At 42.7% G+C, this 57,671-nt stretch carries 55 protein-coding genes (1 of these 55 only partly in view); 47 read left to right on the top strand and 8 right to left on the bottom strand.

The features are described from left to right. Positions 1 to 230: 230 nt before the first annotated feature. Positions 231 to 899: a hypothetical protein gene (locus tag RXV91_RS14770; RefSeq protein ID WP_046947804.1), complete on the bottom strand. Its 669-nt coding sequence runs from the start codon at positions 897 to 899 to the stop codon at positions 231 to 233. A gap of 1,260 nt (positions 900 to 2,159) precedes the next feature. Between RXV91_RS14770 and RXV91_RS14765 the strand changes: the two genes are divergently transcribed. The 4 genes from RXV91_RS14765 (at position 2,160) to RXV91_RS14750 (ending at position 5,431) form a co-directional block, all read left to right on the top strand. Then, positions 2,160 to 2,306, top strand: coding sequence for a bacteriocin (locus tag RXV91_RS14765; protein ID WP_046947768.1), 147 nt, complete (start codon positions 2,160 to 2,162; stop codon positions 2,304 to 2,306). Between the two features lie 346 nt (positions 2,307 to 2,652). Continuing rightward, positions 2,653 to 3,825, top strand: a complete 1,173-nt coding sequence (locus RXV91_RS14760) for a sensor histidine kinase (RefSeq protein ID WP_223843867.1) — start codon at positions 2,653 to 2,655, stop codon at positions 3,823 to 3,825. Continuing rightward, positions 3,826 to 4,569: a LytTR family transcriptional regulator DNA-binding domain-containing protein gene (locus RXV91_RS14755; protein WP_011100999.1), complete on the top strand. Its 744-nt coding sequence runs from the start codon at positions 3,826 to 3,828 to the stop codon at positions 4,567 to 4,569. Positions 4,570 to 4,687: 118 nt separating this feature from the next. Next, entirely contained in the window at positions 4,688 to 5,431 is a 744-nt protein-coding gene (locus RXV91_RS14750; protein ID WP_003641982.1) for a response regulator transcription factor, read from the top strand. A gap of 304 nt (positions 5,432 to 5,735) precedes the next feature. Here the strand turns inward: RXV91_RS14750 and RXV91_RS14745 are convergent, their stop codons facing one another. The 3 genes from RXV91_RS14745 to plnE all read right to left on the bottom strand — a co-directional run bounded on the left by RXV91_RS14745 (position 5,736) and on the right by plnE (position 6,961). After that, positions 5,736 to 6,236, bottom strand: coding sequence for a CPBP family intramembrane glutamic endopeptidase (locus tag RXV91_RS14745; protein ID WP_225443014.1), 501 nt, complete (start codon positions 6,234 to 6,236; stop codon positions 5,736 to 5,738). Positions 6,237 to 6,607: 371 nt separating this feature from the next. Further along, the gene (gene plnF, locus RXV91_RS14740) at positions 6,608 to 6,766 is read right to left on the bottom strand and encodes a two-peptide bacteriocin plantaricin EF subunit PlnF (protein ID WP_003643811.1); all 159 of its coding nucleotides are present in this window, start codon (positions 6,764 to 6,766) and stop codon (positions 6,608 to 6,610) included. Positions 6,767 to 6,790: 24 nt separating this feature from the next. Beyond that, on the bottom strand, positions 6,791 to 6,961 hold the full coding sequence (gene plnE / locus RXV91_RS14735; RefSeq protein ID WP_003641985.1) for a two-peptide bacteriocin plantaricin EF subunit PlnE: 171 nt from the start codon (positions 6,959 to 6,961) through the stop codon (positions 6,791 to 6,793). 266 nt (positions 6,962 to 7,227) lie between these two features. Between plnE and RXV91_RS14730 the strand changes: the two genes are divergently transcribed. From RXV91_RS14730 to RXV91_RS14695, 8 genes are all read left to right on the top strand, one after another. After that, complete coding sequence (locus RXV91_RS14730; protein WP_316440469.1) at positions 7,228 to 9,378, top strand: peptide cleavage/export ABC transporter; 2,151 nt, start codon at positions 7,228 to 7,230, stop codon at positions 9,376 to 9,378. 14 nt (positions 9,379 to 9,392) lie between these two features. Continuing rightward, positions 9,393 to 10,769: an HlyD family secretion protein gene (locus RXV91_RS14725; RefSeq protein WP_316440468.1), complete on the top strand. Its 1,377-nt coding sequence runs from the start codon at positions 9,393 to 9,395 to the stop codon at positions 10,767 to 10,769. A gap of 89 nt (positions 10,770 to 10,858) precedes the next feature. Next, complete coding sequence (locus RXV91_RS14720; protein WP_316440467.1) at positions 10,859 to 11,548, top strand: CPBP family intramembrane glutamic endopeptidase; 690 nt, start codon at positions 10,859 to 10,861, stop codon at positions 11,546 to 11,548. Positions 11,549 to 11,615: 67 nt separating this feature from the next. After that, positions 11,616 to 12,251 (top strand): type II CAAX endopeptidase family protein, encoded by a 636-nt coding sequence (locus tag RXV91_RS14715; protein WP_316440466.1) that lies wholly within the window; start codon positions 11,616 to 11,618, stop codon positions 12,249 to 12,251. 102 nt (positions 12,252 to 12,353) lie between these two features. Continuing rightward, complete coding sequence (locus RXV91_RS14710; protein ID WP_316440464.1) at positions 12,354 to 13,034, top strand: CPBP family intramembrane glutamic endopeptidase; 681 nt, start codon at positions 12,354 to 12,356, stop codon at positions 13,032 to 13,034. Between the two features lie 95 nt (positions 13,035 to 13,129). Next, the gene (locus tag RXV91_RS14705) at positions 13,130 to 13,816 is read left to right on the top strand and encodes a CPBP family intramembrane glutamic endopeptidase (RefSeq protein WP_316440463.1); all 687 of its coding nucleotides are present in this window, start codon (positions 13,130 to 13,132) and stop codon (positions 13,814 to 13,816) included. A 253-nt stretch (positions 13,817 to 14,069) separates the two neighbouring features. Then, positions 14,070 to 14,255 carry a type II toxin-antitoxin system RelE/ParE family toxin gene (locus tag RXV91_RS14700; protein ID WP_316440462.1) on the top strand — a complete coding sequence of 62 codons (186 nt, stop codon included), beginning with the start codon at positions 14,070 to 14,072 and terminating at the stop codon, positions 14,253 to 14,255. An 11-nt stretch (positions 14,256 to 14,266) separates the two neighbouring features. Further along, the gene (locus RXV91_RS14695; protein ID WP_003646479.1) at positions 14,267 to 14,560 is read left to right on the top strand and encodes a HigA family addiction module antitoxin; all 294 of its coding nucleotides are present in this window, start codon (positions 14,267 to 14,269) and stop codon (positions 14,558 to 14,560) included. A gap of 289 nt (positions 14,561 to 14,849) precedes the next feature. On the opposite strand, the gene helD is transcribed toward RXV91_RS14695, so the two are convergent. After that, complete coding sequence (gene helD / locus RXV91_RS14690) at positions 14,850 to 17,159, bottom strand: RNA polymerase recycling motor HelD (RefSeq protein WP_316440461.1); 2,310 nt, start codon at positions 17,157 to 17,159, stop codon at positions 14,850 to 14,852. Between the two features lie 258 nt (positions 17,160 to 17,417). Here helD and RXV91_RS14685 point away from each other — a divergent pair, with 258 nt between their 5' ends. From RXV91_RS14685 to RXV91_RS14540, 30 genes are all read left to right on the top strand, one after another. Further along, entirely contained in the window at positions 17,418 to 18,194 is a 777-nt protein-coding gene (locus RXV91_RS14685) for a carbon-nitrogen family hydrolase (RefSeq protein ID WP_316440460.1), read from the top strand. A 438-nt stretch (positions 18,195 to 18,632) separates the two neighbouring features. Then, positions 18,633 to 19,649, top strand: a complete 1,017-nt coding sequence (gene trpS, locus RXV91_RS14680; protein ID WP_003643815.1) for a tryptophan--tRNA ligase — start codon at positions 18,633 to 18,635, stop codon at positions 19,647 to 19,649. Positions 19,650 to 20,039: 390 nt separating this feature from the next. Continuing rightward, positions 20,040 to 20,750 carry a GntR family transcriptional regulator gene (locus RXV91_RS14675; RefSeq protein ID WP_316440459.1) on the top strand — a complete coding sequence of 237 codons (711 nt, stop codon included), beginning with the start codon at positions 20,040 to 20,042 and terminating at the stop codon, positions 20,748 to 20,750. Between the two features lie 72 nt (positions 20,751 to 20,822). Then, entirely contained in the window at positions 20,823 to 22,184 is a 1,362-nt protein-coding gene (locus RXV91_RS14670; protein ID WP_003641998.1) for a PTS sugar transporter subunit IIC, read from the top strand. Positions 22,185 to 22,190: 6 nt separating this feature from the next. After that, on the top strand, positions 22,191 to 22,379 hold the full coding sequence (locus RXV91_RS14665) for a hypothetical protein (RefSeq protein WP_003641999.1): 189 nt from the start codon (positions 22,191 to 22,193) through the stop codon (positions 22,377 to 22,379). Further along, on the top strand, positions 22,369 to 22,791 hold the full coding sequence (locus RXV91_RS14660) for a DUF3284 domain-containing protein (RefSeq protein WP_316440458.1): 423 nt from the start codon (positions 22,369 to 22,371) through the stop codon (positions 22,789 to 22,791). Before RXV91_RS14665 ends, RXV91_RS14660 begins: the two co-directional genes overlap by 11 nt. 134 nt (positions 22,792 to 22,925) lie before the next feature. Next, positions 22,926 to 23,144: a type II toxin-antitoxin system PemI/MazE family antitoxin gene (mazE, locus tag RXV91_RS14655; protein ID WP_033611254.1), complete on the top strand. Its 219-nt coding sequence runs from the start codon at positions 22,926 to 22,928 to the stop codon at positions 23,142 to 23,144. After that, a complete protein-coding gene (locus tag RXV91_RS14650; protein ID WP_316440457.1) occupies positions 23,131 to 23,496 on the top strand; it encodes a type II toxin-antitoxin system PemK/MazF family toxin in 366 nt (121 codons plus the stop codon). Before mazE ends, RXV91_RS14650 begins: the two co-directional genes overlap by 14 nt. A gap of 230 nt (positions 23,497 to 23,726) precedes the next feature. Beyond that, the gene (locus RXV91_RS14645) at positions 23,727 to 24,740 is read left to right on the top strand and encodes a tRNA-dihydrouridine synthase family protein (RefSeq protein WP_316440456.1); all 1,014 of its coding nucleotides are present in this window, start codon (positions 23,727 to 23,729) and stop codon (positions 24,738 to 24,740) included. A gap of 411 nt (positions 24,741 to 25,151) precedes the next feature. After that, entirely contained in the window at positions 25,152 to 26,069 is a 918-nt protein-coding gene (locus RXV91_RS14640; RefSeq protein ID WP_011101010.1) for a Ppx/GppA family phosphatase, read from the top strand. Positions 26,070 to 26,114: 45 nt separating this feature from the next. Beyond that, complete coding sequence (locus RXV91_RS14635; RefSeq protein ID WP_063845917.1) at positions 26,115 to 27,389, top strand: hydroxymethylglutaryl-CoA reductase, degradative; 1,275 nt, start codon at positions 26,115 to 26,117, stop codon at positions 27,387 to 27,389. Then, positions 27,382 to 28,341: an IpaB/EvcA family protein gene (locus RXV91_RS14630; RefSeq protein WP_316440455.1), complete on the top strand. Its 960-nt coding sequence runs from the start codon at positions 27,382 to 27,384 to the stop codon at positions 28,339 to 28,341. The genes RXV91_RS14635 and RXV91_RS14630 overlap by 8 nt, the downstream gene beginning before the upstream one ends. Positions 28,342 to 28,362: 21 nt before the next feature. Then, positions 28,363 to 29,067: an NAD-dependent protein deacylase gene (locus tag RXV91_RS14625; protein WP_003646490.1), complete on the top strand. Its 705-nt coding sequence runs from the start codon at positions 28,363 to 28,365 to the stop codon at positions 29,065 to 29,067. Then, positions 29,067 to 29,909 (top strand): DUF72 domain-containing protein, encoded by an 843-nt coding sequence (locus RXV91_RS14620; protein WP_316440454.1) that lies wholly within the window; start codon positions 29,067 to 29,069, stop codon positions 29,907 to 29,909. Before RXV91_RS14625 ends, RXV91_RS14620 begins: the two co-directional genes overlap by 1 nt. 342 nt (positions 29,910 to 30,251) lie before the next feature. Beyond that, a complete protein-coding gene (gene metG, locus RXV91_RS14615) occupies positions 30,252 to 32,303 on the top strand; it encodes a methionine--tRNA ligase (RefSeq protein ID WP_316440453.1) in 2,052 nt (683 codons plus the stop codon). Between the two features lie 232 nt (positions 32,304 to 32,535). After that, positions 32,536 to 33,720: a multidrug effflux MFS transporter gene (locus RXV91_RS14610; protein ID WP_316440452.1), complete on the top strand. Its 1,185-nt coding sequence runs from the start codon at positions 32,536 to 32,538 to the stop codon at positions 33,718 to 33,720. Positions 33,721 to 33,843: 123 nt separating this feature from the next. Beyond that, on the top strand, positions 33,844 to 34,620 hold the full coding sequence (locus RXV91_RS14605) for a TatD family hydrolase (protein ID WP_316440451.1): 777 nt from the start codon (positions 33,844 to 33,846) through the stop codon (positions 34,618 to 34,620). Further along, positions 34,607 to 35,170: a ribonuclease M5 gene (rnmV, locus tag RXV91_RS14600; protein WP_316440450.1), complete on the top strand. Its 564-nt coding sequence runs from the start codon at positions 34,607 to 34,609 to the stop codon at positions 35,168 to 35,170. The genes RXV91_RS14605 and rnmV overlap by 14 nt, the downstream gene beginning before the upstream one ends. Then, positions 35,167 to 36,057 carry a 16S rRNA (adenine(1518)-N(6)/adenine(1519)-N(6))-dimethyltransferase RsmA gene (rsmA, locus tag RXV91_RS14595; RefSeq protein ID WP_316440449.1) on the top strand — a complete coding sequence of 297 codons (891 nt, stop codon included), beginning with the start codon at positions 35,167 to 35,169 and terminating at the stop codon, positions 36,055 to 36,057. Before rnmV ends, rsmA begins: the two co-directional genes overlap by 4 nt. A gap of 104 nt (positions 36,058 to 36,161) precedes the next feature. Then, entirely contained in the window at positions 36,162 to 36,413 is a 252-nt protein-coding gene (locus RXV91_RS14590; protein ID WP_003642020.1) for a Veg family protein, read from the top strand. Between the two features lie 132 nt (positions 36,414 to 36,545). Beyond that, positions 36,546 to 37,412 carry a 4-(cytidine 5'-diphospho)-2-C-methyl-D-erythritol kinase gene (gene ispE, locus RXV91_RS14585; RefSeq protein WP_316440448.1) on the top strand — a complete coding sequence of 289 codons (867 nt, stop codon included), beginning with the start codon at positions 36,546 to 36,548 and terminating at the stop codon, positions 37,410 to 37,412. 299 nt (positions 37,413 to 37,711) lie between these two features. Then, positions 37,712 to 38,656, top strand: coding sequence for an alpha/beta hydrolase (locus RXV91_RS14580; RefSeq protein WP_316440447.1), 945 nt, complete (start codon positions 37,712 to 37,714; stop codon positions 38,654 to 38,656). A 292-nt stretch (positions 38,657 to 38,948) separates the two neighbouring features. Then, positions 38,949 to 39,647 carry an ATP-binding cassette domain-containing protein gene (locus RXV91_RS14575; protein ID WP_316440446.1) on the top strand — a complete coding sequence of 233 codons (699 nt, stop codon included), beginning with the start codon at positions 38,949 to 38,951 and terminating at the stop codon, positions 39,645 to 39,647. After that, positions 39,640 to 40,437: a metal ABC transporter permease gene (locus tag RXV91_RS14570; protein WP_033609531.1), complete on the top strand. Its 798-nt coding sequence runs from the start codon at positions 39,640 to 39,642 to the stop codon at positions 40,435 to 40,437. The genes RXV91_RS14575 and RXV91_RS14570 overlap by 8 nt, the downstream gene beginning before the upstream one ends. A 477-nt stretch (positions 40,438 to 40,914) precedes the next feature. After that, entirely contained in the window at positions 40,915 to 41,751 is an 837-nt protein-coding gene (purR, locus tag RXV91_RS14565) for a pur operon repressor (protein ID WP_021731884.1), read from the top strand. Between the two features lie 69 nt (positions 41,752 to 41,820). Next, positions 41,821 to 43,203 (top strand): bifunctional UDP-N-acetylglucosamine diphosphorylase/glucosamine-1-phosphate N-acetyltransferase GlmU, encoded by a 1,383-nt coding sequence (gene glmU / locus RXV91_RS14560; RefSeq protein WP_316440445.1) that lies wholly within the window; start codon positions 41,821 to 41,823, stop codon positions 43,201 to 43,203. 171 nt (positions 43,204 to 43,374) lie between these two features. Beyond that, the gene (locus RXV91_RS14555) at positions 43,375 to 44,199 is read left to right on the top strand and encodes a serine hydrolase (RefSeq protein ID WP_316440444.1); all 825 of its coding nucleotides are present in this window, start codon (positions 43,375 to 43,377) and stop codon (positions 44,197 to 44,199) included. Positions 44,200 to 44,597: 398 nt separating this feature from the next. Continuing rightward, positions 44,598 to 45,578, top strand: a complete 981-nt coding sequence (locus RXV91_RS14550) for a ribose-phosphate diphosphokinase (RefSeq protein ID WP_003643830.1) — start codon at positions 44,598 to 44,600, stop codon at positions 45,576 to 45,578. Between the two features lie 289 nt (positions 45,579 to 45,867). Continuing rightward, positions 45,868 to 46,890 (top strand): YdcF family protein, encoded by a 1,023-nt coding sequence (locus tag RXV91_RS14545; RefSeq protein WP_316440443.1) that lies wholly within the window; start codon positions 45,868 to 45,870, stop codon positions 46,888 to 46,890. 82 nt (positions 46,891 to 46,972) lie between these two features. Further along, positions 46,973 to 47,959, top strand: coding sequence for a hypothetical protein (locus RXV91_RS14540; protein WP_316440442.1), 987 nt, complete (start codon positions 46,973 to 46,975; stop codon positions 47,957 to 47,959). A 196-nt stretch (positions 47,960 to 48,155) separates the two neighbouring features. Here the strand turns inward: RXV91_RS14540 and yidA are convergent, their stop codons facing one another. Genes yidA through RXV91_RS14525 form a run of 3 tightly spaced genes read right to left on the bottom strand, consistent with a single transcriptional unit; the run spans position 48,156 to position 51,161 of the window. Then, positions 48,156 to 48,965 carry a sugar-phosphatase gene (gene yidA, locus RXV91_RS14535; protein WP_316440441.1) on the bottom strand — a complete coding sequence of 270 codons (810 nt, stop codon included), beginning with the start codon at positions 48,963 to 48,965 and terminating at the stop codon, positions 48,156 to 48,158. A 19-nt stretch (positions 48,966 to 48,984) separates the two neighbouring features. Beyond that, positions 48,985 to 50,337 carry an HD domain-containing protein gene (locus RXV91_RS14530; RefSeq protein WP_316440440.1) on the bottom strand — a complete coding sequence of 451 codons (1,353 nt, stop codon included), beginning with the start codon at positions 50,335 to 50,337 and terminating at the stop codon, positions 48,985 to 48,987. Between the two features lie 14 nt (positions 50,338 to 50,351). Then, entirely contained in the window at positions 50,352 to 51,161 is an 810-nt protein-coding gene (locus RXV91_RS14525; protein ID WP_316440439.1) for a lipoate--protein ligase family protein, read from the bottom strand. 476 nt (positions 51,162 to 51,637) lie between these two features. Between RXV91_RS14525 and RXV91_RS14520 the strand changes: the two genes are divergently transcribed. The 5 genes from RXV91_RS14520 to RXV91_RS14500 form a co-directional block, all read left to right on the top strand. Further along, positions 51,638 to 52,078 carry a DUF1934 domain-containing protein gene (locus tag RXV91_RS14520; RefSeq protein WP_316440438.1) on the top strand — a complete coding sequence of 147 codons (441 nt, stop codon included), beginning with the start codon at positions 51,638 to 51,640 and terminating at the stop codon, positions 52,076 to 52,078. Positions 52,079 to 52,122: 44 nt separating this feature from the next. Beyond that, positions 52,123 to 52,731, top strand: a complete 609-nt coding sequence (rpoE, locus tag RXV91_RS14515) for a DNA-directed RNA polymerase subunit delta (protein WP_316440437.1) — start codon at positions 52,123 to 52,125, stop codon at positions 52,729 to 52,731. Between the two features lie 173 nt (positions 52,732 to 52,904). Next, the gene (locus RXV91_RS14510) at positions 52,905 to 54,518 is read left to right on the top strand and encodes a CTP synthase (RefSeq protein ID WP_316440436.1); all 1,614 of its coding nucleotides are present in this window, start codon (positions 52,905 to 52,907) and stop codon (positions 54,516 to 54,518) included. A 463-nt stretch (positions 54,519 to 54,981) separates the two neighbouring features. Continuing rightward, positions 54,982 to 56,253 (top strand): serine--tRNA ligase, encoded by a 1,272-nt coding sequence (gene serS / locus RXV91_RS14505; RefSeq protein ID WP_316440435.1) that lies wholly within the window; start codon positions 54,982 to 54,984, stop codon positions 56,251 to 56,253. Positions 56,254 to 56,609: 356 nt separating this feature from the next. Next, positions 56,610 to 57,671, top strand: the 5' portion of a protein-coding gene (locus RXV91_RS14500) for an aromatic amino acid transport family protein (RefSeq protein WP_316440434.1). Its footprint extends 219 nt past the window's final position; the window shows 1,062 of its 1,281 coding nt (coding positions 1-1,062); it begins with the start codon at positions 56,610 to 56,612; its stop codon lies beyond the right edge, outside the window.

Below are 57,671 nucleotides of genomic sequence, written 5' to 3'. Positions count from 1 at the left end.
GTGGAGCCGTTTAAGCAAAAATTGAAAAATTATATTATCTCATTTGTCATTTTGACAGAAAGGCATACAAATTCACTCGTATTTATAATGTGCTATCGCCCAGCAGCCCCATCACTAATCACATAGATTGCGAAAACTACAATAAGCACTACCAGCAAGCTTCTCACTGGGTATTTCTTAATGATGTTTATTGTTTTATTGAGCATTAACGTGTGCCTTACCTTTTATATTTAAATTAATGTGCCAATAATTAAAACGGCGTCTGAGATCCAATGGACATAGATGCCGCTCCGTAAAGTATTTGCAGATCGCCATGAAGCAGTTATTGGGTAACGCGTAATACCGACGATTAAGGGATAAAGCCAGTTGAAATGATAATGTGGAAGGTGCAAACACGCAAATACGATGCACCCCAATACATTGATAATCGGCCACGCATATTTTTTTAGTTGTGTTTGCGATAATAAGCGAATCAACGGAATTGAAATAGAGGCCATTCCGACTTCCTCACCAACTAGTGATACTAGTAGCGTGAAGGCTATCCATACTCTTTCAATTAAAGGATAATCTCGCCCAGTTGAATTAGTTGTCAATGTTGTATTATGAAATGACAATAAAGCATGCGAATTAATAATAGCTATAACCACAATCGCAGTGACTTCCAGAACAAACAGTAAAAGCACATACTTCATCACTATACGCCACTTTGGTGAGGGCAATGGTTGAAAGAATAGTTTTAAGTTAGAAAAACCATATAGCATTACTAAACTAATTATTCCAGCTGTAAGCATTGCTAACCAATCAAAATAAATATTAAGGAAAATCGCACCCATATAACCAGCCACAAAGAGCACTAATACTAGCGGGTAATATCTTCTTTTAAAATCAATTTCTATCATCTATTATAATCCTCCGAGACATCAGTTATAGTGCGTGTGACCGATTCAAACACGTATTCAACGACATTCTTACGACTCTGCCAGCTTCGCCAGCATAAAATTTGAAACTAGACCAGAAATTTTTCCAAGAGCCTTCCAACAACGCCATTCAATTTATTATTGGAAATAGATGCAAATGCGTCTACTGTATCCAAATTCTTAAGTGTTTTATCCATAGCCATACCGCGCCATTTACTGCGGTAATTAAAATGGTTCTATGAGCTATGTTTTTAGTACATTTATTAAGATACACTACAATTCTAAAAAAATCATTTTTAAATTTATTATCGTACTATTCACTCGACTTAACGTAACTTTTAGATTGAATATCTGGCGATTCCGTTCCAAAGTTTTTCGTGGACGATTATTTAAGGTGAGAAGATGATATGGACTCAGACTGTGGTTCTTCTTATTAATTGTTTGTTGTACTTCAATTGTAAATTTGTCATTTATTACCCCTTTTTTGAAAACCAAAAAATTATAGTAGCGATAATTCCTTTCAGACTAACTGTTCATGTATTCACTAAAAATAACATTGATAAAAACAACATTAATCTAGGTACAGAATTAGTTGGAGTTTGTCTTGAATTTTTTAGTGCTATTTTTGCTTGACAATTCTAGGCCATTATTTTTCGTATAAAACTAAGTTAATGATGAAATTGAGAATTTATGCTGTTAAGAATGGAGTGATCTAAAATGAAATCCAACAATATGAAACTGAACCGCGATTTTTATAAAACATATTCTTTTTGGCTAGGGGTGTTAGCTGTGATTGGTCTTGTAGGAGATGTTTTATTAAAGTACAATACCGCGGTTAGTCCGTGGATAATGATATTAATTGCAATCTATTTATTTTTGAGAGCCTTTACAAGTAAGAGAAAATAAATATTATTAACGGTATTTTTGGCATTATTTAAATTTACTTAGAGGAAATGATTTGAACTTGTTCACGATAAATAACATTAATCTAAGTGCAGTACTAATGGGAGTTTATCTTGAATGCTTTAGCGCTGCGCTTAAGTTAATGTTATTTTACCCTCTAAGTATGTTCAAAGTAATCAAGAGCTATTCAAAATAGTGGCTTTGACATTCATCAAATATTGATTGATATCATAGTGGAAATTTTATGTTGATTCACGTTTAAATTCAAAAAATGTACGTTAATAGAAATAATCCCAGCGTACCTCAAAAACACCTTATCCTAAAAGCGAGGTGATTATTATGAAAATTCAAATTAAAAGTATGAAGCAACTTAGTAATAAGGAAATGCAAAAAATAGTAGGTGGAAAGAGTAGTGCGTATTCTTTGCAGATGGGGGCAACTGCAATTAAACAGGTAAAGAAACTGTTTAAAAAATGGGGATGGTAATTGATTTATTGAATAACTGTTTTTCAAGTTATATTTCGTATAGATGGCGTAAGGTGGGGCATTTTTAAAGAGTCACAACACTTGAAAAGAAGACTATAAAATGATAATTTTGCTGATAAAGTAAACTAATAATCATTATTTTAGAATAGTTAGATAATGATCGAATAAAAAATACTTTAGAGGTAGTAGCTTGGTTGAAATCAGTATCTTCGATAGCGTTATTCAATCGTTTTTCATTTATCTTGGCATTATCTTGGTATATAACTTCATCTTCAGTAATACGAACATTAAAAGAATCATTTATTCGTTGATTTTATTACTAGTGCTGTCCTTAGTAGGAGCTATCTTGGATGACACTACATCGCTAATTTTGGTTTTGGGGGCAATTATTAAGGAAAAGTGCCAACCAAAAATAAATTATTATCATCTAAATGTATTCTTAATGTTGATTTCTAGTCAGATAGTAATTTTAGCTTTGGCTTCTTATTTAAGTAGAGGATTTCTGTATATCTACTTAGATGCCGATAAAATTTCTGGCTTGTCGGAGTATGGTGATTTATTCATTGGTATTGAAATTATTGTGATGTATATTATCGGATTTTTGGTGTTCAATCTTGTGTACAAAATGGTGAGACGATACACAGGCTCGTTTGATATAAGTGATGACGAAAGAATAAATAGGCATCTATTCATTATATTGTTAGCTTTCTTTGGATCAATAGAAATGTTGTTATTTATTAGCAACTTTCAAGGTGTAACAGCTACAATTCAACTAACTTTACTGTTGACATTTGTTTTGATGCTTGGGCTTATTAGTTGGCAAACATTAGAAACGATTAGAGTATATGCTTGGCAAAAAAAGATAGCAGCTGAAAAATTGCAGAATAAGCAATTAAATGATTATCTTAAGAGTGTTGAGCATCAATATCTAGAATTAAGAAAATTTAAACATGATTATAAGAACCTAATTGCTAGTTTAAATACTCAAGATAATATAAGTGAAATTAAGGATTATTTGACCGACTATACCCAGAGCGGAGAATTCAGAGCAAGCCTAAATGACGGTAGCATTGCAAGTGTTCAGCATCTGAAGAATGAGATATTGCGCGGGTTAGTTGTACAGAAGTTTTTTTATGCGAAACAGTGCGGGGTTAAGTTGACGATTGAAATAGCTAACACTGACTTTATTCTCAGTCATGGTGTTACAGTGGCTGTACGTATTATTGGTAATTTATTGGATAATGCCATTGAGCAAGCCCAAAAAATGACTGATAAAATAGTGACAGTAGCTTTTAATGAAATTGATAACACCGCTGAAATTGCCATTAGTAATCCTATCGATTCAGATTTTAATCAGCATCAGATTTTTGAAACTGGTTATTCAACTAAGGGTAGTAATCGTGGCTTAGGTCTGACTAATGTGCGGGATCTTGTTGAACAGCAGAAGGGTTTCTATATGGATATTGAAACCAAGAAAAATTATGTCACAATGACGTTAATTGTTACGGAGGATAAATAAGTGTTTCCAATTTATTTATTAGAAGATAACGAGGCCCAAAGAGTAGAGTATATAAGTATTATAAAGAATATAATCATGATTAAAGAATATGATATGCAGTTGGTGGTGGCGACAGGAGATTTACAAGAGTTAATGAATAATGTTATGAATTCTAAAGAAGGGCTGTTTTTCTTGGATATGGAAATTGGGGAACAAACTCAGGCCGGGTTGAATTTAGCAGATGAAATTCGGCAGCAGTTACCTTGTGCACAAATTGTATTTATTACAACTCATGAAGAGTTATCTTTTTTGACACTGGAGCGGCGGATTGCACCGTTGGATTATATTTTGAAAGAACAAGGCCTTGATGATATTAAGCAAAAAATAGTTAAGGATATTGATGCAACTCAAACTATTCTCAAGACAGAAACTGTGCAGCATAAGGATATTTTAGGTTATAAAATCGGAACGCGTTTCTTTTCAGTTCCTATTAATGATGTTATTATGCTGAGCACTAATAAAGAACGACCGGGTAGTATTAGGCTGACTGCCAAAAATAAAGTGGCAGATTTTCCAGGTAATTTAAATAGTTTTGAAAATAAATACTCACAATTTTTTAGGTGTGATAAAAGTTCATTGGTAAATATAGATTATGTTGATAGTTATGATTATCAAAAAAAAGAGCTTACCATGATAGATAACATTAAGTGCAGTGTTTCGTATAGAAAGTCTCGGGAGCTTAACAAAATATTGAAAAAGAAATAGGAAACTTATCTTTTATAGCCAGGGCAATGAATCGTAGTATCTTGTTTTGAGATAGACTGCTTTTCATGGTAAGAGCAAGCAAACAATTATATTTTTGACAATTTTGGAGGAAGAATGATTGTTTCCAATTTATTTATACGAGGATAATGCTGAGCAAAGAGATAATTATTGTAAGACCGTCAATAATACAATTATGATTAATGAGTTTGCAATGGAGCTTAGGGTTGCAACGGATGATCAAAAAATAATTCTAGCAGATTTGAATCAACAACAAGATGGCCTTTTCTTTTTGGATATGGAAATTGGTGAGGACAAACAGACTGGACTTGAATTAGCCAGTCGAATTCGGGCAACGATACCATTGGCTAAAATAGTTTTCATTACAACACACGATGAGCTATCGTTTGTAACTCTGGAACGGCGGATTGCACCGTTGGATTATATTTTGAAAGACCAGTCTGCTGACCTAATTACGCAAAGGATTATTAAGGACATCAATGTAGTACAGAACGAATTAAAAAAGACTAATAGTCAGCGCAAAGATGTTTTTAACTATAAGTTAGGAACGCGATACTTTTCACTCGCATTAGATGATGTGATTTTGTTGAGTACATCTAAACTGCGTCCGGGCAGCGTACAACTCCATGCTATTAATAAGGTTGCTGAGTTCCCAGGAAATTTAAATGCGCTCGAAGAAAAGTATCCGCAATTTTTCCGATGCGATAAGAGCTCGCTGGTAAATTTAAATCATTTGCGAAGTTTTGACTATAAAGAAAAAGAGTTGTTGCTCGACGGTGAAATTAGGTGTAAGGCTTCGTTTAGAAAGTCGCGGGAATTGAATAAGTTGTTGAGAGACAACTAGTTTTTTAATATTATTTAGAGCTTCTGTCAGTGTTATTTGACAGGGCTCTTTTGTTATGAATATGAAATCTGATTATATAATATAGGCGCTGAAGATAGTTGGAGTAGGGCTCTAATTGTGATCTTATGAGTATTAAAATGACTAAAAAGTAAGCACAGTACTCGATCGTAAAGTATATTAGCATAGCGTTAAGACGTGAAATTTAGTTAGCGATATGACTAGCTCTTAGCGTAACCCAAAACTTCAGAGATAATTGAAATTGTAGTGCTGCAAACAATAATTTATAGGAATTCAGAATGGATGATTACTCGTCTATTTTATCTTCAATATTTAGGATACTCAATAACTTCCAATGCTTAGAGGATAGGATAAACGTAGCAATGCCAATGAATAAAATATTTAGAAAGAGCCCCTTTAGAAGAGCTTCCATTGGCCCGTTAATGGGTGATTGAGTTGGGGCAATACCTTGAGAATAGAAACTAGAAAAATCTATCAACCAATGGACACTAATGGCAGCCAGTAAGCTTCCGGTTTTTAAATAGATTGCTGCAAGTAAAATACCTAACCCAATAACATAGAGAACCTGACACAATACTGACCATACGGGCTGTGATAAAAGGTTGACCAAATGCATAGCCGCAAAAATAAGCGAAGCAGTCATCATCGAAGCGATGGTGGCCTGCAATGTGGCAAATTTTTTAAGGTTTAGTGCTAAAAGCGTTCTGAATATCATGCCACGAAAAGCGTATTCTTCAGTTATCGCTACAATCAACGAAAGTAATAATGAGATTAAAAATTGATACATGTGGTTTCGAAAGAAAATAAGTAGAAATATTATTGCTAGGCTCAAAGGCAGACTATTCTTCTTTAATATTGACATGATATTAACGGGTAGCCAGTGGATAGGTTGCTTAACATATCGCCTATTCAGAATGATTATCGCGATTAATATAATAGATTCAGTTAATATGAATTGAAAGGGTCCGTCTTTTATTCCCATAATATCAGTCAAAGGATTCATTAAAAAGAGCACTATTAGGTAGTAAATAGCTGTGATTATTACTTTTATTAATGGCATAGTTAAAATTCCCCCCATATAAACTAAAAAGGCTGAGCACTGCAGGCCCAGTCATAAATCGAGTGCTTTCTTATAGTGCTTAAACTTGATGGCTTGAACTATCCGTGGATGAATCCTCGGACAGCGCTAATGACCCAATCGGCAGGCCCAACAGCACTTTTATAATTATTCCGAACGCCACGCGCGCTATAGGCATGGAAAACGCCACCTGAAATAGCATTTAATTCACGGTCACGCAAAACTAGAAATTTTTTCATAATTGTTGATCTCCCCCAAGAAAATTAACGAATACTTTTCAAAATACCACGAATGCCTGCAACTGAACCAATTGCATCAACAACATGTCGAACACTTTTACCAAAGTTATAACCGCCCCGATTAAAACCACCAGATATTTTGGCAAGCTTTTTTTGCGGCAACCTGGAATATTGTAACTTCTCAAACTGTAGCATAAATAATCCCCCTTGTATGATGTTATTTGAAACAAATTTAGTTTAATTTATTTTTTTACCAGATTGTTGAAAAAATTATAAAAGTAAAAAAACGTTCTCTTAACGTCAAATACCAATGTTAGCTAGTTGATGTTTAACCGTTAAGCCTGATGAGGACATTTATCATAAAATTATGTACGTTAATAGATAGTTGGCATACGATAACATTTGTTAGCCCATAATTAGATAGATACCGATACTTAATAATTGGTGAGGGGAGTACAAGTATGCATTGGAGAAACTATGTTGCGCAAGTTGACGAGATGGACTGTGGGGTCGCAGCTTTAGCAATGATTTTGAAAAATTATGGTTCGACAACATCATTGGCCTATCTAAGAAATATTGCTAAAACGAGTTTAGAAGGGACTACGGCATTAGGATTAGTAAAAACGGCCGAAAAGTTAGGTTTTGAAACCAAAGCAATTCAAGCAGATATGAGTCTTTTCGATGTACAAGATTTACCATTGCCATTCATTGTGCATGTTACCAAAAATGGGGATCTACAGCATTTTTATGTTGTTGTAAAGACCTCGAAAACACATGTCGTGATTGCTGATCCGGACCCAACAGTTGCGGTTATCAGTATGTCAAAGGAACGGTTTGAAAGCGAATGGTCCGGAGTTGCCCTTTTCTTTGCGCCGAAGTCGGAATACAAGCCAGTTAAGCAAGATAAGGGCTCACTATGGGGATTTATTCCAAGCTTATTAAAGCAACGCCGACTGGTTATTAATATTGTGCTTGCTGCAGTTTTAATCACGATTATTAGTATCTGTGGGTCTTATTTCTTACAAGCGGTGATTGATACTTATATTCCCAATAATATGCACAGTACATTGGCAGTGGTGGCAATTGGTCTAATCGTTTTTTATACCTTTCAGGCTATCTTTACTTATGCCCAGAATTTTTTATTGGCGGTTTTAGGTCAACGACTTTCGATTGAAATTATTTTAGGCTATATTCGGCACGTCTTTGAATTGCCAATGAGTTTTTTTGCCACTCGGCGGACGGGGGAAATTGTTTCAAGGTTTACGGATGCCAGTAAGATTATTGATGCGTTAGCTAGCACAATTGTTTCGCTGTTTTTAGATGTCAGCATCGTTATTATTATGGGGGCAATCTTGGTAATCCAAAATATGACACTTTTTTGGATTACGTTACTCTCGTTGCCAATCTACGCGGTTGTCATCTTAGCCTTTAATAAATCCTTTGAACGATTGAATCAAAAGGAAATGGAGAGCAATGCTATTTTGAGTTCAGCCATTATTGAGGATCTTCATGGGATTGAAACTGTTAAGGCGCTGAATGGTGAGACGGAACGTTATCAGAAAATTGATTCAGAATTTGTTGATTATCTACGTAAGAGTTTAGCCTATCTTAAAGCGGATACTTTGCAACAGGCATTAAAACTGTTTATACAGTTAGTCTTAGAAGTTGTTGTTCTATGGGTGGGCGCCAATCTCGTCATTCATAATCAGTTATCAGTTGGGGAGCTCATGACATATAATGCTTTATTAGCCTATTTTGTTAATCCACTACAGAATATTATTAATTTGCAGACTAAGCTTCAAAGCGCTAAGGTCGCTAACAACCGGCTAAATGAAGTGTATTTGGTCGCTAGTGAATTTGAGGTGTCACGGCCAATTCATAATGAAAGTCAATTAAATGGTGATATTAAGTTACAAGGGGTCAGCTATCGTTATGGTTACGGTGAAAATGTCTTAGATGATGTTAATTTGACGATTCGACAACATGATAAGGTTGCAATTGTGGGGATGAGTGGCTCTGGCAAGTCCACGTTAGTTAAATTGCTTATTGATTTTTATCAACCAAATAGTGGTGATGTCATATTGAACGGCTTCAACGTTAAGAACATCGATAAGCATACATTGCGGACCCATATTAACTACATCCCGCAGGAACCATACATCTTTTCAGCGACCATTGAAGAAAATTTAAGATTAGGTAATCGCAGCGGTATTACTGAGAAAGATATTGCGAAGGCTTGCCAATTGGCGTTAATTGATACGGATATTAATAAAATGGCCATGCAATACCAAACTAAGCTAGATGAGAATGGTAATACACTATCAGGTGGTCAGCGACAACGATTAACGATTGCGAGAGCGTTATTATCACCCGCTCAAGTCTTGATATTTGATGAGTCGACGAGTGGACTGGATGCAATTACTGAGAAACAATTAATCGATAATTTAGTGGCAATGACTGACAAGACGATTATTTTTATTGCCCACCGGTTGTCGATTGCAAAGCGGACGAATCATATCATCGTTCTGCATGATGGTCGGGTCGCTGAAGAGGGGACCCATGCGTCATTGTTGAATGAACATGGTTACTATTACGACTTGATCAATAGCTGAGGGGGAACTGAATAATGAGAAAAGACCTGCTCGAAAGTGGCGAGTTTTACGGGATTCGGTTTCAAAATTTTTCAACATTACTAATTATTCCAGTGACGCTATTGTTAATTGGTACGATTCTATTTTCACTCGTAGCTAAGCGCGAGATTGTTATTAATGGTACCGGAACTGTTCAACCGACCGGAACGGTTCCGGTGATTCAAGCGACTGTCAATAGTGCCATCAAAAAGAATTATTTAGTTGAAGGTGCGCGAGTGAAGAAGGGCCAAAATCTATTAGTTTATACTAACGTTTTTAATCGCAATAAATTACGCGAAGATAATGTCAGCAAACGGCAATTGCAACGCCAAGTAACAGCCTTGGATCATTTTAAAGATGGCATCAATACTGACAGTGATGTTTTTCCAACGACCGATGAATTTGGGTACCGAGAACTATTGCAAAGTTATTTAAAACAGCGTCAAATCTATTTAACAGAGAATCAAATGTTGGCAGCAAAATCGAGCGCCGCTAGTACTAAGAAAGCCACGCTAACGAAGACCGCGCAACAAGTGGTATCAAATACTAAGACCAATCTGGATGCTTATCAAGCCTTATACAATGCGGTGGCTAATGGGGGCAAGTATGCCAATAGTGCCAAGTATGGGTCTGTTTTTAATGAGTATGTCGCTAAGTCAAAGGATGCCAACAACGCAAACGATAAAAAAGAAGTTAAATCTGCAACGTTAGCAGACATTCAACAGCAGATTGATACGCTTCAGGATTCGTTGTCCTCAGCTAAAGTGCAGTTAGAAGAATTACAAGACTTTGATGATACGAAGTACAGTGTTGAGACTAACGATACCAAGTTAGCCATGTTAAAGAATGATCAGTTAAGCGAAGTCGCTGAGAAACGAATGAAAGCCGAGCAAGAGTTACGGACCGTGAAAGCAGATATTGATAGCTTAACGACACAATCAAAATCTTACACGATCAAGGCGACCAAAGCCGGCGTCCTACATGTTGCAGACAATTACCGTGGTGCAAAGTACGTTAGTTCAGGAGCTGAAATCGCTAAAATTCTACCGATAATCAAGCAACAACGGCGAGTGAACGTTAAGCTATATATTTCGACGGCGGATATTTCTTCCGTTAAAGTCAAGCAAGCCATTAGATTCAAAGTCACGCGGAACGTACCGAAGCCAATTATTTTGGACGGTGTGGTCACAAAGATTGGGGTCTCACCAGTCGAGGAGAGTAAAGCGACTTTTTATGAAGTGACAGCGGCCGTTCCGATTACAGCCGATCAGGCACAGTTACTACGCTACGGGATGATTGGGCAAACGGCGATTATTACGGGCAAGGTGACTTGGTTTGATTATTATAAAGATAAGGTGCTGGATAATAATTGATGGTTGACCATCGGTACTAACTGACTAAATATCACTGTGGTAAAGTAAAGTTATCTAGAAGCACATATATCATACGGAAGAGGTAAGCAATGGCACACTCAAATAGACAATTCATCATTAACCTAGTCATTGCCAGTCTAATCAGCTTAGCATTGGGGAGCTTTAGTATGGCACCGGCGTATCTTTCCCTAATTAAGAATAATTGGCTCATGATTACGATTGGTTTTGTAATCTATGCCTTGGAAGCTTGGGGGCTATATTGGCTTTATCGGCATACAGCACGAGTTAGGCATTACCAAGTCGCGACGGTGAAGTCCCGGGTGAACATTGCACAATTAGGAACTGTGATTATTGCGATGCTAACAATGGTCGTGCTCATTATTGTTGATCTTAAATTGAGCGCGATGCTAAATATTCCCGAGACCAGCAATTCCAGGTCGTTGGCATGGATGCTCGGTGAAGCACCGCTTCCCATGATTGTTTCGGTCGTGATATTTTCCCCCATCTGTGAGGAATTGATTTTTCGCGGTATCTTTTTCAGCTACGCGTTAACGAATCAGTATAATCACCGTAATTATCAGATGATCGCGGTTGTTATTAATAGCTTAATATTTGCAAGTGTCCATGTTGATGCAAATTGGGAGCCGTGGATTTATTATACGTTGATGGGGAGCATCTTGGGGACAACTTATTTGTTGGCTAAGCGCGATATTGGAATGAATATTCTGGTGCACATGGAGACTAATTTGGCAGTTTTCGCGTTGGCGGCTATGAGTTAATGCTGTGGATAAAAAATTAAAACATAAGAATTAGTTTATCCACAGGGGATAACTTAGGAGGCGGGATATGGCGACTCGTTTGGTCAGGGTATTTAGTTATATGTTAGCGGGTTTAGGGCTATTTATATTCATTCAATTACCGGTGTTAGCGGATGGCTATTGGAATTGGTGGGGTGAACGCCCGCAACAAATCAACGTCGGTTATCATTGGGTAGCATTAGTCGTTTTAACCGTTGGTGTTGCGGTCGTACTAGTACGTTGCTATCACCATTATTTTGAGATGCCAGTCCTGTTAGGGCATTTTTCTTGGCAAGTGACGGGGCTGACTGCTTTAGTGGCAGTGGTGGTTCAAATGGGGATAAGTGGTCTGCTAGTCAGTCCAACTGAAACACAAAATGATGAAATCATGGCACTGATCCACAGTCCATTGGGGTTATTAACATTAGTGTGCACAAACATCGTTAGCCCCGTACTCGAAGAATTACTTTTCCGTGGAATTGTTCAAAATACGCTGCGACGATACTTGCCAATATTGGGCGCGATTATGCTGACAAACGCAGTATTCGCACTCGGCCATGGTTATCAGTTAGCCAGTACGGTGGGCATCTTCATTATAGGGTTTATGATTACTACTCAAAACAAAACAACTGAGTACCGCAATGGGATGTCATATACTGGTGAACTGGCTGGTCACAATTATTAACATGATGTGGGGATAAGTTTCAGTTAGTGATATCCGGTCAAACCGCAAGTTGTGGATTAGGTACCATTGGGGATAATTATCAAGAAATGGATGTGAAGGAGCATGGTACATCAAAACGTCAAATTTATTGGTAGATTACTACTTGCCAGTTTATTGGCAGCAATCGTGATGGGGCTTAGTACGGCGCCCATCGATATTTTAACACTCAAGTATAACTGGATAACGGTGGCGATCTTCTTGGTCGTCTACCTGTTTGCAATTTATTTATTCTATCGAATTTATCTGGAATCAGTTACTAATAATCATTTTAAGATTACGAAAATAACTGCTAAGCCGAGCGCGCGTCAATTAGTGATTACGGTACTGGCAATGGTGGTCATGCTGATCTTGGCAGCGGTGCAAGTTAAATTTGTTAGTGACGCTGTCTATCCAGTCGCAGATAATGTTGCTGACTTGCAAGCATTGTCTCAACGCTCACCGATATTGATGGCGTTGGCCCTGGGCATTTTTGCACCGATTTGCGAGGAATTAATTATTCGCGGCAATTTCTTCAGTTATGCGCTGGCGGAACGTTTTGATCAGCCACGATACCAACTAGTTACCGTTATTGTTAACGGCGTGTTGTTTGGTCTACTGCGTGGCGGTTTTAGTTGGGTGCAGTTGTCATACTATACGGTTATGGGTCTCGTACTCGCGGCAACCTACATATTATCTGGCCGGGATATTCGAGTCAACAGTGTCGTGCATGTCACCGCTAATCTGGGAATCATTTTAATGGGGTAAGGTTGAATGCATTGTGAAAATGTAATCTGAGCGGGTTGATTCAAAAGCCCGTTAGTGAATGTTCTAGTTACGGTTGTTTGGATGGAGTGAGTGAAATGCTACAGAAGAATTTACGTTTTGTTGGTAATTTACTAATTGTGAGTGTGCTGAGTGCCATTATTGTCAATATCAGTTCCTTACCCGTGTATATTTACTTGATTACGGCCAATTGGTTTACGCTGTTAGTTAGCTTCAGTTTATATGCCGTGATTATCATTTTCTTGTACAATATCTACAAGTCGACTGCGGAATTACGGCAATTTGATTTTCGACCGTGGCGAACGCGGCTAAATAAACGGGCCTTGCTACTCATGGTGATCGGCGCAGTCATTATCGTGGCGCTTGCTTTTGGCTATGATAAGCTGACGGCGGTATGGCACATCACTGAATCGGGTAATGAACGTGCATTAGATTTACTGTTGCGGAAAAATCCGGTAGCGATGACACTCGATGCCGTCATTTTTGGACCAATCGCTGAGGAGCTGAGTTTCAGGGGCTTTTTCTTTAGTTACGTCTTGTCAGACCAATATCTTGGCCGGGAGTACCAAGCGGCTACCGTTGTGATCAATGGGCTTCTTTTTGGTTATCTGCATAGCGGGAATAGCTTGGTGCCATTAGCATATTACACGCTATTCGGCATGGTGCTGGGGACCACCTACCTATTATCTAAGCGTGATATTCGTGTGAATAGCGTGGCACATATGTTGGCAAATCTAGGGATACTCTGGTTGTTTCCTAGCTAAAATAGGGGTCGTACTAGTCGGGTACTCAGATGAATTGGATATTTGGGTGTGGTCAGCTAATAATAGAAGCAAGAGTCGGATGGATTGAGATATACACGCGATGCGGGTATATCTCAATTGTAAAATAATATAAGTGAGAAAACGATAATTGATTAAGAATTTTGCGGATAAGGAAACTCACAAGATTTATCAGCAAAAATTCTCTAAACAATTGCCACCAACCATTCAGCGATTAGCATTGTGAAAATTACTAATGATTGATCATGCGGAAACAATTAATGATTTGAGCCTACCGCCTGCCAATCACTTGGAAAAATTAAGTCATGATCGCCAAGGGCAATATAGCATCAGGATTAATAATCAGTATCGGATATGTTTTGCAATTCGAAATGGTAATGAGTTTTATGATGTTGAAATAGTCGATTATCATCATGGTTAGGAGACCAAAAAATGAATGAAATCCCAACACCTAAAATTAGTGAAATTCTTGAAGAAGAGTTTATGGCTCCCTTGCATATCTCTGCATATTTTTTGGCTCAACAGATTGGGGTACCCACGTCACGGATTCAAGACTTACTACATGATCGTCGACAGGTGACGGTTGATACATCGTTGCGGTTAGGACGATTCTTTGGAGTGTCGGATCGTTATTTCTTGGAACTTCAAAATGATATTGAAATTCGTAATTTGAAACAGATACATGGTGCTGAATATGCACAGATAAAAAAGTATCAAGTCAGTTAAATAAGGACGTAGACCGTAGTTGCTTGGTAGCGTACTACGGTTTTTGCAAATATAACCTAAACTGATAGGCAGTAGATCTTAAATTTTAAGGTTATCAACAGGTGGATAAAGCAGTGGCGTTTGTATTATCCACCTGTTGATAACCATTGAGTTGGTTAATTGCACTTTCACTACCGGGTTAACTGGTCGTGAGAAAAATGGCCCAGCATTAGTTTCATGATAACGAAAAACGACTGGAAGTAGCTAGCGTAATACCGCTGGGCTACTTCCAGTCGTTTTTAAATTCCAGTTATACTCGTACCTGATGTTCAATCGTAAATAATGTCGGGTCCAACTTGGCAATTAGTGGGGAGACATCTCCGATACTGAGCAACGTCAAGTGGTGCATCGCTCGTGACGCAATCGTATATAAGATGCCAACTGAATCCGCATCGGGATAATTGGTAGCGGAGACATCGTATGCGACTACCGCGTCAAATTCTAGCCCCTTTGCAAGGTAGATTGGCATGACAATCACGCCTTGTGGCATGGTACGATCGCTATCGGCCATCAACGTTGTTACTGTATAGCGTTTCAGGTATTGGTAGACCTGCTTGCTTTCTGCTAAATTTTTAGTTAGTACGGCAACGGTGTTAGTTGTCTTAAGCTGATGTTCAACTTCGCTACGCAGGCTGCTGAGAGCAGCGTCTTCGCCATAGCGAATCATGACCTTAGGTAAATCGCCTTTACGTGTGAACGCTTGAATCTGGTCGCCGTCGGGTAATAGCGCTTTAGCAAAATTCGTAATCTGTTCGGTTGAACGGTAGCTCTTATTCAACGTAATCAAGTTCGCCCGTCGGACATTGAAAGCATCCTTGAGGCGTTCCAGTAATTGCTGTGGTAACTCAATACTCTTGAATAATGCCTGTTCACTGTCACCTAACAGTGTGAACTTAGCTAGTGGGAACGCGTGCTTGATATATAACAGTTGTGCCAGCGAATAGTCTTGCATCTCATCGACAAAGATATATTGCATCCGCCGATTCTGACCACTGCCAGTTAGGACATCGCGTAATAACAATAGTGGTGCGCAGTCAACCAGAGCAATCCGATGGTACTCAACGGCGGCCTGGTAGGCGGCGATTCGTTGTTGCCATTGGTCAGGTGTCACGGTTGTGGGCCGCTCAACTTGCGCTAAGAAATCGTTATATTGTTCATAGGTGTCTAAGAAGTAACCATTATAGATCGCATCGTAGACTTGCCGCAGTCGTTTGGTCACGATTTGCTTACCAATATAGAAGACTTCATCGTCGAGCGATTGGAAATCACCCCGGCGCTTGGAACCTAATAAGTCGTGGTAGGCCTCGTCGCTCAATTGGTCAATGATATCATTGACCCAGTCAGCCTGGGCTTCATCGTCAATACGGTGTTTTAAGCGTTTAATCAAAGTGTTCTTGATTGCTAGGAAACGGTCAGCTGGTTGCATCGCTGCTGGTAAGGCCGCCGCAATCTTTGTAATGACCTCTTTAGCGAAGAAGATTTCGCCATTAAAGACGATGTTGGTGAAGCGTAATTGGTCGGCTGGCAGCTGATGGCAATACTGATCAACTTGGCGCATAAAGTCGGCGCTTTCTTGAAAATCACGAATTGCCGGCGTCAGTTGTTCGTGCTGGCGGTCGCTTTCGTAACGTTCGAAGAGGCTTTCAACGGTTAGGCCTTGAAAACGTGCACTGAGAAATTCGGCAAGCGTGACTTGACGCATATTGCGCTCCCCTAAACTAGGTAAGACTTCGGAGATGTAGTGACTGAATAAGCGGTTGGGTGAGAATAATACCATTTGGTCCGCTTCTAGGGAAGCCCGTGAGTGGTAGAGCAGAAAAGCGATCCGTTGTAAAATGGCGGACGTCTTTCCAGAGCCGGCGACCCCTTGGACAACTAGTAAGTCACTAGTGGTGTCACGAATAATATCGTTCTGTTCTTTTTGAATGGTTGCTACAATATTTTGCATGTAGGCATCATTTTGTTCTCCAAGGACGGCCTGCAAGATTTCGTCACCGACCGTTTCATTCGTGTCGAACATATTCTTGATCTGACCATGATTAATCTGGAATTGGCGTTTCTTGATCAGCTCGGTCGTCTGTTGCCCGGCCGGCGTTTGGTACTGGACCTGACCCAGAGTACCATTGTAGTAGACTGAGGAAATCGGGGCGCGCCAGTCGTACACTAAGAAATTCTGTTCAGCGTCGACAAATGAGGCGGTGCCAATGTATAAACGTTCGGCTTCCTCGTCGGGACTATCTTGAATATCGATGCGCCCAAAATAGGGTGAGTTACTGAGATCTTTCAAGACACCGACTTGCCGTTTCAAGATGGCTTCGGATTCCACGGCGCGTTCAACCATTTGCTTTTGTTGTTGCAGTTCCGCGTTCGTTTCAATCCGGTCATCGACTTCAAACGTGTTGACGGAATTATTATCACCATAGTTTTTCTGAATGACATCGGTTTCGTGATGAGCCTTTGCCAGCAAGTCGTCGGTCTGTTGTGCCCGTTCTTTAACTTGCTCGATGACTCGATCAACCCGTTGTTGTTCGCGTTGTTGCTCTTGATCTGATGTTGCCACGTAGAGGGCCTCCCGTCTGATAATCGTCTAAATCGCTTGAACAATTTTAGGCGGGTTTAGGGATGATGTCAATCAAAGCGCCTGCAAATTCACTGATTTATCAGTAATTGTTGTGAAATGTGATTATGAGTGGCACTAAGGTGTGCTAGCCAACGGTGGGCAAGTTCGGCAGCCTTACGATGGCAAGACTGAAACTTGCAACCTATGACTATTTATTCTAATATGATTTTAATCATTCTAATAAAGTGGGTGGAACGAATGCGTGTCGCATTAGCACAACTTAATATTCAGTTTGGAGACCCGGATGCCAATTACGAGCAGATCGAAGTAGCGATTCAGCGGGCAACTGAGCAAACTGTCGACGTGATCGTCTTACCGGAGATGTGGAATACCGGTTATGCGTTAACTCGCCTGAATGTCTTGGCGGATGATGATGGGCAGCGAACGTTACAATTACTCAGCAAGTTAGCTCGGCAGTTTCGCGTCAACATTGTCGGTGGCTCAGTCGCGGTCGCTCGCGATGGGCATTACTATAATGAGATGTTAGTCGTCGATCGTCAGGGACAGTTACTGAGTCGTTACGATAAAGTTCATCGGTTTGGGTTAATGGCGGAAGACCGTTATATTACCGCTGGTGAGACCGAGAATGTTTTTGAACTCGACGGAACTGTTGCGATGGGGGCGATTTGTTATGACATTCGTTTCCCAGAATGGCTTCGTAAACAAGCAGCCCGTGGCCCCCAAGTGATTTTTGTCAGTGCTGAGTGGCCGACAGTGCGGCAGATGCAATGGCGGCTATTACTGCAAGCACGTGCGATTGAAAATCAAGCATTCGTGGTTGCGGTTAACCGCGTTGGCAGTGATCCTGATAATCAATTTGGTGGTCAGTCACTAGTTATTGACCCGCTCGGCCAAATTGTGGCTATCGGTGGTGCCCATGCCCAGTTGATTACGGCCGAGCTTGATTTAACACAAGTTGACCAGGTTCGTGGTCAGATGCCAGTGTTTGAAGACCGGCGCCCGGAATTATACTGAAGCGTAAATGGAGACTGGGGCTGGGAGCACTTAACTGAATTTTAATGGTGTTGAAGGAACGCCCGCTTGAATTTCGATGGGCTTAAACGTTGAAATGACGGTCGTTATGATGAAATGGTAGCGGCTAGTTAGCGCGAATGATGCCCAGAATTTATTTTGACACAGTCAGGTATAACCAGTACACTAGAACTAATTAATCGTTGAAGAAAAGAACAGTAAGGCGTCCAATAACAGAGACCTAGCACGTGCTGAAAGCTGGGGCGGACTAATGAATTGGCTTTTTGGAGATTCGGTGAACACCGGGGACCCACCCTTATCGGTCAATGAGTGGCAGAGACAAGCTTTCTGCAATTTAGGTGGTACCACGGTGATGCGTCCTAATTAACTAGTATTAGTTGATCAGGCGCTTTTTTAGTGCCAATAGAAAGGATGAATACAATGACAAAAAAAGTGATTTTAACGGGTGATCGTCCCACTGGTAAGCTGCATATCGGGCACTATGTCGGTTCATTACGTAACCGGGTCGCATTACAAGATTCTGGGGACTATGACTCATACATTATGATTGCGGATAACCAGGCGTTGACGGATAATGCGCATGATCCCGAAAAGATTCGTAAAAGTTTATTACAAGTTGCGATGGACTACTTGGCAGTGGGAATTGATCCCCAAAAGTCAACGATTTTAGTCCAGTCTCAAATTCCAGCATTAACTGACATGATGAATCAATACTTGAACTTAGTGACGGTAGCGCGCTTGAATCGTAACCCAACTGTGAAGACGGAAATCAAGCAAAAAGCTTTTGGTGAAAGTGTTCCTGCCGGTTTCTTTGTTTATCCAGTCAGTCAGGCCGCTGATATTACGGCTTTCAAGGCGACGACTGTTCCCGTTGGTGACGATCAAGAACCAATGCTCGAACAGACCCGTGAAATCGTACGGAGCTTCAATAAGACTTACCAAACTGACACGTTGGTTGAACCTGAAGGCTACTTCCCACCAAAGGGCTTGGGCCGAATCCCTGGACTTGACGGCAATGCCAAAATGAGTAAATCACTAGGAAATGCAATTTACCTTTCTGACGATGCTGATACTTTGAAGAAGAAAGTCATGTCCATGTATACCGATCCTGATCATATTCATATTGAAGATCCGGGTAAGGTCGAAGGTAACGTGGTCTTTACGTATCTTGATATTTTCGATGAAGACAAGGCCAAGGTCGCAGACTTGAAGGCCGCCTACCAACATGGTGGCTTGGGTGACGTTAAGATTAAACGCTACTTGATGGACGTGTTAGACGGTGTATTGCGGCCAATCCGTGAGCGGCGTGCAATTTACGAAGCTGATCCAGCTCAAGTCTTACAAATTTTGAAGGATGGTACAGCGAAAGCGAACGTGGTCGCTGACCAAACGTGGCGTGAGATGCAAGACGCCATTGGAATTAATTATTTTAAATAAATAGTGTTGTTAATAGATGGTGTAACTGACGGTCGGTAGACGGTTAGCTACACTTTTTTTGTCGTTAATATCTTTCATCCGACTACGGGAAGACTTAGAGCTGGCACTGACTAAAAGAAAGCAAAAGGCAGACTAAATTGGAAATTAACTTGATTTTGTTTGCTTTCTTACATGAATGATTGTAAAAAAGTGCTTGTTAAAATAAGTTTTTGGCAAGAAAAGGGGTGGTAAGGAATTCGAAAACGCTTGCTATAGCTGGCTTTAGCCATAATATAAATTCATTGGTATAAAATTACGAAAAATAAAGCGTTTTCATATATTCTGTGATAATATAATTTGTGGGCACAAGTTTTACAAGCACCTACTAATTTATCGAAAGGAGGCTTAGTCATGTATCAGGCAATTGCGCAGGCAATCATTAAATCGATAATGGCGGATGAATATCCGACTAAGTTACCAACCGAAAAAGTGTTAATGGCGCAGTACAACGCCAGCCGCAACACGATCCGTAAAGCGATTGATGTGGTCTTCCGGCACGGGTTGTTGCGTCGCGTGCAGGGGAGCGGCAATTTTATTATCAAACAACCGCAGAACACGAAGAAAGTGCTCAACTTATCGATTGGATTTGACCAGTCCGCCATGGTTGAGGGTGGACCATTAGTATCAAAAGTTGTCACGTTTGATAAAGTGACAGCGGATGAAACTTTAGCACAACAGGGTAATATTACGCTTGGTGACGAGGTTTATCGGGTGGTGCGATTACGTTATTTGAATGACGTCTTGTATGACCTAGAAGAATCTTATTTTCCACGAACGGTCGTCCCGTTCTTATCGAGTGAGAGCGTGCAGCATTCAATCTTCGCCTTCTTGCGAGAAGCATATGGTATTACGGGGAGCACCACGGAAAACTACGTCCATCAAGTGCGGGTGGACGCGCAACGGGCGGAGTTGATCAGTTGCCCAGATGGTGACAAAACGTTGTGCTTGGAAGCAATCAACTATTTGGCAAACGGTACGGTGTTCAACTTCTCTAAGACGTTCTTCGTCTATCCAGATTTAGAACTCTATTACCACACGGAAAATATTGATTTGCAGGACTAGTACGGGGGTGACGCAACAGTTGTGTTGGGTCACTAACTAGCGAAAACCTACATTAGGAGTGAGGGGTATATTATGAATTCATTTATCGAATGGCTTAACAAACACTTAGTGCCAGTTGCGGCCAAGATTGGTGCAGTTCGGTGGTTGATCGCATTACGTGACGCGTTTATAGCAATTATGCCGGCAATGATGGCCGGGTCGATCGCCACGGTTCTGAACGCTTTAGTTCGAGATATTCCAACGAAGTTCGGTTGGATGGGCATTGTTAATTCGATGCAGTGGTTGATTGGAATCAACGCGATGGTTTGGACGGGGACGTTAGCCATCTTAGGTCTGATTTTCTCATTTACATTCGGGTATCAATTGGCAATCCAGTACAAAGTTGAACCAGTTACTGGTGGGATCGTGACACTTGGAACTTTCATCATGAGTTTGCCACAAAACTTTACCGGCACGTTGACGAGTACGTTGAGCAAGGGCGCTACTAAGATTTTGACGGACTCTGGCATGGCGGTTGCTGGCAAAAAAGTGACGGCTTGGGGTTACTTCAACTTCAACACGTACTTTGGTTCGTATGGTTTCTTTACGGTCATGATTTTAGGGGCCATTGCGAGTGCCGTTTACATTGCTTTGATGAAGAAACACATTACAATCAAGATGCCAGATTCTGTGCCACCGGCAGTTGCAAACGCCTTCACTGGGGTTATCCCAGCCGCCGCTGCATTTTATGTCGTTGGGATTATTAACTGGATCTTCAGTAAATTCAACACCACGGTGATTGAATGGATCGCGAAGATTATTCAAGAACCACTATTGAATATGAGTCAAGGGTACGGCGCCGTCCTCTTAATGACGCTGTTAGTTCAAGTTTTCTGGTTCTTCGGGATTCATGGTTCCAATGTGCTGGCACCAATCTTGGACGGAATCTGGTTGACGGCTCAGCTTGCTAATGTTAACGCTTACCAAGCTGGCAAAGCCTTGCCATACGTTTGGACGCGGAACTGTTTTGACTTATATGCATGGATTGGTGGGGCCGGCTCGACCTTACTATTATTAGTAGCGATTTTAGTATTTAGTAAACGAGACGACCAACGTTCAGTGGCTAAGTTGGCGATTGGCCCCGGGTTCTTTAATATTAACGAACCCGTGATGTTCGGGATGCCAATTGTGCTTGACCCAATCTACTTTATTCCGTTCGTTTTAGCACCAGTTGTGACTGTTTCGATCGCCTACGCTGCTTTATCAGCTGGGTGGGTTGCACCGATTACGAACAATATCGTTTGGTCAATGCCACCGATTATGAACGCCTTAGTTGCCACAATGGACTGGCGGTCAGTGGTCTTACAATTATTTAATGCCGCCGTTGCCTTTGCGATTTACGTGCCATTCGTTAAGGCTGCTAACAAGATTAAACCAGCAGCGATTGGAGAATAGATTGTCATGAAAAGCTTAAAGCAGTGTTTACTCATCGGGATGAACCTTGGATTATTAGCCGTTATCTTAAGTCCCCTGGCCGGAACGACCGGTCAATGGGTGACGCTCGGATTAGGTTTAGCGGTCAGCGCAGCACTTTTCGTCGTTTATCGGCGAGTGGGTCAGATAGAAAGGAGCCACCAGAATGCAGATTAAATTAACTTTGAATGCCCCTGTGGATTATTTATACCAACAGTTGATCGATTCCGCGCGGGCTGATATTCAGCAGCAAACGGGTCGGCCGGCGCCACGGCAGAGCTTACAAGGTTATGAGTATGCCAAACAGTGGTCCAACGGTCTGACCGGTAATTTGAAGATTACCCACGCGCAACCCGGTGTTCGATATGCGTATGAATTAGAAACGCCCCGCGATCATTACGGCGTCGATTATCAATTCGCACCGGATGCCGATGGTCACCAAACTGTCTTAGAATATGCCGAAACCTTTTTAGGCAAGGATAAGAAGACGAATGCCAATAATAAGCTTGGCGTGCTATTCCTGGGATGGTTCCGTAAACGCCGTTTTAAGAAGATGATGAATCAGATGGTTGCTAGTTATAATCAATAGGTGAGTTACTGAACTTGAAAAAAAGGATTTCGTTAATTCGAAATCCTTTTTGATGTCCGGTCAGGATATGGAAGCTAATCAGTTGCAGCAAACGTCACTTCGTGTATACTTAAGATACACGGGAGGGATGCGTAATGAAAGCACGATTGGTTGGTAATTCCACAACATTGACAATTCCTAAAAAGTTCAATGTCGCGAATGGCACAGAATTTGAAGCAGAGCAACTAGATGATGGTTCGATTTTATTCAAATTGAAACATCGTAATCCGTTCGAGGGTGATTGGTTTAATGACCAACTAGAGCAGTCTGACATAACACTAGACATGGAGGACGTCGATAGTGAATGGGACTAATCAGTATATTCCACGTAAAGGTGACATCGTTTTAATCAATTTTAATCCGAGTGCTGGGCGCGAAATCCAAAAGTATCGCCCAGCATTAGTTGTTAGTAATCAAAAGTATGCGCGATTAACAAAGTTAGCGCTAGTTTGTCCCATTACCCATGCTGTCAATAACCGGATGGCTGCTTTGGGATTGTTGATCAAAATCAAAACACCGAAAGTAGACGGCTATATCAATCCACTCCAATTTCACACGTTTGATTACGTTCGTCGGGATATGCGCCAGGTTGGCTTTGTCGATAAGCAAATATTAGATCAGACACTACAAGCCATTAACGATGTTGTTAATGCTGATGAAGTATAGAATGTTTATTAAAATAGCGCCTGGTCATAGTGTTAACTAATATTGTGACTATGCGCGGTGCTCACTACGCCAACCAATCATGGCAAAGTTCACGTTTATCTGTTGGTTAAGCTCTGCTTGGTAGTGGACGAGCGGCCAGCAAACGTCATTCCTGCAAAGCAGGCATATCAATGCTAAAATTAAAAGCATTCAATTCAAAAGTTAAACTAGTGATAAGGGAGTATGAGAACGTGACAGCAACACCATTCTGGTCGCAAATTGCGGCCCAAGCCAAGGCAGACGGGCGACCATTTTTTACGATGGCCCCGATGGAAGCCGTTAGTAATACTGTTTTTCGGCAAGTCATTAGCCATGCCGCTGCTCCAGATACGTTTTTTAGTGAATTCGTCTATGCTAAGAGTATTACGAACCCGAATACGAAGTTTCCGGTTCATGGCCGGTTGTACGTGGCGGCAGCTGAATCGCAAAAACCGGTCGTTCAACTGTGGGGCAACGAAGCGGCTGACTTTGCTTCGGCTACAGCTGAACTTCGTGATCGGGGCTTTGAAGCAGTTGATATCAATATGGGGTGTCCGGATGGGACGGTCATCAAAAATCATGGTGGCAGCGATTTGATTCGTAATCCGCAGTGGGCTGAAGACGTGATTGCGGCTGCGAAGACGTCGGGACTGGCCGTTAGTGCGAAGACGCGCTTAGGTTACAGTAAAGTTGCTGAATATCATGACTGGATTGCGACATTGTTATCGCAACACGTGGCAGTCTTGACCGTTCACTTGCGGACCAAACAGGAAATGAGTAAGGTGCCCGCCCACTTTGAAGTTATCGATGACTTGATTAAAATGCGTGATGCGATCGCCCCGGAAACGTTACTCCAGATTAATGGTGACGTGGCTGATTATCAGGCCGGGGTGGCGTTAGCCAAAGCACATCCTGGATTAGATGGTATCATGATTGGTCGGGGAGTGTTCGCGAATCCGTTTGCGTTTGAGTCCCAGCCCCAATCGCATGATTTGCATGAACTATTAGGTTTACTGAACATGCAGCTCGACTTGTTCGATGACTTTGCCACCCGTTATGACGTGCCACGTTTTCCGTCCTTAAAACGGTTCTTTAAAATCTATGCGCGCCCAGAACTAGGCGTCACTGACCTGCGTAACACGATGATGGATGCCAAGTCAACGGATGATGTACGCAAAATTTTAGCGGCTTATCAAGCCAAAATGCGGGTGACCAATCACAGCTAGGGCCAGCGGCAGACAAGTTGATAATACGTTAATAAACTTCCATATTATTAGATAGAAACATCCCGACAGCGGTAATGAGCGCTAATATCAGGATGTTTTTGTGTCTAAAGGGTTATGGCAGTTGTATTCAAATCACTGGAGGCCTTGATCTTTCGCCTGTCGCTAAGCCAATTTGGATGATTGTAACATCGTTTACAAGGATTGTAACGTTGTTATGTTACAATCAATCGCTACTACCAACGTCTAATGAATTCAAAAGAAGCGGTCCTAGTCAAAGTGCTAGCGCCGCTCTTTTGTGTGCGCCCTGATATTTTTAGTGGGCAATCTAACCCTAGAAGTCACAGTGTTACACCATAAATGTTAAAATATACCTAACTAAATATTTTAAAAACGAAAAGTGAGCGTGGTGTTATGAGAAACTTAGCGATTGTGGATTTAGGGTCCAATTCGGCGCGGATGGCGGTCAGTCGGTTGCATGCTAACGGCACTGCTCAAGAGATCAAGCGCGTTAAGGAAGATACGCGTTTGTCGGAAGGAATGGGAACGGCACACGTACTCCAGCCAGCCGCAATTGAGCGAACAATCAAGGCGTTACTCAATTTTCGCCGACTTTATGAAAAAATGCCCAATACGGATGTTATTGGCATCACCACAGCCGCAGTTCGGATGGCACAAAATCAGACTGAATTTCTCAATCAAGTCAAGCAAGAAGTGGGGCTCGATTTACGAGTCTTATCTGGTGACGATGAGGCCTATTACGATTATCTTGGGGTTGCCAATTCATTGGTTATCCATGATTGCCTAATCTTAGACACGGGTGGCGCAAGTTGTGAACTGATCTTGGTCAAAAATGGCCGCAAACAGCAATTGATCAGCATTCCATTCGGCGCGGTGACATTATCGGAACAATTCGGTCTCGACGACTTAGTGCCGTCTGCGAGTCTATTTCGGGCGCAGATGTTCCTACGTAACCGACTGGCAGATATCTGGTGGTTATCAGAAGCAGTGCACTTTCCAATCATTCTATTGGGTGGTGCCAACCGAACCTTAGCCCGCATTAATCGGCGCCGGCAACAAAAGTTAAAAGTTGAAGATATTCACGGGTATCGTCTGAAGACAGAGACGGTGTTCCACACGTTTTTGGACTTACTGTCACGGTCGAAAAAAGGTCGCCAGGAAATTTCAGGAATGGAATATGATCGTGCGGACATTATTGTTGGTGGAATGTTACCGCTAGTGACGTTATTACAAATGTTGGATAGTGATCGGGTGATCTTTTCTGAAAGTGGTGTTCGTGAGGGAATTATTTCAGAACACCTCAATCAATAGATCGGTTCGGTAGCTAAGTCGAATGGAGAGAATAGGAATGAGAATATGACAGCTGATTTTCGGCACTTTTATCAAAAAAATTGGGCGGAACGCACTGCCATCGTAGCGCAACAGGCCCATTTAACGCCAGCTGAACAGGCGTTATTTAAACAATATTATTTACCACAACATCATGAAATTATTGAGAATTATTTGACGGATTATCCATTACCGATGGGGCTGGCTGTCAACTTAGTCGTCGATGGCGTGGATCACATTGTTCCAATGGTCACTGAGGAACCTTCTGTCATTGCGGCAGCAAGTAATGGCGCCAAAATCGTCAAGCGCGCAGGGGGCTTCACGACCGTCCTGAATCAACGTGAAATGATTGGTCAAATCGTTTTGGAGCAGTTATCTGATCCGGCTGCAACCGCTGCCGTGATTGAAGCACACGCTGCAGCATTATTAAAAGTAGCTGATGCGGCCCATCCCAGTTTAAAAAAACGAGGTGGTGGCGCTCGGCGCCTACGTACGCGTATTCTCGGACAAGGCTATTTATCAATTGACCTATTCGTTGATGTGCAGGCTGCTATGGGGGCCAATATGCTCAATAGTATGTTGGAAGCCGTGGCAAAGTCCATCGGTGTGATGACGAAGCAGGACGCTTTAATGAGTATTCTGTCGAATTATGCAACGGCGAGCTTAGTCAAGGCCGTTTGTGACATTCCGGTCGGGTTATTACAGGCTGGACGGTATGCCGGCAAACTAGTTGCCCAGAAGATTGCGTCGGCCAGCACGGTCGCTCAGCTTGATCCGTACCGGGCCACGACTCATAATAAAGGTATCATGAACGGTATTGATGCTGTCGCCATTGCGAGTGGCAATGATTGGCGTGCCTTGGAGAGTGGAGCACACGCCTATGCTGTCAAGGACGGTCAATATCGTGGCATGAGTACTTGGACCAGTGATGGTCGGATGCTGCACGGTGAACTGGAATTGCCACTACCGGTTGGCATTGTGGGCGGTTCAATCAAAATTAACGAGTTAGCCCAGTTGAATCAACGAATATTAGGTATTCAAACGGCGGGTGATTTGGAAAGAATTATGGTTGCCATCGGGTTAGCCCAAAATCTAGCCGCTTTACGTGCCTTGGTCACGACTGGTATCCAGCAGGGCCATATGCACCTACAGTTGAAATCGCTCGCGATGGCAGCGGGGGCGACTCCTGAGGAACTCCCTGTTATCTTACAACGACTTGAATTAGCATCTCAACAAGACCTCGCAACCACGCAACAACTCATTGCGGAATTGCGACAAACAAAGGAAGAGACCGATGACTGAAATTAAATTGAACCAAACTGTTACAGATTTATTAAGTACCGCCAATTCGTTATATCCGGGCAATATTAGTGTTCGTTTTGGTGACACAAAAGCGGGTTACGTCCGCCATGATCAAGCACAACAAGTGTTAGATGATGGTGATCTGACCGTTCGGGTTAGCGATATTACGGCTCCTAATTACACAGCGTCACATGAATTATTACATCTATTATTGTTATTACAAGGCTTTCCACAGATTACCTTTAATTTAACCACGCGCGATCAACAACTGGACGAACAATTGATGGCAATCGCTATGGAACTTTATGACATGGTGAGCCACGTCTTGGTCGTACGCAAACAACGGGAACATGACTTAATCGATGAGCAGATTGAAACGCTATACATGCAAGGTGTGGCGGCCACAATCGAACCGGAACCTGCGGGCAAGGCGGATGCGATGATGACGTTACGATTATTAACATTGACTGACTTACTCGTTTTCTTTAATGGTGAATTACCAGCTGATGATTTGCAAAAGGTGACAACGGCCTATCCGCAAGCTTGGCCGGCTGCACAGAAGCTATACGCCGTCATCAGTCAGAAGTCAGTTGACACCCCGTTTGCTATGCGGCGTGCCGTAGTAAAGCTGTTCAAGGCTTTTGATGATCAGATGACGGCTTGGCATTTACCAGTCCTACACGGAACGGAATTTGTGACCGTTCAGAGTGTGCTCAGTGAACGGCAAGAGCGGCTGGAAGTCCGGCAGTTATTTGACGTTTACCATTCAGATCTATTAGATAAAAATAAACATACCCGAGCGTACATTGGGTTATATAAGAGTGACCGTCAGAATGCGTTTGTCTTACCAGCACCGGCGCAAAAGAAGAGCGATGCCTTTTTCAAAGAGGTGTACGATAAGACGGTCAAAGAATTATTCCAAGAAATGAATCTACCCTATACGTTACGGTAAGCTAAGCAGGGAGATGTCAGAATGAGTGACATTACAGCAGCACAAACAACTTTACAACAAGCTCAGCATATCGTTTTTATGACGGGGGCCGGCGTTTCGACGCCCTCGGGAATTCCCGATTACCGGTCTAAAAATGGACTGTATACCGAACACCATAACGCGGAATATTATTTAAGCCACGCGTTTTTGGCGGAGCATCCGCTGGAATTTTATCAATATTTACAATCCAATTTATATTATCCAGACGCCCAACCGAATGTGATTCATCAAAAAATGGCGGCACTGACTCAGCAAGGGCGGGCCAGTGTGATTACACAAAATATTGATAATTTATATGGGGTGGCTAAAACAGCTCAGCTCGTTGAATTTCACGGTAATCTCTATCAGGTCTACTGCACCAAGTGTGGTCAGCATGTCGATTGGCATGAGTATTTGAAGTCCCCTTACCATCAGACAGACCATGGCTACTTACGGCCTAACGTGGTGTTGTATGACGAGGGGATTGCGAGTGCCAATATCGAACGGGCAGTTCAATATTTACAGCAGGCTGACCTAGTCGTTATTTGTGGGACCTCGTTTCGGGTGTATCCGTTCGCCGGCCTAATTGACTATCGTAATCCGAAGGCTCAAGTGCTTGCAATCAATGCGGAACCGCTCCAGTTGCCATTTGCATTTACGATGGTGCAACAAGATGCGGTTGATTTCTTCGAGGGGGTGCAGGTCTGATGATAACAATTGGCTTAACAACTTGGACGGAACACCCTAGTTTACTGGGTGGTACTGAAAAGCTGTCCTTAACTGAATATTCGGGAGTCCTACCAGTCGTTGAAGTGGACACGCCATTCTATGGTATTCCGAAAGTGACGACGGTCGCGAAGTGGCAAAAGGCCGTCCCCGACAAGTTTCAGTTTATTCTGAAAGCAAATCAGGTGATGACGCTACATGATACTTATGACGAAGGGGTCTCGATGGATGCGCTAAAGACAGCTTATCGGGAATATCGTGCGATGCTCAAACCATTAACACAGCACCAGCAATTAAAAGCGGTGCTCTTCCAATTTCCGCCGTTTTTTGAACGGTCGAACCGCAACTTCCATTACCTACAACGGATGGTCGAGTGGTTACCCGGTGTTCCAATCGCAGTCGAATTTCGTAACCAGAGTTGGTACGAGGAGAGTGTCAAAGATGCGGTCTTTAGCTTTCTGAAGGATCTGGGGATTACCCATGTGATTGTCGATGAGCCGCACGCTTTAAATGATGGCGTTAGTTTCGAGCCGGTCGTAACGAATTCGAAATTGGCACTCTTACGCTTACACGGGCGTAACCAACAAGGCTGGTCAGCCAAGGGCGCTAACTGGCGCAGTCAACGAACCTTATATCGGTATAATGACCAAGAGTTGATGACATTCAAGCAGACGGTTGAGCAGTTGCAACAGCAAGCGGACGAGGTCTGCGTCATCTTCAATAACAATTCCGGTGGTGACGCGGCCGATAACGCGATGGCACTCAAAGAGTTGCTAGGCGTTTCGTTTGGTGATTTAGGACCGCATCAACTGGACTTGTTTTAGTGTGTTAGCTAACGTACTTTTGGGAAAGTACCAGCAGAAATATGATAATTGAGAAAATAGCGGTAGCGTGAATGCTATCGCTATTTTGTTGAATGCTGATGGTTGCGTAAAGCTTGAAGCTTTAGTCAATCGAGATTACAGCCATACGTGCAACTCTTTTGTTAGTGTTTCTTAATAAACACAGGAAATATGATACAATATAAGAGATTCTACACATTGGCCCAGCAACATGTTATTTTAGACCAAGACGTGTTGTTTGGACGCGTGTGATTTGTTCATGGATTTTAATCAAAGACATGCTTAACGAGTTAATCATAAACTAGTTTGAAGGGAATTTACGTCATGGCAGAAACAAAACCAACTTATTATATTACGACGCCGATCTACTATCCTTCGGGGAAATTACATATCGGTAATTCATACACGACAATTGCGTGCGATACTTTAGCACGTTACAAGCGTGCCATGGGTTACGATGTTTATTTCTTGACCGGAACGGATGAACACGGCCTCAAAATTGAAGAAAAAGCAGAAAAGTTAAATACAGATCCGAAGTCATACGTTGATGGAATGGCAAAGCAAATCAAGGATTTATGGCAATTGCTAGAAATCTCTAATGACAAGTTTATTCGGACTACTGATGATTATCATGAACGTGCGGTCCAAGAAATTTTTGATCGGTTACTTAAAAATGGTGACATCTACTTAGGTGAGTACGAAGGCTGGTACTCCGTTGATGACGAAGAATACTTCACTGAGACGCAGCTAGCTGAAGTTTTCCGTGATGATAACGGCAAGGTTATTGGTGGTAAGGCGCCTAGTGGTCATGAAGTCGAACTTGTTAAAGAACAGTCCTACTTCTTTAAGATGAGTAAGTACGCGGACTGGTTGTTAGATTATTATCAAAGTCATCCTGACTTTATTGAACCAGCTAACCGGATGACCGAAATGATCAATAACTTCATCAAACCAGGTTTGGAAGACTTGGCTGTTTCACGGACGAGCTTTACTTGGGGCGTCCCCGTCAAGAGTGATCCTAAGCACGTCGTTTACGTGTGGATCGATGCCTTAACGAACTATATTACGGCCTTAGGTTACGCAACTGGCGACTCAGAAGATTTGTTTAACAAGTTCTGGCCTGCCGATGTTCAAATGGTTGGTAAAGAAATCGTGCGCTTCCATACGATTTACTGGCCAATTATTTTGCATGCACTCGGGTTACCATTGCCTAAGAAGGTCTTTGGTCATGGTTGGTTATTGATGAAGGACGGCAAGATGTCCAAGTCTAAGGGTAACGTGATTTATCCTGAAACATTGGTTGAACGTTACGGTTTGGATGCGCTCCGTTATTATTTAGTTAAAGCCATGCCTTATGGTAACGATGGTTTATTCACGCCAGAAGACTTCGTGGCGCGGGTTAACTATGACTTGGCTAATGACTTGGGGAACTTGTTGAACCGGACGATTGCCATGATTAACAAGTATGAAGACGGTAAAGTGCCGGCGTTCAAAGCCGGTGTGACTGAATTTGACGCAGATTTAGAAGCCACGGCTGCCACGACCATTAAGAACTTCAACGCTTGCATGGATAGTCTGCATTTATCAGATGCGCTGGCTGAAGTGTGGAAGTTGGTCAGTCGGACGAACAAGTATATTGATGAAACGGCACCTTGGCAATTAGCTAAGAGTGACGATGCGAATGATGCTGATAAGTTAGCCAGTGTGATGGCCCATTTAGCAGCTAGTTTGCGGGTGATTGCTAGTTTGATCAGTCCAGTCATGACGCATGCGCCTAAGGAAATCTTTACCCAATTAGGGTTGGACCCAGCAACTTTAGCAATTGCCGACTTACAACTGGCTGATTTGCCGGCTGGTGCACAAGTCGTTGCTAAGGGAACCCCAATCTTCCCACGGGTCGATATGGATGCCGAAGTTGAATTCTTGAAGGGTAAGATGACGAAATCCGACAAACAGAAGGGGCGTAAAGCCATGGAAAACGCGAAACATGAAGCTGAAGTCGAACAAGGCTGGAACCCAGCTGAGACTAATTTGAACCTCACTAAACCAGCGATTACCATTGATGATTTTGACAAGGTCGAATTGAAAGTTGCTGAAGTCATTACGGTGCAGAAATTGAAAGGGGCTGACAAGCTCTTACAATTCCGTTTAGATGCAGGTGATGCAGATCATCGCCAAATCCTTTCCGGTATTGCCAAGTGGTATCCAGAACCAGAAGAACTGATTGGCAAGAAAGTTATCATCGTTGGTAACTTAAAGCCACGGAAGCTTCGTGGTGAAATGAGCCAAGGAATGTTACTGTCAGCAGAACACGATGGTCAGGTGCAATTAATTACGGTACCAGATAATATGGTCAACGGATCATTGATTTCGTAAAAACTAAATGTTGAATAAAAAATCGGGCGCACTGACTAGTGAGCTCGATTTTTTATTTGTAATTCAACTGTTATTTTAGTTGTTTTTGACAAATGGGTTAATCTTGCGTACAGTAGTACGAACAAGAAATGAGGTGAGGACATATGAAGTATGAACAAATTCTCGTATGCGTCTCCGTAGATGGAAAAGGACGTTTTTCCGCAAATTAATTAAATTTAGGAGTCTTAATTAAATGAAAAACGTCCAAAAACAAGTGCCATCATTATTACTGTTAATCACATTAGTGGGCTTCCCACAAATCAGTGAGTCAATCTTCACGCCGATCTTGCCAGCACTCAGTCAGGCAATGCACGTTAGCGCCAGCCACAGCCAGCTAACCATGAGCAGTTATTTTGTGGCTTTTGCAGTCGGGGTGCTCTTCTGGGGGCAATATGCTGACTATCGCGGGCGCCGCGGTGCGATGTTAGGTGGATTAATCTTTTATCTACTCGGTAACTTCGGGCTGTATCTGAGTCCAAACTTTACTTGGTTATTGGTTTGCCGCTTGATTCAAGCTTTTGGTGCGAGTGCTGGTTCGGTTGTGACACAGACTATCATGCGTGAGAGTTTTACGGGGGTTACTGGTGCAAAAATCTTTGCTAAGGTGAGTGCAGCCATGGCGTTATCGCCCGCCCTCGGCCCACTCATCGGGGGTAGCGTCCAGACCGTCTTCGGTTATCGACATGTCTTTTCCGTCTTGATTATGATGGCGGTCGCCATTCTGCTGTACGCGGGGTATCGCTTACCAGAGACCCGGCCGGAAACGGTCAAAGTGGCCTCATGGCGGCAACAAAGCGTTGTCGTTTCACGGTTGTTGCACGATCCCGTGGTCTGGTGTTACGGCCTATTGATTAGTGGTATTAATGGTATTTTGTTTAGTTATTACGCTGAAGCGCCGTTTATATTTGAAACGCACTTTGGCTTTATTGCCGTGCAATACGGTAGTCTCGGTTTAGTCTTAGCCGCGGCCAGTCTGCTGGGCGCGTTGTTAGTGAATTGGCTTGTCAACTATTGGTCACCAATGCAGGTCGCTTTAAGTGGATTGGGATTAAGCTTAGTGGCAACGACTGGTTTGGTGATGGCCGCTGTTGGCAATCATGTCATTGGGATGTTGGTTGGAATTTTTCTGGCCTTCTTAGGTCTAAATATCACCTTACCAAACGCGTTGAACCGCGCCTTGATTGGCTATGAAACGGTGATGGGTAGTGCCAGTGGCTGGTTTAGCCTGGGTTATTATCTGCTAGTGAGCGTGCTAACTTACTTAATGAGTTGGCTCCACCACGGTAGTATCGTAACATTGCCCGTATACATGTTAGGCGTGGTCGTCATGATGACGGTGGTGTACGCGGGGCTGTATTGGCGGCGTGTACGTCATTAATTTTGCTTAAAAGCCTGGGAGAACCCGGGCTTTTTTGTTTTATAATTACCGTCTTCTTTTCCGAAAACTTGCGTCACATGGTAAAATCAACTAAGATAACAAAAGTCGAAAAGGGGTTATTACATGCGGATTTTTGATTCTCATACCCATTTAAATAGTGAAGAATTCATCCAGGAAGTGCCACGTTATTTACAACAAGCAGCTGATCTGGATGTTACGCGGATGGCGATTGTCGGTTCGAATACACAACTGAACGCCGATGCGATTAAACTGGCGGAAACGTATTCTCAGTTAGTCGCGATTGTTGGTTGGCACCCGGAAGATGCTAAAAATTACAATCAGGCGGCTGAAAAGTTGTTGATTGAACAACTCCAACATCCGAAGGTCGTGGCGTTAGGTGAGATTGGACTGGACTACCATTGGGATACGTCACCACAAGACGTTCAACGGCGAGTCTTTGCCCGCCAAGTCGCCATTGCTAAGGATATGCAAGTGCCGATTTCCGTGCATAATCGTGATGCTTTCGAAGATACTTATAAGATTTTGAAAGCGGCTGATATTCGTGATACGGGTGGCGTCATGCATAGTTTTAATGGCGACCCTGAGTGGCTCAAACGGTTCTTGGGCTTAGGTATGCATATTTCCTATAGTGGTGTCGCATCATTTAAGAATGCGCGTGAAGTCCATGAATCCGTCAAGCAAACGCCACTAACGCAAATGCTGGTTGAAACTGATGCTCCTTATCTAACGCCGGAACCATACCGTGGCAAGCAGAACGAACCAGGTTACACGCGGTACGTTGTTGAAGCGATTGCCAAGTTACGTGAAACGACGCCAGAAGATATTGCGGCGCAAACTTATCAAAATGCAGAGGAATTTTTTAAGATTGAAAAAGATTAAAGAAGTAATTGTGGTTGAAGGAAAAGATGATACTAAACGGCTCGCCCTAGCTGTTGATGCAGATACACTTGAAACGAATGGCTCGGCGATTTCCAAAGCCACCTTAACCCAGATCAAAACGTTGCAGGCCAGTCGCGGCGTGATCGTGTTCACCGACCCAGACTTTTCCGGTGAACGTATTCGGAAGACGATTTCGGCGGCTGTTCCGGGTGTTAAGCACGCCTTTTTGCCCCGCAAAGCTGGTGTACCAACTAAGGCTGGGGGGAGCCTGGGCGTTGAACACGCGAGCCCAGCGGCGATCCAAGCCGCACTTGCCCATCTATATACGGAGCAAATCGATGAGCCTCAACAGTTGATTAGTCACCATGATTTGATTGCGGCGGGTTTATTAGCTGGTCCCACGGCACGTCAACGACGCGAACAATTGGGTGAACGTTTAGGTATCGGATACGTCAACGGCAAACAGTTACCCAAACGGTTACAACTATTTCAAATTCAGCCAGCTGATTTTTGGGCGGCTGTTGACCAACTAACCACAGAGGAGAAATGATGAGTAGAGATTTAGATATTGCGAATCCCGCCCGCACACGGGCAATTATGCATACGTACGGGTTACAAGTTAAGAAGAGTTTAGGACAGAATTTTTTAACTGATCAGAACGTGTTACACAACATTGTTGCCACTGCTGACATTGGAACCAATGATAACGTGATTGAAATTGGCCCTGGGATCGGGGCACTGACTGAGTATTTGGCACGGGCTGCGCACCACGTCCTGGCTTTTGAAATCGATGATCGGTTACTGCCAATTTTGGATGAGACGCTAGCTGATTATGACAATGTAACGGTCGTTAACCAAGATATTTTGAAGGCCGACTTAGCCGCGATGATCAGTGAACATTTAGATAACGAGCGGCCGTTGAAGCTCGTAGCCAATTTACCGTATTATATTACAACGCCCATTCTGATGAATATCTTGGCGGGGGACGTTGCTTTTGAAAATATTGTTGTGATGATGCAAAAGGAAGTTGCCGACCGTTTAGCAGCTGAACCGGGTACGAAGGCGTACGGTGCGTTAACGATTGCTGTGCAGTACCGGATGGCTGCTGAGATGGCGATGGTCGTTCCCCGGACGGTTTTCGTGCCGGCACCGAATGTCGATTCTGCAATCGTGAAATTGACGGCATTGCCACCGCGGACACACATGCCATTTGACGAAGCAGCTTTTTTCAAGGTCGTTAAAGCGGGCTTTGCGCACCGTCGGAAAAATCTGTGGAATAATTTGCAAAGCCTATTTGGTAAACAACCTGAGACGAAGACGGCCATTCAACAGGCTCTTGATATCGCGATAATTGATCCCAAGATTCGTGCCGAACGGTTGACGGTCGATGAATTTATTACATTGACGGATGCGTTACATCAGGCTGACTTACTTTAAGTTATCTATGCTTATAAAATGGTTGCACATTAGAAAACCTTGTGATATAATATTGACTTTTTTGTGAAAAGCTAGTATAGTGTCTTTCATGAGGAGGATTCTCAATGCCAATTTCACTAGCTGCAATTAAAGATAAACTTGACTCACGGATCGGCCAACGCATGAAGGTCGTTGCCCAGGCTGGCCGTAAGAAAACAACTGAACGCCACGGTATCTTGAAAGAAACTTATCGTTCGGTGTTCGTTGTGGATTTAGATCAACAAGAAAACGCATTTGAACGGGTCTCCTACAGTTATACTGATGTTCTGACAAAGAACGTTCAAATCGCTTTTGATGATGAAACAACTGAAGCTTAATTCGCGTCTCGTGAATTCTCAATATTAAGACCCCTAAGCAAGGTCTTTTTATTTTGCCTTGATATTAGTATAATTGTATCAAAGTAAGTCAGCGACCCCGGGTAATCGCGGTCATGGAAGAGGGTGAGACGCGTGCAGATCGTTGAAAAAGCACCGGCCAAAATCAATTTAGGACTGGATACCTTATTTGAACATCCAAATGGGGATAAAGAGTGGGACATGGTGATGACGTCGGTCGATCTGGCCGACTATGTCATGTTAGAATCATTGCATACGAACCGAATCGAAGTGGTCACCGATAGTGGCTTTTTGCCGAATGATCGCCGTAACTTAGCTTTTCAAGCGGTGAGCGTTTTAAAACGGTATTGTCATGTTGATCGGGGTGTCCGTATCAAAATAAGAAAGGCCATTCCGGTAGCGGCTGGTCTAGGAGGCGGCTCATCTGATGCCGCCGCTGTTTTACGGGGCTTGAACCGGATGTGGAATCTCCACTTGGACTTAGCCACGTTAGCACGTTTGGGATTGCAAGTAGATTCAGATGTGCCATACTGTGTCTACAGTCAGACGGCCCACGTGACGGGAAAAGGCGATGTAGTCACCCCGCTACCTAAGTTGCCGCCGATGTGGATTATTCTAGCGAAACCGAAAGTCAGTGTGTCAACGCCAAATATTTTGCGGCAGGTCAATTACGAGCGTATCGACCAGCATCCCCAGATTGACGCGTTATTGGCGGGCATTCAGCAACAGAATTTTACGGAAATCTTTGCGAATATGGGGAATGTTTTAGAGCCGATTACAGCTAAACGCTATCCCGAAATTCTACAAATCAAGCGACAACTGCTAACGTTTGGGGCGGATGCTGCGCAGATGAGTGGTACTGGTCCGACTGTTTTTGGGGTGTGTCGAAAACAGTCACGGGCGCAGCGGGTATATAATTCTCTGAAGGGGTTTTGTCGGGAAGTGTACCTTGTGCGGCCGGTTAATTTGAATGAGCATTAGACTGTAGTGGTCCGCCGTGGTGGTGGACTTTTTTAATAATCTGAGTGAGTTTGAGTGGATGGGGTTACAGTAATGGCGCTGTTAAACGGGTGGAGTAGTTCAGTTGGTGGTCGACGAGGTCAACATATTTGTTAATGTCGTGTTAACGAGTGGGTTTTCGTTGGTGGAAATCCTGGCAATAAGGGATGCCAACGTAATAGCAGTGCGCGTAAAGTAAGCAAGCGGGACCGCGCCGTTCTCTTTTTATAAGCATTTTGTGCTCGTTTATGCTTAAATAGGGGTAACGGAGGTGTGTTCGGATGAAGCAGTCGACAAAATTGGGATTGAAATTAGCGGGCGTCGTTGGCGCTGCAACCTATGCGGGAACGCTACTTGGCGGATTAGCAGCGTATCAAATTGCCATGCACGTGAGTGATGCACAAAAGCATCGTGGTCAGGAACGTTCGCGAGCAGAAAACACTGAAATTGAAAATTTTTGGTATTTAAAACAGCCTAAGCAACAGTGGATGATTCAGTCCTTTGATGGGCTAAACTTGGTAGCGACATATATTCCTAATCCGAAGACGGTGGGCCGATTAGCGATTTTAGCCCATGGATTGGGGCATTCGCGTGAACAGATGATTCCGTACGCGCGCATCTTCATGAGTTTGGGATATGATGTCTTAATGCCAGATGCCCGGGCATTTGGTGACAGCCAAGGTCATACGATTGGCTATGGTTGGTTAGATCGGTTAGATTATGAGCGTTGGATTACGATGGCACTCGATCAACTCGGGCTAGACATTGATATTGTGTTGATGGGTATCTCGATGGGGGCTGCTACGGTCATGGCGACTAGTGGTGAGCCGTTACCAGATAATGTCAAAGCAATTGTGGAAGACAGTGGTTACGCGGATCTGTATGATGAAGCTAAGTTTCGGCTGACCCATAAATTTCATCTGCCGGCTTATCCAATTATGCCAGTGGCTAACCGGTTAGCACATGTTCGAGCTGGTTATGGCTTTAAGGATGGCCGGATTCTGCAACGGGTGATTGCTGGTGGCTTGCCAATCTTGATGATTCATGGTTCCAAGGATCAGACGGTTCCCGTACGTAACGCCCACACCTTGTATGACCAACTGCCGCAACAAAAGGGCCTGTATATCGATCCTGATGCTCGTCACGTAGAAGCAATTCGGACACATCCAGACCGTTATCAAGAAGTGCTGGACGAATTTTTTCACGAACAGGTTGGTTTGGATTAATGCCTCGGTGAGGCCTATCAAAATTAATGGACTAGATTTTGTCGTCTTGATGGCAAAACTGGTCTTTTTTTCTTGGATATTTAATGTAGTGGTGGGTTGAAACATTGGTGTAATGCGATGACAACCTGATCATCATACAAAGTGGGCAACGGTGAACGAGGCTAATTAACATTGTGCGGACTAATTGGTGGCGTGGGCTTTTTAAAGCGGCTATTGACAAATCAGCGCATTCAGGTAAACTAAAATAGTAATCATTACGATTTACTTTAATTTAGAAAGTTGGGGTAGTGCTATGACGGAACCGTTAATCGCCGTCCAACACCTTGGAATTGGTTTTCCAAACAATCAGGTGTTTAAAGATTTGAATTTTACGATTGAGCAGGGTGACTTTCTGACCGTGATTGGTGAAAATGGGGTGGGGAAAACCACTTTGATTCGAGCTTTGCTTGGGATGCTGAAGCCAACGGCCGGACAAATTAAGTATTATCCAAATAAGAAAGCCATTAAAATTGGCTACGTACCACAATTTCGCAACTTAGACCAGGAGTATCCTTTAACGATTGAAGATTTTGTTGGGCTTAATTTGAAGGGGTGGCAGCCTTGGTTGTCTAAGGCTGAACATCGTCAAGTGGCCACGGCACTAGCCGTAACGAATTTAAAAAAAATACGTCAACGTCCACTCGGTATGGCTTCTGGTGGTGAAAAGCAGCGGGCTTACCTGGCACAAGCCATTGTTCAAGCACCCCAGTTATTGATCCTCGATGAATCGACGGCTAGTCTGGACAATGAGATGAAGTATGAGTTATTGGATCTTGTTCAGAACTTGAACCAAACTAGTAACATTACCGTCTTCTTTGTGACCCACGATTTACCATTAGCTAAGCAATATGCTAAGCATTATCTGGCCTTAAAGCCCGGACAACAACAATTTGGTAATATTGACGAGATGTCGGTCAAGCAGTTAAAGGAGGTCACTAATGTCAATGTTTAGTTTAGTATTTATGCAGAATGCTTACTTGGCGGGAACCTTCATTGCGATTATTTGTGGGACCATTGGTGTCTTTGTCATTGCCCGTAATTTATCATTCTTGACGCATACGTTATCTGAAATCGGCTTTGCCGGTGCAGCTTTTGGGATTTTTATGGGGTGGACGGCATTAAGTGGTATGTTGATCTTTACCGTTATTAGTTCGGTGATTGTTGGACAGATGAGTGTCAAACAATCTCGACGCGAAGCTTCAATCTCAGCGATTTCCGCGTTGTTTATTGGATTAGGGATTTTGTTCCTATCGCTTTCGAATCAGACTTCCAGTTACGCAACGAGTATTCTGTTTGGGAGTGTAATTGGAATTGCTAGTGCGGATGTGATTCGAGTGGCGGTCTTATCAGCAATCGTATTACTAGTGATGCTCATGTTGTATCGACCATTAAAGTTTGATTCGTTTGATGCGATTGGTGCCCGAGTCAGTGGTCTGTGGACGACGGGGATTTCCGTTGTATTCTTAGTGTTAGTTGCGATGAGTGTTAGTGTGGCTGCTCAAATCGTGGGATCGTTATTGATTTTTATTTTACTTACATTACCAGCGGCCGCAGCTCGGTATTTTGTACACACGGTTAGCAAGATGATTTTTCTTGCGATTGGTTTTGCGTTGATTGGCGTTTGGCTGGGGCTGTACTTGAGTTATGTGACTAATCTACCAGTCAGCTTTTTCATCGCGGCAATTGAGTGTATTTTTTATTTTGTAGCTTTAGGTTATCAACGGCTACATGTTGGTAGTTAGACTGATTGCACTAATTTAGTGTGTCATCGGATATTTAGCTCAGTGTTTTTGAAAAGAGAGCGGAACAAGCAACCTTTTGGTGCACGTTTCGACAATATTGACAGAAAAATTGTGTTCGGTTTCTTGAGAAGAAGTTTTTTCCTAAGAGGCTGAACACTTTTAGTTTTGTCTCAATCTTGTGGCATCAATAGCATTGGTGTCAAAAGTGTTGAATCACCGCGTGGTCAATGACTTAGATTTGATAGCAGCCGGATGTTTTCGGCAATTGGAAGTCATGGATACGGTTTGGTTGGTCGTACTAGTTTATTGTTCTTGAATTCCTCATTAATTCTGCAACCTACTCGAAATATTGGCAACTTCATTAAGAAATTCCGATAGTTTCGTAAAAAGATGTGAAAAAGTTGGCTTATTTCCGAACGTTTGTGTTATCATTTTGCATAGACTTTAAAAATGATGATTTAGGTTGAGGTGGAAGTTATGAAAGTACGTAGAAGCGAACGTTTAATAGATATGACGCGCTATTTGTTAGAACGTCCTCATACATTAGTTTCATTGACATACTTTGCGGAACGGTACGCATCCGCAAAGTCGTCAATTAGTGAAGACTTAACGATTTTGAAGAAAGTTTTTCAAGCCCGGGGAACAGGAATCTTGGAAACCATTCCCGGTGCAGCTGGTGGGGCCCGGTTCATTCCTTATATCTTAAAGGAAGAAGCTCAAGAATTTATTGATGAGATGACGACTAAGGTGGCTGATAAGAGTCGGGTCTTGCCTGGTGGCTACGTTTATTTATCTGATATTCTAGGACAACCTGATATTTTACGACAAGTTGGTCGGGTGATTGCGACTCAGTACTTAAATCAAAAAATTGACGCTGTCATGACTGTTGCCACTAAGGGAATTCCCATTGCTCAAAGTGTTGCGACTTATTTAAACGTGCCGTTTGTTATTGTCCGGAATGATTCCAAAATTACGGAAGGTTCAACGGTTAGTGTGAACTACGTCTCGGGGTCATCGGAACGAATCAAAAAGATGGAACTCTCTAAACGTAGCTTAACGGAAGGTGCTAATGTCCTTATCGTGGATGATTTTATGAAGGGCGGCGGGACGATTAACGGAATGAAAACGTTGATTGAAGAATTTGATGCTAATTTAATTGGCATCACCGTCTTTGCAGAAGCCAGTTTTGTTGGCAATCGTTTAATTGACGACTATACCTCGTTGCTACGAGTAACCAACATCAGTGATAGTGATAAGGCGATTAAAGTCGTTGCTGGTAACTACTTGGAGAAGGTTTTCGGGGCGGAAGCTTAGGTGGAGTATGTTAACCAGACCAATTTTTTGATATGATGGACTTATCTGAGGACTAAGGAGTAATTTGTAATGACAACCAAAAATGCAATCATCATGGCCGCTGGTAAAGGGACCCGGATGAAATCCAAGCTAGTCAAAGTATTACATCAGGTTTGTGGCAAGTCAATGGTCGACCACGTTTTGACACAGGTGGAAGCTACACATATGGCGAATATCGTGACCATTGTTGGTCATGGTGCTAAAGATGTGGAAGCTGCGCTGGGGGATCGGACTAAGTATGCTGTTCAAACAGAGCAACTTGGTACTGGTCATGCGGTTCTGCAAGCTGAACCACTCTTAAAAGATGCGGACGGAATGACGCTGATCGTTAGTGGTGATACGCCACTGTTTAAAGCTGAAACTTTTGAAGAGTTATTTGAATATCACCAGGCTAAGGGTGCGGCTGGAACGATTTTAACGTCCAAAGCACCTAATCCTCAAGGCTATGGCCGGGTCGTTCGCAATCATTTAGGTATTGTTGAAAAGATTGTTGAACAAAAGGATGCCACTAAAGAAGAACAAGAAATTCACGAAATCAACACTGGCGTTTATTGTTTTGATAACCAGAAATTATTTGCTGCCTTACATGAAGTCACTAATGACAATGCACAGGGTGAATACTATCTGACTGATGTTATTCAGATTATGAAAAATCAGGGTGACGTGGTGGCTGCATATCAAATGGATGATTTTGATGAATCAATGGGGGTAAATACCCGTGCAGCACTTGCTCAAGCAACTAAGGTCATGCAACAGCGCATTAACGCTCAACATATGGAGAATGGGGTTTCAATCATTAACCCTGAAGATACTTACATTGATGCGGGTGTTAAGATTGGTGCGGATACGATTGTTGAACCAGGGGTGCTTATTAAAGGCCAGACCACAATTGGTGAAGACTGCTTTATTGGTGCTCATTCTGAAATCCACGATATGGTGATTGAAGATCGGGTTCGCGTGACGGCGTCCTTCTTGGAGGATTCTATTATGCATGCTGACAGCAATATTGGCCCGTATAGCCATTTACGGCCACAAGCGGAAATTGGTGAACACGTGCATCTAGGAAACTTCGTGGAAGTAAAGAAAGCCAAGATTGGTAATCGGACCAAGGTTGGCCACTTAACTTATGTGGGTGACGCAACGTTAGGGCAAGATATTAATGTTGGCTGCGGGGTCGTCTTCGTCAATTATGACGGGGTCAACAAACACCATACGAACGTTGGCGATTCGGCCTTTATTGGAAGCAACTCGAACATTGTTGCACCTGTTGAAGTGGCCGATCATTCGTTTATTGCGGCTGGTTCTACGATTACTGACGATGTTAACTTCCATGACATGGCAATTGCTCGGGCTCGGCAGACCAATAAGCCAGATTTTTGGGGTCGCTTACCCCATGAACCAGAAAATATGTAAGCAGTACAATTAATCGTTGAATTCAGAGACTATCCAAGTGCGCGCTTGCTTGGATAGTTTTTTTGATTATAAGTTAACGATAGTGTCAAATGGACGATTTTATTCGAGTTGTGAAATTGGTATAATTGATAGGGAAATGTTTGGAATGGAGAGGAACTTGGAGGCGCTTGAATGCAAAAGAAGCGGTGGATACGTGACATTATTTGTGGCTTGGTATTTTTTAGTTGTTTGTACTGGGCAACACCAGTGCATGCTACTAGTATTAAAAACGAACAGGCGGCGGTCAAAAAAATAGTACACCGTGATTTGAAATCGCTAGGTGGTCGTTGGTCGGTCAAGGTGACTCGGTTAGGTAAGCGCAAGTTGGCTGTTCAAACGGGAAATCAGCACGTTATTCGACAACGCTCAGCTAGTACGATCAAAGTTTATGTCATGCTAACGATTTATCGGCGTGTGCAGCAACGAAAGTTACGGCTGACGAGGCAGGATCAAAGTGATTTAAAGTTAATGATTCACAATTCTGATAATAGCGCAGCCAATCGGTTAATCAAGCGTGCCGGGGGCTTTAAGACGATTAACGCAACCATCAGGCGTTATCAATTCAAACAAACGGTTTTACAACGCTATATGCTTGATACCAACGCGTTGCGTCATGGCCGCGATAATTATACTTCAGTGACTGATCTGACACGATTCTTGACGTTAGTCTATCAACATAAATTGTTAGGTAAGTCATATGATACAAAGATGTTGACCTTACTTAAAGGCTGTCGCAATCATAGTAAGTTACCGTACCTTGTCAAACATGCTACGGTTTATAATAAGACTGGTGAATATCCAGATAAGGGCGTACAAAATGATGCGGCAATTTTTAAAACCAAGCAAGGGTCGTACAGTATCGTTGTCATGGCTCAGGGTGGGCATCAGTATCAGCAATATCAAGGGATGAATCGCTTGGGTCGTGATGTGGTGAATTATTTGAACCAGCACCGTTGAAATATGATGGAGTTGTGGTCAGCCCTGGATGGCTTATTCAAAGTGGTGAAAACTAGGCAATAGCTATCGATAGGTATTTGTGCGGTGCCAGCAAATTGGAAGTTAGCCAGGTAATGTAAGCGACATTCAGATAACTGAATAACCGTATCATTATTATTCTAAGCTAGGTATCAATATTAATTACAACTGATAGCGGTATCATTAGTTGAGTTTATTCTACGGTAGCCTGGTTAACTGACCTCACGAAACTTTAATCTTTATTTATGAAGGGGCTTAGATTGCCGAATGTCGTGCTTCCAGCCCAGTCTTACGCAATTTTGCCTTGTTGTTGGGGCTTGATTTTCACTAGTAAAATGCCTATTATTTAGTAAGTAATAAATTTTCGAATGGAGGAAATTATGTCAGAACAGTATTTTGATCCAAAGTTAAAAATCTTTGCTTTGAATTCAAATAAACCATTGGCAGAAAAAATCGCGGACGCCGTTGGAGTTAAGTTAGGTAAGACTTCGGTCGATCGCTTTAGCGATGGCGAAATTCGCATTAACATTGAGGAAAGTATTCGTGGTGACCAAGTTTATATCATTCAATCAACTTCCGCTCCCGTTAATGACAATTTGATGGAGCTATTGATTATGATTGACGCCTTACGTCGCGCCAGTGCCAAGACCATTAACGTGGTTATTCCTTATTATGGGTATGCACGACAAGATCGTAAAGCACGTTCTCGCGAACCAATTACCGCTAAGTTAGTTGCAAACATGTTGGAAACAGCTGGTGCAACGCGGATTTTGGCACTTGACCTTCATGCTGCCCAAATTCAAGGCTTTTTCGATATCCCATTGGATCACTTAATGGGTGCGCCACTGTTAGCTGACTACTTCCTGAACCACCACTTGGATGAAAATGCTGTGGTTGTTTCACCTGACCACGGTGGTGTGACTCGGGCACGTAAATTAGCTGAATTCTTGAAAGCCCCCATTGCAATCATTGATAAGCGTCGGCCACGTGCTAACGTTGCTGAGGTTATGAATATTATTGGTGATGTTAAGGGTAAGCGGGCCATCATGATTGATGATATGATTGATACGGCCGGAACGATTACTTTAGGGGCCCAAGCTTTGGTTGATGCGGGGGCAACGGAAGTTTATGCCAGTTGTACGCATCCAGTTCTGTCAGGCCCTGCCATCGAACGGATTGAAAAGTCACCAATTAAGAAATTAGTTGTGACGGATTCAATCGAGCTACCAGCTGCTAAACGAATCGATAAGATTGAACAAGTTTCAGTTGGTCAATTAATGGGTCAAGCAATCAAGTTTATCCATGAAAATAAACCAGTTAGTCCATTATTTAAGAATCGTTTCCATAACGAAGAAAATTGATTAATAAAGTGTCAAATTAGCAACTGCTGATTTGGCGCTTTTTAGGTTGCAGTAATAGGCAAAAGTGGTAAAGTAAAAGTGTTATCTAGTGCGGATTGTCACCTAATTAAGAGTGGACTGGACGCCGTATATCAACGAATTTTTCGTTTTGGTGCGTTTCACTAGGCATTAGGTGATAGTACGGAACGGATAATGCAAGCCGACGTCGGGTTACCGACGCTTTTTTTATTCATGAATGACTAGCACGAATTTTGAAAATGATTAAAATATAAGTTAAGGGGGTGTTGCCATGACACCATTTTATTGGGGGAGTTTGGCCATGGTTAGTGGGTTGACCTTACAATTGACGGATCGACGCCACTGGCTAACCGGGCATCTATTTTTAATTGCAATCATTGGTTTTTTATTAAGCGCTTACTATCGTTTCAGTTCCCAAGCAAGCCCCACGTGGCAGTTCATGCTGGTCGGTGCGAAAATTGCAGCTTACACGTTATTGCCAATCGTAATCTTAGTTGTGGGTATTAGTTTCGTTCGGTATAGTTATCGGTTAATTCGCAAAGAAGGCTGGGCGTTCCATTACAGTTTGTTAGCAATCGTGGGTGGCTTGCTAGTTGTGATGCTTGCTTTATCGGGAATCAACTTGTTGTCTTGGAATTCGCGTCGGCTGTGGCAATTGTTGGGCTTAGCCTTGTTATTAACGGCTTATTTTACGTTTAGTTTTGTGGCGTACTTATTGGCGTGTGTCACAACTAGACTAGGACGTCGCCGACAAATTGATCATATCATCGTGTTGGGGGCGGGATTAATGCCTAATGGACAGCCAACCCGCACACTGGCATATCGGCTTCAGGCGGCGGCCAAGTACTACTATCAGCAGCGCGCCCGCTATCATCAACCCGTCACGATCGTTGTTTCTGGTGGGCAGGGCGCCGATGAAGTTATGGCGGAAAGTACCGCAATGCGTCAGTATCTGATTGATCATGGGGTACCACGGGATACGATTCAAGAAGAAAATCAATCAACCTCAACGATTGAGAACTTGCAATTTTCACATACTTTGATAGTGCGACAACAACCCTTTTATCGAGCGGTGATTGTCACTAGCGGGTACCACGTGCTCCGTGCTAATATTTTTGCGCGTCAACTGCACCTTAATTTGATAGGAATTGGTGCACGAACGCCCCTCTATTACTTGCCGTTTGCCATGTTTCGGGAATATTTGGCTTTAATTGTGCTGTACCGGTGGGCCAACTTAGCGGTTGTCCTTAGCTTAGCAGTTTGTTATGTGGCGGCGTTGGTTCGGATAATTTAGTAAGGCTATCACTCGGAACTTTTAAAAAAACGCAACCACGATTAATGGTATAATGGGGGATGATAAAAAGGAGGGGTTTGCCGTGGATCATGCCTATCGAGCATCTTGGCCGCTGATTGTGATCGTCCTACTAGGATTATTCACACTCTCAGGTTGCGCCAAAAATACCGGAGGCGTAACCGCAAGTTCGGCCACGACCGCTACTGATAATAGTACAACGGCCGTTATAACCAAAGCTGATCAGCAAATTTCGCAACAAAAAATTGCCGCTGCTCGGAAGACACTAGCGCGGGTTTCCGAACCAAATACAGCAGTCAAAACATTAGCAACTGGGTTGAAATACTATCAAGAAGCCGAAGAAGCGCTTGAAAATAATCAGCTCAGTCTCGCTAAGGGTTATTTTGATACGTTAAGTAGCTATGATGGTACGACTGACGCCAGCTTTATTGTTGCCCGGCAAAAGTTAGTTAGACAGTATCAGGCGGTTAAGTTAGCCAATGGTTACTATAACGCTGCTCGTGATGAATTAAGTATCCATGATTTGGCCACTGCGAAGGCCAATATTGATAAGTTGGATAGTGTGCAAGCCATACATCCAGTTATCAAGGAATTACAAAAAAAAGCTTTGGTCATGAAACAAGCCATTATGAATTATGAAGCGTCACAATCAACGAGTTCTGGTAGTGACAGCTCAACGGTTGTTAGTTCGAGTACAGTAACTAGTTCTAGTGATAGTAGTGCGACTTCCAGTAGTACTGATAGCACTAGCGCTGACACTTCAACAATGACAAGTTCGTCGAATAACAGCACGTCTGCCGGTAGTAGTTCTTCGGAACTGACGACTTCGGCGATTATTAAACAGTTCCAAGATGCGTCTGGAGTCACATTTGCTTCAGATACTGAATTTAATATTACCAAGGAGACTAGCGCTTACTATCAAATTAGCGCGATTTATGCGGCGGATGCAGCTAGTTCTTCGGCCTCTAAGACAGTAACGGATACCTATCGTTACTATCCTGATAGTGGTAATGTCACTAAGGAAAATAGTGCGACTGGTAGTTTTGAATAACGAAAATAATAAAGTGACCATCAACAATTTGTTGACGGTCACTTTTTGACGTTTTACTGAATTATTGACAATTGCTTAGTGCTCAGCGTAGTTGATAGTTCTGAATATATTTGGCTAACAATGTAAAAAGCAGCGCCAATTGCTTGTTTTTTTAACGAGCAATTGGCGCTGCTTTAAAATTTTGAATCGTGCTAAATTATGATAATGCCCACGTTTCAATGGCATGTGCGACGCCATCATCAATATTAGTCTTAGTCTCGTAACGGGCAATTTGCTTAGCTTCATCAATTGCGTTACCCATCGCAACACTATTAGTAGCGTAGCGCAGCATGCTCAAATCATTGCCCTGATCACCAATGGCCATGACTTCATCAGCAGTTAAATGTAAATGAGCGGCCAAGGTTTTTAAGGCATTACCTTTGCTTGCGGCCGGATTCATGAATTCTAGGAAGTATGCTTCAGAGCGAACAATGGTGAAACGTTCTGAAAATGCTGTTGGTAATTGTTCAATGGCAGCCGTTAGCAACGGACCATGATCGATGAACATGCACTTGACGATTGGCAAATCGGGGCGCATTTCTTCCGGGGTTCGAAAACGAATCGGCATGTTTACCAAGGCACTTTCGCCAACCGTGTAAGGACTGATGTTGCGATTAGCGGTATAAATATGATCCTCACTTTCAACGTGGCAATGGACATTGAGTTTACGACTGAGTGTTTCGATGTCGATGTAATCGTTATGTGACAAGGTGAGGCCAGTAATGATGTTACCGGTAATCGTTTGCACCATTGAGCCGTTAAAAGTGATGACGTAATTATCTTCACCAGTGAGTCCTAGTTGTTTCAAAAAGGGGGTCACGCCACTTAATGGTCGTCCGGTACAAATCACCACTTTGATTCCTTGAGCATTGGCATCGTGGACCGCCTGAATAGTTGCGAGATTTAGTTCACTGTGTTCGTTGAGTAAGGTACCATCCATATCGATGGCGATAAGTTTGACTGACATGATTGTAATTCCTCCAAAATTAGTGTGGGACGACTAGACGATCATTCAAAATATATTGTTGAAATTCTTGATAGATTGGCTTAAATAGGTCGTTTTCAGCGTTCTCACTGAGCATCTCTTTCGGGAAAAAGAAGCGCTGATCACCGGAGACCTTCCCGGTGATGGCACGTACTAGGTCACTGACAGTTGATAGTTCCAGTAATGAGCCGTCTTTTTGTTGTAATTCGATTTGAGTGCGGGGTTTCTTCATCTTGGGATCATAGGCATCATAAGGTAAATCGTAACTATCATTGGTATCGGTGTAATAGTGCGCATCAAAACCAGCTTGTTCAATTAGTTTTTGCAACGCTGGAATTAATGGCTGGGTCGTCCCATCAACGCGAGCCGACTTTAGTGGACGGCGATCTAAGAAGCGGGTGGCCAGATCGGCGAGAATTTGATCACGGCTGTCGCGCCAATGGCTGAAATAAGTATTTAAGACACCATCATCTAAGCGTAAATAATCGTGCAACGTAAAGTTATTGTTGAAAAATGGTAATAACATTACTGGGGTGGCTTCAGCATCGACCGCGTGACTTTGATAAAGGTCATTAGCACGTTCGAGTAGGCGATCCAAAATGACTTCCATGGAACGTGATACTGGATGGAAATAGACTTGCATGTACATCTGAAACCGGCTGACGATGTAGTCCTCAACGGCATGCATACCTTCCATGGCAAATGTAATCCCACCCGGGTATGGTTTCATGACGCGTAAAATGCGTGTCAGGTCAAAATTACCATAGTTAGTGCCAGTAAAATAGGAATCCCGCAAGAGGTAGTCCATACGGTCAGCGTCAATTTGACTCGAAATCATCTGAACAACTTGGGGATTGGGATATGTTTTCTGAATAACCGCTGCAACCTGAGCAGGGAAGTCTGGCGAGACCTGTTGTAAAACTTGATTAACTTCAGTTTCAGGTGACGTCAAGATTTGAACAGTTAGGGACTCATGGTCGGTGTGGAAAATATGCTCGAACGTGTGTGAGTAAGGGCCATGCCCGATATCGTGTAATAGTGCGGCACATAACGCTACTAGCCGTTCATGATCGTCCCAACCACCGTCGCCAGGAGCCTGGGTCGGATAGTTACGTTCGAAATTATCACAGATTCGGCGAGTGATTTCGTAAACGCCAAGACAATGACCAAAACGGGAGTGTTCCGCCCCGTGAAAGGTCAACGAGGTCGTTCCAAGTTGTTTAATTCGGCGTAACCGTTGGAATTCGGAAGTGTTGATCAAATCAAGAATGACTTGGTGTTGAACATAAATATAATCATGAACCGGGTCGCGAAAGACCTTTTCCATGGGCAATAATTGCTGGCGATAAGCCAAATTAATTCCTTCTTTCAGTGATGCAGGCGTTGTTGTCGTCGCTGCATTTGTTGATAGGCTTGATTTAAGTGTGCTTGAAATTCAGGTTCTTCGGTGACCAACGGTAAACTCGTTGTGTCAACCAGACCATACTGTGCCAAGACAGCCATGAAACGATGCTGCGCTTCGGCGACATCATAAGGCGTTGCCAGCTGATCGGCAACGGTCGTCATGACTTGTGGATCAACGTCTGGAAAACGCTTGTCATGTTGACCTGCTAAGCTGACTTGATAAAAGTGTTGGATAAGCTGACTCCGGGCTGTTTGGTTACCGTCAATGCTTACGTAAAGCATGATAACCAGTGCGTTGGCAGTTCGGCGTTGCGACATCCCAGCGATTTTTCGGCCGGCGATACTTAAATCATAATCACCAGGGCAGTATGAGCACGTGATTTCACCAGTAACGATGCTTAATTGCGGCCAGACTGCTTGAACATAATCGACCATTAATTGATAAGCTGCTGTAATAGAATAGCGCTCGCGCGTTGCTGGTAAGAATAACGAGATGTTGAGTACGCCGGGGTCAGCAACGACAGCTAATCCGCCGGAATTACGAAGCATGACCTGATGGTTAGCAGCGCGTAATTGTGCTAATCCAGTGGCAAGTTGTGGTAGTCGTTGATCTAATAAGCCAAGGATAACGGTTGGCTGTAATTGCCAAAAATGTACGATAGGTTGCTGACGTTCCGCCGTGAGCCAGAGCAAGGCATTGGTGTAGGCAAAACTGTCCAGCATAGCTGCTGGTTCATATTTTTGGCTTAAAGTTGCGATGGTTGGTTCTGTCAAAAAAAGTCACCCCGTTATCCGATATTACCGAACGTTAGGCAAGTAGGAATGTGAAAACGCCATCGTTGTTCGTATCATCCCTAATTATACTAGAAAAGTGCAACCGTTGCATTGCAGCGGTTAAATTGACGCAATAAGTGTTGCTTTATCATCATGAAACATTGTTGCACTGGCCCATTTGAATGCAGTCCTGCTCGGAAGCTATTTGAGACATGAACTTTGGCCTAAGTCTAGATCATTGTGTTGCTGATAATGAGTGGCAAAGGTCAGTTGAATTCCAGGATGCTTTTAGTCCTATTTTTAGTTATTTCAGCATGAATGGCTTATAATTAAACAGGAAGTTTTACGATGAGTGTACGATTACGTGCGAAATCGTGAACGTTGAAAAGATAACAAGCTAAAATAGCTAGTGTGGTACACGGTGATCGTAGGCGAGCGATTCAGCGTGTGAGTTTGAACGATTAGGAGGTCCAAATATGGATGATTTAACAACTGGTGTTCCAGTGGCGATTCACTTAGAAACACGGGCACGACAAGATGGTGATACGGCGAATTATGCGTTAGATGTCGATGGCCAATTAGTTCAGATGGGGAGCGCATTTTATTTGCGGTACAAAGAAGTTAATGATGATGCACCAGAACCCATTCCAGTGACGATCAAGTTGGCAGCCAATGGGGATGTTGTATTAACTCGAAGTGCGGAGAATCGGCTGCGCTTGCACTTTTCAAATGGTAAACGGGTACGCGCACATTATCAGACGCCAATGGGGATGTTACCAGTTGAGACGGTGACACCGATGTTACGGGTACGGTTACGGGAACGGCCGTTTTCGGGTGAAGTGAATGTCGATTATGATTTATATGCGGGTGAACAGTTACTTGGTAACTACAAGTTACGATTGCAATTCACGGCTTAATTTGGTATTATGTACTATAAACTGTGGAAAGGACGTGCACCAGTTTGGAACTAAAACAATTTGATGGACAAAAAAAGTCCGAATTATCTTTAATCGAGGTTGCTCACGCGATCTTATCACAACATGGTGATGTGATGGCTTTTGCCGACTTGACCAACGCTGTGCAATCATATTTAGGTAAAAGCGACGAAGAAATTCGGGAGCGTTTATCACAATTTTATACCGATCTTAATATCGACGGTAGTTTCATTTCGCTCGGTGACAATATGTGGGGCCTGCGTGCATGGTACCCATTTGAATCCATTGACGAAGCCGTAATCCATACGGACGATGACGAAGATGAGGATCGGCCTAAGCGCAAGAAGCGTAAGAAGGTTAACGCCTTCTTGGCTGATGCCGGGGATGATGATGACGTGATCGACTATGATGACGATGATCCCGAAGATGATGATAACTTTGATGACGACGATGACACGGACGACGATGACGATGATTCAGCAAGTAGCAAGTATGATGAACTTGCCGGTGTTGATGACACAGACGATGATGTTGCTGATGAAACGTTGCCAGACGGTATCGAAGGCCAATTATCAGAGTTGAACGATGACGATGATGATGACGACTACGATGACGAAGAAGACGAATCAAAATAAGCTTTTCAGGATTTTTCCTTGACGAAAAGGGAATCTCCTTGTATTATCTTATTTGGGCTCTCTGGTAGAAATACCTGAGACAAACGATCGGATTAAGCTCCCTATTTCTGTTGAAATAGGGAGCTTTCTTTATTTATACCACCCCACGAAATAAATCTTTAAGGAGTTATCACATGACCAAATATATTTTTGTAACTGGTGGCGTTGTGTCATCCATTGGTAAAGGTATCGTCGCTGCTTCGCTAGGGCGTTTATTGAAGAACCGGGGCTTAAAGGTCACGATTCAAAAGTTTGATCCCTATATCAACGTTGATCCTGGTACGATGAGTCCTTATCAACACGGTGAAGTCTTCGTGACCGATGATGGGACCGAAACGGACTTAGACCTTGGACATTATGAACGGTTTATCGACATTAACCTTAATAAATATTCAAATGTTACGACCGGTAAGATTTATTCTGAAGTTCTTCAAAAGGAACGGCGGGGCGACTATTTAGGGGCAACGGTACAAGTCATTCCACATATCACGAACGCGATTAAGGAAAAAATCATGCGGGCTGGTACGACGACGGATTCAGATATTGTCATTACTGAAATTGGTGGGACGGTCGGGGATATCGAATCCTTGCCATTTATTGAAGCGTTACGGCAAATGAAGAGTGATTTAGGTTCCGACAATGTCTTCTACATCCATACTACGTTGATTCCATACTTGCGGGCAGCTGGTGAAATGAAGACGAAGCCAACCCAACATTCTGTTAAGGAATTGCGGAGTTACGGGATTCAGCCGAACATGTTAGTTGTCCGGACTGAACAACCAATTACGCGGGAAATGCGGAATAAGATTGCGTCCTTCTGTGATGTGGAACCGGAAGCTGTCATTGAATCCTTGGATGTTAAGACAATTTATTCAATTCCATTAAATGTTCAGAAACAAAATATGGATCAGATCGTCTTAGATCATTTTGGGGTACAAGCACCTAAGGCCGACATGAGCGAATGGATTAACTTGGAACACCATGTCCAGAATTTATCACGGACGATCAAGATTGCGCTAGTCGGGAAATACGTCGCTTTACAGGATGCTTATATCTCGGTGACGGAAGCATTGAAGCATGCTGGTTATACGGATGATGCTGACATTGACTTGAAGAAGATTTCAGCTGAAGACGTCACTCCAGAAAATGTTGAGGAGCTATTGGGTGATGCTGACGGTATTTTAGTTCCAGGTGGTTTTGGTGATCGGGGGATTGAAGGTAAGATCACTGCGATTAAGTATGCACGTGAAAACGATGTGCCATTCTTAGGAATCTGCTTGGGAATGCAAATGGCCAGCGTAGAATTTGCCCGCAATGTACTTAACTTGAAGGATGCTAATTCGGCTGAAATTGATCCAAATACACCAGATAACATTATTGATTTAATGGCCGACCAAGAAGATGTTGAAGATATGGGCGGGACGCAGCGTTTAGGTGCTTACCCTTGCAAGTTAAAACCAGGGACGGTTGCGGCTAAGGCTTACCATAACGAAGAAGTTGTCATGGAACGTCATCGTCACCGTTATGAATTCAATAATAAGTATCGTGAAGCCATGGCTGCTAAGGGCATGGTCTTCTCTGGAACATCGCCTGACAACCGGCTCGTTGAAGTGATTGAATTACCAAAGAAGCGTTTCTTCGTAGCCTCACAATACCATCCAGAATTCTTGTCACGTCCTAACCGTCCAGAAGGGTTATTTAAGGCATTCATCGATGCCGCTAACCAAACTGGTAAAGTGAAGGCATAAATTTAGTACAGTCGAATTAAGGATAAAGCACGCCAGCAAATTGTTGGTGTGCTTTTTTATTGGGCGGCCACGGGCTTGACTAGGTCACCGATATTTATGGCGACAACTGGGTTGCAAAAATACAGGGTAACAATAAATGATTCTCTTGATAATAGAAAAATAAAATGATAATAAAAAACTATTGACAATGATCGTCAGAAGGTCTAAATTATAGGTGTAAATTGAAAGCGCAAACATAATGGGTTAGTAGTTAATCTGATTATTTAGAAAGCCAACGGTTGCTGAAAGTTGGTTGATTGGACTGATGAATCCACCATTTAGCGTTTGGCCTCGTTTTTAAGAGGTCGCGGTGAGACGATATACTCGTAGAGCAGTAAATTGGGTGGTACCACGTTGGTAAAAACGTCCCATAGTCTTTTAGTTGAAGACTATGGGACGTTTTAATTTTAAGGAGGTTTTTCGTATGTTAAATCCAAAGTTTATTCGTAATAACCCAGAACTCGTTAAGGCTAAGCTTCAGACACGAAAAGTTGATCCAGCTGAGGTTGAAGAATATTTACAGTTAGACCAACAAAATCGGGATGCGATTACTAAGGTTGAAGGATTGAAGAAACAGAAGAATCAGTTGACGGAAAAAATTAGCCAAAGTGATCCACAATCGGAAGTGGGCCAAGCTCTCATTCAACAAGTCAAACAGCTGAATGGCGATATTAAGAGTACGGAAGCTGCTCAGACGGAAGTTAATGAGCGTCTTCACTACTTAGCAATTCGTTTTCCTAACTTACCTGCGGATGATGTACCAGTTGGTCCTGACGAAGATAGCAATGTTGAGATGCGAAAGCACGGCGATATTCCAACTTTCGATTTTAAACCAAAAGCTCATTGGGAATTAGGCGAAAACTTAGGAATTTTGGATTTTGATCGGGCGGCGAAAGTTTCGGGCGCGCGCTTTGTTTATTATAAGGATGCGGGTGCACTCTTGGAACGTGCGGTTTACAGCTTTATGCTGGATCTGCACACGCAAAAGCAAGGGTACCATGAAATTATTCCGCCATACTTGGTGAATGCCCAGACGATGTATGGGACTGGCCAATTTCCTAAGTTCAAAGAAGACGTCTACACGGTTGAATCTTCTGGAATGACGCTGATTCCAACGGCCGAAGTACCGCTGACCAATTACTACGCGAATGAAATCTTATCTGAAGATCAATTACCAACGTACTTCACGGCGATGACGCCCTGTTATCGGTCCGAAGCGGGGAGTGCTGGTCGTGATACTCGGGGTTTGATTCGCATGCACCAATTTCACAAAGTCGAGATGGTCAAGTACTGTAAACCAGAGAATTCATACGATGAGCTCGAAAAATTAACGGATAATGCCGAAGAAGTGTTACGCGAATTAGGGCTTGCATACCACGTTATCAAGCTTTCAACGGGTGATACTGGTTTCTCATCGGCAAAGACCTACGATGTTGAAGTGTGGATGCCAGAACAGGGCGTTTATCGGGAAATCAGTTCATGCTCTAATTGCTTAGATTTCCAAGCACGTCGGGCGATGATTCGTTACCGGAAAGCTGATGGGACGGTCGATTACGTTCATACACTAAATGGTTCCGGGCTGGCTGTTGGTCGGACGGTGGCGGCGATTTTGGAAAATTTCCAACAAGCTGATGGGACCGTTAAGATTCCCGCAGTATTACAACCATACATGCATGGGATGACTGAAATAAAATAAAATTATTATGAGAATAAATTATTATTCAAATAATTTATTTGAGTTTAAAACTTAATATAATAGGATTGAGGGGACCGTAAGTCGGGATTATTATGGAAAACTCAATCTTTTTTAATTTAAATTAAAAATATTTTAATATTTTTAATCAAAATCACATGAACAATAATTGTTGCCGTGATAATATTTTATCATAAAAGAAAGGGCTTCCATCGACGGTAAAGTGATATTTATCACAAAGCGGTGTTTTACAACGGGTGGCGTAGTTCGTTAAATACAGTAGGAGGGTTATTCATGCAGGTTATGTTAGCACATTCTCTGGTGTGACCAGAACAACGTTATAAAAAGGAGACTTAAAAATGACGAATATATTTAAGGGTTGGAGAAAAAATGATACTTTTTGGATGCTGAGTTTGTTCGGAACCGCGATTGGGGCTGGCGTGTTATTCTTACCTATTGGGGTTGGCACAGCAGGTATTCTTGGTATCATCATGATACTTATTTTGGCTTTACCAACCACGTTTTTTGCTCACAGGGGCCTGAGTAGGTTTGTCTTGTCGGCTAAAAATGATGGTGATGACATTACTGATGTTGTTGAACAACATTTTGGCTTTAAGATTGGATTGTTTTTTACCATTATTTATTTCTTCTCCATTTATCCAATCTTATTAGTTTATTCTGTTTCTATTACGAATACGGTATCGAAATTTATTACTGACCAAATGCACATGCAAACACCACCTCGTTGGCTGTTATCGTTAGTACTTGTTGGGATCCTCATTGGAATTGCTCGCTTTGGTACCTCTTTGATTACCAAAGTTATGAGTGGCCTGGCCTTTCCATTTATTATTGTAATCGTTCTATTTTCCTTTTATCTTATTCCACATTGGAATGGCGCAATTCTCTCAACATTTTCCAGTTCTGTATCTGGGGGACATTTGGTTGGAACTTTAGGAAACTTGTGGTTACTTATTCCTGTTATGATCTTTTCGTTTAACCATTCGCCGATCATCTCTTCATTTTCCGTTGCCGAACGTAAAGAATATAGTGGGGATGGTAAGGACAAAGTCGATAAGAAGATTTCGACAATTCTATTTTCAGCTGAAACATTGATGTTCGTTGTTGCGATGTTTTTTGTTATTAGCTGTACCTTGGCGTTGACTCCGGATCAAATTCTTGAAGCTAAGAATGAAAATGTCTCAATCCTTGATTACGTTGCGACTGCTTTTAATAGTCCAATTATTAAATATGTCTCTCCCGTGATTGCCTTTATTGCAATCGCCAAGTCCTTTTTAGGGCATTACCTAGGAACGAGTGAAGGCTTACGTGGGATTATTCGTAAGATGGAAGAAAAATCCGACAAGACGCTTCCAAGTCGAACTGTTTCTACAATTGTTGATCTTGTTCTGCTACTAAGTGCC

The sequence above is a fragment of the Lactiplantibacillus sp. DA1 genome, assembly GCF_032681335.1.
Lineage (GTDB): Bacteria > Bacillota > Bacilli > Lactobacillales > Lactobacillaceae > Lactiplantibacillus.
Note: the sequence above shows the minus strand (reverse complement) of the source record. Positions and strands in the feature narration are given on the sequence as shown.

What these genes read in the sequence shown, in the direction of transcription:
- RXV91_RS14770 (WP_046947804.1), bottom strand. Translation starts at nt 899, where the DNA reads ATGATAGAAATTGATTTTAAAAGAAGATATTACCCGCTAGTATTAGTG.
- RXV91_RS14765 (WP_046947768.1), top strand. Translation starts at nt 2,160, where the DNA reads ATGAAAATTCAAATTAAAAGTATGAAGCAACTTAGTAATAAGGAAATG.
- RXV91_RS14745 (WP_225443014.1), bottom strand. Translation starts at nt 6,236, where the DNA reads ATGTATCAATTTTTAATCTCATTATTACTTTCGTTGATTGTAGCGATA.
- plnF (WP_003643811.1), bottom strand. Translation starts at nt 6,766, where the DNA reads ATGAAAAAATTTCTAGTTTTGCGTGACCGTGAATTAAATGCTATTTCA.
- plnE (WP_003641985.1), bottom strand. Translation starts at nt 6,961, where the DNA reads ATGCTACAGTTTGAGAAGTTACAATATTCCAGGTTGCCGCAAAAAAAG.
- RXV91_RS14730 (WP_316440469.1), top strand. Translation starts at nt 7,228, where the DNA reads ATGCATTGGAGAAACTATGTTGCGCAAGTTGACGAGATGGACTGTGGG.
- RXV91_RS14725 (WP_316440468.1), top strand. Translation starts at nt 9,393, where the DNA reads ATGAGAAAAGACCTGCTCGAAAGTGGCGAGTTTTACGGGATTCGGTTT.
- RXV91_RS14720 (WP_316440467.1), top strand. Translation starts at nt 10,859, where the DNA reads ATGGCACACTCAAATAGACAATTCATCATTAACCTAGTCATTGCCAGT.
- RXV91_RS14715 (WP_316440466.1), top strand. Translation starts at nt 11,616, where the DNA reads ATGGCGACTCGTTTGGTCAGGGTATTTAGTTATATGTTAGCGGGTTTA.
- RXV91_RS14710 (WP_316440464.1), top strand. Translation starts at nt 12,354, where the DNA reads ATGGTACATCAAAACGTCAAATTTATTGGTAGATTACTACTTGCCAGT.
- RXV91_RS14705 (WP_316440463.1), top strand. Translation starts at nt 13,130, where the DNA reads ATGCTACAGAAGAATTTACGTTTTGTTGGTAATTTACTAATTGTGAGT.
- RXV91_RS14700 (WP_316440462.1), top strand. Translation starts at nt 14,070, where the DNA reads ATGATTGATCATGCGGAAACAATTAATGATTTGAGCCTACCGCCTGCC.
- RXV91_RS14695 (WP_003646479.1), top strand. Translation starts at nt 14,267, where the DNA reads ATGAATGAAATCCCAACACCTAAAATTAGTGAAATTCTTGAAGAAGAG.
- RXV91_RS14685 (WP_316440460.1), top strand. Translation starts at nt 17,418, where the DNA reads ATGCGTGTCGCATTAGCACAACTTAATATTCAGTTTGGAGACCCGGAT.
- trpS (WP_003643815.1), top strand. Translation starts at nt 18,633, where the DNA reads ATGACAAAAAAAGTGATTTTAACGGGTGATCGTCCCACTGGTAAGCTG.
- RXV91_RS14675 (WP_316440459.1), top strand. Translation starts at nt 20,040, where the DNA reads ATGTATCAGGCAATTGCGCAGGCAATCATTAAATCGATAATGGCGGAT.
- RXV91_RS14670 (WP_003641998.1), top strand. Translation starts at nt 20,823, where the DNA reads ATGAATTCATTTATCGAATGGCTTAACAAACACTTAGTGCCAGTTGCG.
- RXV91_RS14665 (WP_003641999.1), top strand. Translation starts at nt 22,191, where the DNA reads ATGAAAAGCTTAAAGCAGTGTTTACTCATCGGGATGAACCTTGGATTA.
- RXV91_RS14660 (WP_316440458.1), top strand. Translation starts at nt 22,369, where the DNA reads ATGCAGATTAAATTAACTTTGAATGCCCCTGTGGATTATTTATACCAA.
- mazE (WP_033611254.1), top strand. Translation starts at nt 22,926, where the DNA reads ATGAAAGCACGATTGGTTGGTAATTCCACAACATTGACAATTCCTAAA.
- RXV91_RS14640 (WP_011101010.1), top strand. Translation starts at nt 25,152, where the DNA reads ATGAGAAACTTAGCGATTGTGGATTTAGGGTCCAATTCGGCGCGGATG.
- RXV91_RS14635 (WP_063845917.1), top strand. Translation starts at nt 26,115, where the DNA reads ATGACAGCTGATTTTCGGCACTTTTATCAAAAAAATTGGGCGGAACGC.
- RXV91_RS14630 (WP_316440455.1), top strand. Translation starts at nt 27,382, where the DNA reads ATGACTGAAATTAAATTGAACCAAACTGTTACAGATTTATTAAGTACC.
- RXV91_RS14625 (WP_003646490.1), top strand. Translation starts at nt 28,363, where the DNA reads ATGAGTGACATTACAGCAGCACAAACAACTTTACAACAAGCTCAGCAT.
- RXV91_RS14620 (WP_316440454.1), top strand. Translation starts at nt 29,067, where the DNA reads ATGATAACAATTGGCTTAACAACTTGGACGGAACACCCTAGTTTACTG.
- metG (WP_316440453.1), top strand. Translation starts at nt 30,252, where the DNA reads ATGGCAGAAACAAAACCAACTTATTATATTACGACGCCGATCTACTAT.
- RXV91_RS14610 (WP_316440452.1), top strand. Translation starts at nt 32,536, where the DNA reads ATGAAAAACGTCCAAAAACAAGTGCCATCATTATTACTGTTAATCACA.
- RXV91_RS14605 (WP_316440451.1), top strand. Translation starts at nt 33,844, where the DNA reads ATGCGGATTTTTGATTCTCATACCCATTTAAATAGTGAAGAATTCATC.
- rsmA (WP_316440449.1), top strand. Translation starts at nt 35,167, where the DNA reads ATGATGAGTAGAGATTTAGATATTGCGAATCCCGCCCGCACACGGGCA.
- RXV91_RS14590 (WP_003642020.1), top strand. Translation starts at nt 36,162, where the DNA reads ATGCCAATTTCACTAGCTGCAATTAAAGATAAACTTGACTCACGGATC.
- RXV91_RS14580 (WP_316440447.1), top strand. Translation starts at nt 37,712, where the DNA reads ATGAAGCAGTCGACAAAATTGGGATTGAAATTAGCGGGCGTCGTTGGC.
- RXV91_RS14575 (WP_316440446.1), top strand. Translation starts at nt 38,949, where the DNA reads ATGACGGAACCGTTAATCGCCGTCCAACACCTTGGAATTGGTTTTCCA.
- RXV91_RS14570 (WP_033609531.1), top strand. Translation starts at nt 39,640, where the DNA reads ATGTTTAGTTTAGTATTTATGCAGAATGCTTACTTGGCGGGAACCTTC.
- purR (WP_021731884.1), top strand. Translation starts at nt 40,915, where the DNA reads ATGAAAGTACGTAGAAGCGAACGTTTAATAGATATGACGCGCTATTTG.
- glmU (WP_316440445.1), top strand. Translation starts at nt 41,821, where the DNA reads ATGACAACCAAAAATGCAATCATCATGGCCGCTGGTAAAGGGACCCGG.
- RXV91_RS14555 (WP_316440444.1), top strand. Translation starts at nt 43,375, where the DNA reads ATGCAAAAGAAGCGGTGGATACGTGACATTATTTGTGGCTTGGTATTT.
- RXV91_RS14550 (WP_003643830.1), top strand. Translation starts at nt 44,598, where the DNA reads ATGTCAGAACAGTATTTTGATCCAAAGTTAAAAATCTTTGCTTTGAAT.
- RXV91_RS14545 (WP_316440443.1), top strand. Translation starts at nt 45,868, where the DNA reads ATGACACCATTTTATTGGGGGAGTTTGGCCATGGTTAGTGGGTTGACC.
- yidA (WP_316440441.1), bottom strand. Translation starts at nt 48,965, where the DNA reads ATGTCAGTCAAACTTATCGCCATCGATATGGATGGTACCTTACTCAAC.
- RXV91_RS14520 (WP_316440438.1), top strand. Translation starts at nt 51,638, where the DNA reads ATGGATGATTTAACAACTGGTGTTCCAGTGGCGATTCACTTAGAAACA.
- RXV91_RS14510 (WP_316440436.1), top strand. Translation starts at nt 52,905, where the DNA reads ATGACCAAATATATTTTTGTAACTGGTGGCGTTGTGTCATCCATTGGT.
- serS (WP_316440435.1), top strand. Translation starts at nt 54,982, where the DNA reads ATGTTAAATCCAAAGTTTATTCGTAATAACCCAGAACTCGTTAAGGCT.